The following is a 57,671-nucleotide window of genomic DNA, read 5'->3' as shown; positions in this document are numbered from 1 at the left end:
TCCACTGCTTTAAATGTGGCTCTTGACATCCTATTCGTTGCCAAGTTTAATATGGGTGTTCCTGGGGTTGCTCTTGCTACCGTTTTAGCACAAGCAATATCAGCAATACTTTGTATGTTGAAGCTTCTAAAGATGAAGGAGAATTTCGACTTAAACTTAAAAATGTTAAAACTTGATAAAGATTATACTTATAGATTGATAAAACTGGGATTACCATCTGGAATAACTCAAGGAATATTCTCTGTTGCTATGATCATAGTACAATCTTTGACCAATAGCTTTGGTGAATTGGTTATAGCCAGTAATGTAATAATCATGCGTGTTGACGGTTTTGCCATGATGCCAAATTTCTCCTTTGGAAGTGCAATGACAACATATGCTGGCCAGAATATAGGTGCTAGAAAAATGGATCGAGTTGAAAAAGGAACTAAACAAGGTACCATGATTGCTGTTGGAATTTCAACTGTAATAACCATACTGATTTTAATTTTTGGTAAATATTTAGTCAGCATTTTTACTGATACTAAGGAATTAATCGATTTTAGCACTCGTATGATGAGAATCCTTGCAGTAGGCTATGTGGCAATGGCAGTAACCCAAAGTCTATCTGGAGTCATGCGCGGTGCAGGGGATACCATAACACCCATGTGGATATCGCTTATTACTACAGTCTTTCTTCGCGTACCAATAGCTTATGGTATTGCATATTTTACAAGATGCAAAGCCTATCCCACTGGAAGGCCTGAATCAGTTTTTATCTCCCTACTTGTAGCCTGGACTATGGGGGCTATAATAACTACTTTATTCTTTAGAAAAGGTAAATGGCGTGAAAAAGCATTAATTAAAGATTAAAGATATCTTTCCCATCTTAAGCCTTATTTAAAGATGGGAAAGTTTTTTATTGATATAAAAAACTTTTATTTATAGATTACTATTTTCTATATGATGGCTTATGATCCTATTATACTTATATATCATAGTTATAACGGCTCTTGATAAATCGTAGGCTTTTACCGTAGACTCTTCACCTCTTAGCCCCACATTGGACTTCTTCAAATATACCTTCAATCCATGTATATTCAACTCCTCTTCTAACTACTTTTTTGCTACTATCTCCTGCTTCATCATAATCCTATTTTCAGCGCCAGATAGCTTATAATAGGTAAACCTATTATGTATGATGTACTTTTAAGCCACTGAACATTGTTCCTGCTATTAACTCTACCTATTAAGATAAGGGTAATAATCCCGAAAAGGGCATAGAAAATTACAATAGTTGTATCTGTTATAAATATGATATTAATAGGAGTAAACAAATGATTAGCATGTCCATAAACAACCTTAACTTATCTAAACCCCTATACCTTCTTATATAAAGCCCCCTCTAGCCCCGCCTCTGGATAAGCAATTATTAAACTATCAATATCATCTCCTATAATAAGGACATTCATCTTTAAGACATTCTCTATTTCTCAATCTGAAACTGCAAATAGGACTTAGGGCTCTATAATCATAGAGTTTTACATTTAAAAATTCATCCGTAAATTTTGTTGCTTCTTCGATAGCAATAAATGAATTCCTTTTACAGCACCTAGGGCCACCTATTTTGGCCATTGTTATTAAAGCAGTACCTGTCATTAGATTGGCTAGTCCCCAGCTATCCTTAGTTAATGGACTTGCCCCAGAAATAATACTTATATACATACCAGCACCTACTGCTGCCCCACAATTACCATAAAAGCCACAAAAACCACCTTTAATATCCTTAGCCCTATTCTTTGCTACTGCAAGTTTTTTTGTTTTAACATCTTTTTTATCTAATATGTTATAATAGGACGCTATAAGAACAGCAGGTACTAGAAAATGGTGTTCCGGTCCATGCATATTAATCGATGGGCTTTTCATTAATTCAATTGCTATCTCCAAGGGATTAGTTTTATCAGTCCCTCTACAATAACTTTCTATCAATTCAACTCCATCCATAGAATGACATGTATCACAAACATAATGACCATCTAAACAGTTTACATTGGACTTAAATTTCTTATGGCAATATATACATTCTGCTTCCCTATAATCTTCAAAATAAATCAACTCTTTACCACATATCATACAGTCTCTAGTATGCTTTGTCTTGGGACTTTTTTCCATCACAGTCTCCTTTCCGTAGTCGATATCTTTGGTATATTTATAAATACCAACATCTTCATTTAATATTTTACAAAGGGAATCCGTTTTTACCAATACTTAATTTATTAAAATACTTTAATATACCCTTTTAATATTTGTTCTTAATAAATCTCCTTTTCACAAAAATTGTTCCTAATACTATAGAAATTATTATAAAAATAATAACTACAATCTTTGTATAAAAATCCATATAATCAACTATATTATGCCATGCTTTTCCTGTTACTCTTCCCAGATATATGAGCACTGCATTCCATATAAAGGAGCCAATTGCCGTCAAAGAAACAAAAAGACCCATTTTCATTTTTGAAATTCCTGCTGGTATGGATATCAAACTGCGTACAATTGGCACAAATCTACATATAAATACTGCCTTATTTTCATACTCATTAAACCATTTGCCTGCTTTGCCAACGTCCTCTTTTTTTAAATGGAGCCTTTTTCCAATATTGCTATCAATAAGGTTATATATGCGTTCAATGGTTAACAGTCTACCAATACTATACAATATAATTGCTCCTAATACCGATCCCAATGTTGCAGATATTGCAACCTCCCAAAAGCCCATTTGGCTAAATGTGGTTAAGAAGCCTCCAAAGGTTAAAATCACTTCGGATGGTATTGGTGGGAACAAATTCTCAATGGTTATTAGTAGAAAGATGCCAATATATCCATAGTCGTTTATAATATCTAACATTAAATCTTCCATTAAGTGTAACACCTCATTATTTCAACTTAAAATACTAAGCCACACTGGATTTTTCAGTAGACTGCCTTTCAGTTTATTATATTATCTATTTAAAACTAATTCAACTTAAACTAGTGAATAATTATATATTTATGAGTTGACAATTTTTTTAATCCTTCTGGCCTTCATTCCACATAGTGGGTCGTTCCTTTTTAATCTATTCATAATAATTTTCTTTGATATGATAACTTTATTGTTGTTATTCTTTTCCCCTTAATTTACAATAGAATTTATATAATAGTTCTTTAAAAAGGATATAAATATACAATAAAAGGGGAACATAATGTTAAGAAAAAGTAGATCAAAAAAATTTTATTGCTTTTAACTCTTACCATAACTATTATATCCACTCCAGTTCCAAGTTTTGCCATTGGTGACCCAAAGCTTGATAAACTGGTTGGAACCTTTAGGGGTTCTTATTATGCTAATCAAGGGCATACAGGTCTTACTTTAAAGGTTGAAAAGACAGATGATGGAGAGTACATAGCTGAATTCTTCTTTTACTCAGTGCCTGATAATCCATCAGTGCCATCTGGAAGATATAAATGTGAAGTAACATATTCACCTGACACTGGGAATTATTATGTCCGTGGTGTAGAGTGGATTGAAAGACCATCTGGATATGTATTTGTAGATTTAGAAGGCCCCTTAAAAGAAGGGATATTTGAAGGAATAGTAGACAGTCATCTTGGCAGCAAGTATACCTTTCATCTTGTAAAACAGGAAGGAGAAAATGCGCCTTCCAATTGGGCTGAAGTAACAGTAGATGATGCTGTATTAGAAGGATATGTCCCATTAGAATTGCAGAATAATTATAAAAAGAGCATAACTAGGGCTGAATTTGCTAGACTTGTAGTTGCAGCAATTTCATTGAAGACCGATCAAAATATAGAAGAAGTAATAGAGAGCAAAGGATACAGCTACGAAGAAAACCCCTTTGATGACACTAGTGATAGATATGTCTTAGCAGCAAGTACCCTAAACATAGTTAAGGGATATGGCAATAGAAAATTTGGACCAGATGATTTGATAACTCGTGAGCAATCTGCTGTTATGCTAACTAGGCTAGCAGAGGTATTTAATGTAGACACATCTGAAAATCGTTCTATACAATTTAAAGATAGGAGTTCATTTTCAGATTGGGCTGTTTCTTCTATAGATTTTGTCACTCACAGGACAGATAAGAAGACCAATACGCCAGTAATGATGGGATCAGACAATCTATTTAACCCTAAGGGGAATTACACTAAGGAACAGGCAATTTTAACTATCTATAGGCTTATGAACTCTTTAGATTAAAATGATAAGGTTCTGAACAACTCAGAACCTTAGTACTTTTTTAATGGTATTAAACTTTACGACACAATATTCTAATAACAGCACATAGAAGGAGGAGTCGGCTAGTAATTGTTCTATTGGAAAATTGGTAATTTATGCGGTTCACAACTTAAATTTTATTTCAACTTCATTTAATAGTGTAAAGCCTAAAATCATCATCCCACCTATTAACTGCACAAAACTTATTGGTTCATTTAAAACAGCTACAGAAATAACTATTGCAACAAGAGGGTCGATATAGCTTAATATTGATACTTGCTGACCTTTTAAATCCTTAATAGATGAAAAATATAAACAATAGCATATCCCTGTATGAACAATGCCAAGGATTAAAATGTTAGTAATTCCAATAATACCTAAATTCTCTATATTTACACCTGTAGTTATAAGTACATAGGGTATTAGGACTATTATGGCTGCGAATAACTGGATTAGCGTTTTATCTACTCCGGAAACCTTGGTAACAAACTTATTAAGAAGGATTACAATCGCATAAAAAACTGCTGCCCCAAGTCCAAAACCTATTCCCACTATATTAGCGGAGGACTTGTCCGTCCCACTGATTCCAATTACCATCACTAACCCTATAGTTGACATAATAAAACATATTATTTGCTTAATTGTCATCTTTTCTTTAAACAAAGCTGGGCTTAATACCGTTACAATAACAGGAGAAAAATAATAGCTCAATGTAGCTATTGAAACTGATGTATATTTATAAGCTTCGAAAAGCAAAATCCAATTAAAACCCATTACTGCACCTGATATAAAAAGCAAAGGAAGGTCCTTTTTTATATCCAATAGGGAAAACCTACTTCCTATTAAGCCCTTATATATTAAAATCACTATTGCAGCAATAACTGCTCTAAAAAAAGCAATTTCCCCTGATGAAAGAGAAATACTCCTAACAAAAATGCTTATAGTTCCAAAGGCAACCATGGAAATAATAATCTTAAGTTTTGCATTCATTCTTCCAACTCCTATTATTTAGTTCATTTATTAATAAAACTCGCCATTTCTAAATAATCTTTTCAAAAGCCAATCTTTTACTATTATCTCTTAAATGAATAATCCCACAGTATTTAAAACCATTTTTCTGAATAAGTCTTTGCATAGATTCATTGTCCTCATGGGTGTCTATTCTAATACTCTTAATATTTTCCCTTAGACACATCTTCTCTATATTTTTGACAATTATTGAAGCCAAACCCTGTCCTTTATAATTGCTGTCAATGGCTAACCTATGAATAACTGCATAATCGAAATTGCTAATCCATTGACCATCATAAATTTTTTCATAAGTCTTTTCCCCATCGAAAGAAACTGCTACAGTACCAACAATTTCACCTTTTTTCAATAAGACATATCCATAGCCTCTATCAATATCCTCCCTAACAACTTCAGGATTAGGATAATTATTCTGCCACTGGTCAATCCCTTGCTCTTTGAAATAGTCCTGTGCTTGCTTAATAATATTCATTATATTGTCTATATCCGATTCTATTGCTTTTCTAAACTCCATTCTATCTCCTCACTTCACTACTTTAATCTATCTCATTGCAAAAATATTTAATCAATATATTATCATGAAAACTTTAATAATCAAGTGTTATTTTTACAATAAAATTATTGTAAAATATGAAATATAACAAAAAAAGAGTAAAGATAACACTTTACTCTAACTAGCTTAGCTCATTTTTTCACTTAATCCTTTCAATAACCGCTCCAGTTAAATCCAGCTTCAACTCTTTAATGTCCCAATCCAAACCAATGGAATTAAAATAATCTTTTATCCCCATTGTATAGTTACTATTATCATTATCTATGATTCCAACTATTGTAGGCCCTGCACCACTTAAATAGGTACCATAAGCACCTAATCTTTTACTCACATGAATTATATCTTTGAAATATGGGATTAATTTCCCTCTATAAGATTGGTGAAGCCTATCCTCGACAGCATATTCTAATAAATCAAACCTACCATTAGATAATGCAGATATTAAAATGGATACCCGACCAACATTGTAAACTGCATCATCATAGGGTACTGCAGTTGGCAATACATTTCTGGCCTTTTTAGTAGAAATGGAAAAATCCGGTACTAACGCTACAAATTTTATTCCTTTAGCAACATTTACTTTATCAAAATAAACCTTGCCCATTTCCATTACAGATACAACCATGCCACCATATAATGCAGGAGCAATATTATCTGGATGCCCTTCCATTTCCGTGGCTATATTCAATATTTCATCTTTAGAAAGGGGATTACCTGCTAATCCATTGGCTCCCATAACCCCACCTAATATACAGGCAGCGCTACTACCTAAACCTCTAGAAACAGGTATATTGGTATCCATGGTTATCTTAATTCCTTTAACCTTATATCCTATTTTATCGAGGGTTTTTAACATAGAGATATAGACCAAATTATTCTTATTTTTATATCTATCATCACATCCAATAATCTCTAGTCCCTCAGGGATTTCTTCAAAACTAAAGGAATTATGTAGATTTAAGGCAATACCTAATGCGTCAAATCCAGGTCCTATATTGGCACTCGTAGCAGGTACCTTTACCCTAATCATAGATCTCACCAACTTTTAAAAACTTTTTAAGCATTGACTTCATCTCTTTTTTACTGCAATAATTGTTATGTTTTATTGCTTTGTCTTTTAAAGAAGATATTCCTTCTGGTATTTTAATTTCAGTTTTATCTCCCAGTTTTCTTAGTATTTGAAACTCATCTTTTCCAAGGGTATTTAATCCAATTGAATCTGCTATTTTCTTTCCAAATTTAAAAGGGCTGGCAGTAGAGGCTATTATAGTCTTCGTATTATCTTTGGTCTTTAATTTGTATTTATCATATACATTGTAGGCTACTGCTGTATGGGGATCCATTAGATAATTGTAATGAACAAAAACATCCTTTATGGTCTTAGTTACTTCATCTTCCGTTGAATAATCTCCATAAAAATCCTCTATATTTATATTTTTAATCTTGTAAAAACCATTTTTATTTAGCCTTTCCATTTTATCTTTAACAGCTATATCATCTTCATTTAATATATAAAACAACAATCTTTCTAAATTACTGGATATTAGAATATCCATAGAAGGAGATGAGGTTAATTTCAATTCCCTTCTACGATCATATACTCCTGTATTTATGAAGTCAGTCAAAACGTTATTTTCATTTGATGCGCATATTAGTTTGTTCACAGGTAGGCCCATCTTTTTTCCATAATAAGCTGCCAATATATTGCCGAAATTCCCAGTAGGTACAACTATATTTATTTTTTCTCCATCTTCTAATTCTCCTTGTTTCAAAAGATCTAGATATCCATAAAAATAATATACTATTTGAGGAACCAATCTTCCAATATTTATTGAATTGGCAGAAGATAATATATAGCCATACTTATCCAATACCTCTTTAAATTCTCTATCATTAAATATTCTTTTTACCCCATTTTGTGCCTCATCAAAGTTACCATCAATGCCAACTACAAATGTATTTTCACCTTCTTGGGTTATCATCTGAAGTTTTTGGATCTGGCTTACTCCCTTTTCAGGGAAGAATACAACTATTTTAATCCCTTCTACATTGGCAAATCCTTCTAGGGCAGCTTTTCCCGTATCCCCTGACGTGGCAGTCAATATTACTATTTCCTTGTCTATATCATTGATCTTCAGTGCAATCCTTAATAGACGTGGAAGTATGGATAAAGCCATATCTTTAAAAGCATAGGTTGGACCATGGAATAATTCTAATAAATATCTATCTTGGACCTTTTCAATGGATACTATATCTTTAAGGCTAAATTTTTGTCCATATGCATCTTTTATCGCTTCCTTTAACAAAGTTGGTTCAAAATCTGTAAAAAATTTTGACATTATAAAATACGCTAATTTCCGATAATCCATTTTAGTCAATTCCATTAGATTATCTATTTTAGGAATAGTTTCTGGAACAAACAAACCTCCATCTTTAGAAATACCTTGAATAATGGCTTCGCTTGATGAAATTGAAATTGTTTTATCTCTCGTACTAAAATATCTCATTTTACTCCCCTCTAATTTATTTCTTTCAATTCATGTTGTCCAATACTGCTCCAATTGCAAAATCTAGGCTTAATCCCAGTGCTAATTTTTATATATCTCATATTGATTTCCTCTAAAATTTAATTGTTCTTACTTTGCATAAATCCATTTATAAGCATTATATCACCAGGTTCCAACTTATGGAATTCGCTAAATATTAATAAATAAACTGCTCCTACTAACTTAGTTCGTTGAAACGGAGCAGTTCTTTGCATCAATAATTTATTCTCTATTCGCTATAATAAAAAACCTGTGGCATGTAAAGTCAATATATCCTTGTTTCTGAATTAAATTATCAATTTCTTCTAGCCTTTCAAAATATTTTTCTATTGTAAAATCTGGTACTTGCCATGGTATTGCTTTTAAATAAAATACTATAGCTCCAATATCATAAAATCTTGTTTTTACTAAATCCTCCTTTTGCTCAACAATCTTTAAGCCCACTTGATTTAACTCACTCACTGCTTTTCCTAGATTCCAGTTATAATACCGACTTTGAGGGGCAGCTAAAAGTTCATTCATTTCCTTATCATTTAAACCTCCAACCTGCTGAGTTATGAAGGTTCCTTGTCTTTTAAGAATCCTTTTAACTTCCATAGGAGAATAGGATTCATGCCTATTAATTATTAGATCGAAACTTTCATCGTTAAACGGCAAGGAGTTATCATCATCTACCCTATATACTTTTACTCCCAAGGGCTCTAACCTTTCCCTTGCAATGTTTATGTTAGGCTCATACCCTTCTGTAGCAAAAGTATATTTAGGCAATGGGCTCAATGAAGATAAGAACTCTCCACCACCCGTTCCCATATCCAATAATGAAACTATCCCGGACATTCTCTCCTTAACTTTGCTCCTATAATTCCAACTTAGTGGAAACTCTTGCATTCTTCCAGTTGATTCTAAATATGAAAAGTCCCAGCCTTCAAAGTTTTCATTAGCTTCTTTAATCAAATAATCAAATAATTCGTTACTTCCTTTAACTTCCTTCATCTCTATGTCCCCCTTATATTCTTAGTTTAAATAGTTTAAAAACACCCTAATAGGAGGACCTCTTATAAATTGTTACAATCCATACAAGATAAAATAAATATACATAAATTTGTCACCATTCTTATAAATCTATATCTAAAAATTAAACTATTTGCTCCTGTTTTTATGTATTATAATGGCTCAAACTATACTAGCTAGGGGCTGATTGATTTACTTGGCAATTTTATTTATAAAATCAACTTTATATAATCGTTCACCGTATTTTTCTTCGTTATCAGTAATCGTTCCTTCTGTAAGAGTGATACGCAGAACAATTGAATCTAGACTTTCTTCGTTGCCATGATCATCAAACCATTCAAAGCACTTTTTCATCTTGGTCCTAATTTCAGCATTCCTCTCGTCTTTAACCCAACCTAAATTCTCGGCAACTCCATTGGCGGTAAATAAATCCAATCCGCATATGGAAACCTCATTGTTCTCCCCAATCTCTAGGGTCTTATTTTTCCACGAAGCGGTAGAAATATAAAAGGCCCCGTCTTCGTAATATGCATTAACCATACGAACAGCAGGACGAGGCTTGCCTGTAGCGTTTGGCTTTAAGGATATTGTCGCAAGGGCCACAAGGTTGTCTTTACCGTTCCCGCAGAACTCCTCCATAAGTTTCATCGCTTTTTCGTATTTACTCATTTTTAATTTCCCCCAATCAAAATATTTTTATATTACACTTTTCTATTAACATGCAGAAAATACCGCTTCCTGTTACCCTTTTTATCGCAAAATCTTATCCATAGGCTTTCCTTTTGCTAACTCATCGATTAGCTTGTCTAAATAGCGAATTTCCCGCATAGTTGATTCTTCTATATCTTCAACCAGTATACCACAGACCACACCTTCGATTAAAGACCGCGAAGAATTCAGTTGGGGAGCTTCTGCAAGGAAGGTTTCAAAATCTATCTCTTTTTCCAGTTGTGCTTCTAGCTCTTCTTGACTATATCCAGTCAACCAGCGAATTATTTCATCAACTTCTGCTTTCATACGTCCTTTTTTCTCCGCCTTCGCAACGTAATGAGGATAGACTTTGGCGAAAGGCATTGTATAAATACGATGTTTAGTCATCATTCAACTCCTCTTATACGATTTTCTTCATTATATCACGGAAAATAGTAGAGCTCAAACAAAAATTCCCATCATTTATGATAGGGTTCACCGCATCGACTCTACCCGCAAAACTTATTTACCGATAGATATATCTCTTTAAATTAAGGTAAAATAAAAAGCTTGGTGTCTTCATATTATGCCAAGCTTTTTATTAACTGTGGTCAATTATCCAATTTAATAAATCTTTATAACTTACTGAACCATCTGCTACCCCTAATCCAAGCTCAACCAATTCTTCATCTGTACATATAATCTCAATACCATTTATTTCAAGGAAAACCAGCATCACTAAAATCCCTATTCTCTTATTCCCATCAACAAAGGGATGATTATTAATAAGTGAAAAACCTAGCCTTGCTGCTTTAGCTTGAATAGTCTTATAAATATCTTCTCCATCGAAACTTTGAAATGGTAAATTCAAAGCAGAATCTAATAATCCTTCATCTCTAATCCCACCACTTCCACCTGTTTCTTGAATAAGAAGGCTATGCATTTTTAATATTTGAGTTTTAGTTAATCTTTTCATTTGGCTAATTCCTCAAATGCCTTCATATGTTTAGATAATACTCTTTTAGCTACTTCTTCTACTTCTTCATCGCCTATTGTTTCTTCATTCTCTAATTGGCTATATTCTATTAATACATAACGAGGTACATTGTTTTTCAAAATTACTACAGCTCCATTTTCATCTACTAATCTAGCTACTTTAGAAAAATTTTGATTAGCTTCTGAAATAGATACTAAATTATTTATATTAATTTTCATAAAATCTTCACCTTCCTTTTACTTATATTATATTCTTTTTTAGGATATATTCAACCTAAGTTAATTGTAAATAGATAAGAACCTTTTATATTATGGTATTCCAAAACATAAATAAAATTAAGAAAAAATAACAGGAGAATCTCCTGTTATTTTATTAGTTCATTAATTTTATTCTTTACCCCATTCATAATATCATCATTAACTTCGCCAAATTTCTTAATAACAATATTTTGGGCTAAAGTATAAATTTTATCTACTCTTATACATGAATCCACTTTTAAATTCCCTTTCAGCAAATCACTACTAGTAATAAATATGCTATAGTCCTTTGATGTAAGATTTGAAGTAATAGCAGCCACTATTATATCATCTGTTTTAGAATTATAATCATCATTTGATAGTACAAGAACAGGTCTCTTTTTACTGGATGTCAAATCTGTAAATGGTATTGGAATTAGTAATATATCTCCTTGCTTATACATTATTCCATACCTCGTCATCTATGTCATTATCCCAAAAGTCCATACTACTTTTACTCGCCTCTTCTAACTCTTTAAACATATCTCTCTCATTTTTTATTTTTAAATATCCTATAAAATCTATTATTTCATGTATTTGATTTTCTGGAATTTCGTCTATAAGTTTTAATAAAATTTGTTTAGCAGTGTCCATTTTATCACTACCTTTCAAATAATATAATATATATTTATTATATCATATTATCTATTAAATATAATATTTATCATCTCTTCCCATTTCAATGGATTTGTTTCTATGTAATTCCATATTTCTTGGTATTCTTGTTCATTTCTGATTATATGGTCATAGAATGATTTTTGCCATAATGAAAAGCCAATCTATTTAGAAATAGAACCTTTAAATTGCTGGATAATACGAGATATTGTAGGGACGGTCTTTGACCGTCCGTTTCCATTATATAATATAATAATCATATGTATATGATTAGGCATAATAACATATTTGTTGATTTCAACATTTTCATAAATAGAATTAATTTTATTTATTTCTAAATCAATAATTTCTCCTATATTTGATAATGGTGGTCTTTCAAACTGGCGACCACAGGTCGCCCCTACTTCCCAAAATAGACTTTTCTTATCCTTGCTACATATAGTTATAAAATAATATCCTGCTTGTGAATAATCATAATTTTTTAATCTAATATTCTTTCTTCGTGGTAATTCATCCATATAACCACCATCCATCTTAATATTATCCCTATGTCACACTTAATACTACCTATATACATTATATCATTTAATAACAATTTATTATAGTCATACACAGGAGACCAAAGGTCTCCCCTACAACCCATAGCTTGTCCTACTTATGATACGGTTCACCGTATCGGTTCAACTAGCAAAACCTATTTGGTAGTAGATATACAAAACAAAATCAACCTTAATTAAATTTAATCATAATATTTTAATTCTTTCACCACAACGTCTACAATGATGTACATGATTCTTAGCATATATCAACCTATCAAGATTTTCATATGCTCCACAATTTGGGCATCTTAACCTTTTTCTATCTAATACAATATAGGAAAATAGAAAAACACCAGCAAATATAAATAAAGGCCATTTTATAAAACCACCAACTATTGATATAGAAAATAAAATAACAAAAATCAGACCGAGATTAATATCTTTTCTTGATATATGATTCAATGCTACGCCTCCTCGTATAATCATTTGCTTTCTTCTATACTTATTCTTAATAAATCTAATAACTATTTTTAGTCATGTACTTATATACTAATGTATATTAACTATCGAATTTTATATAGTAAAATCTTTTTTCATCTAAGTCTAGCAATCCTATACTATAATTATTAGTATATCTATCTATTTCTTCTCCCTTTAAATACTCTCTTTTATTTCCAAACCTATCTATATATATCCAATATCCATTTTCTATATTCTTCATTGCTAATCTTATAGCTAAATCAGAGTGATAACTTTCGCATCCATATAACATAGTATTTAATTCCTTTGGTATAGGTGTTTTAGTCCAATGGCCTTCTGGGTCTTTTAAAAGTTTATCTATATCTTTATCTTTTAATTCTGCCCTTCCTAACGCTACACCATCTCCTAAAAATCCGCCATGACTATCTGTATAATAGAAATACAAAGTATATGGTATTTTTATTTCTAGGTCTTTAGCAATCTTTCTATTAACTTTTGTATTTTTAAGAAAGAATGCACTAAATATTATTAATAAAATTAGGCCAAAAATAATTTGTTTTTTATACTTCATATTTTCATACCCCCTTAGTTTAATTTTGTGGAAAATCAAAGTTCCCCCTACCACTGATTACATATTATGCAGAACGTGCCTTAGCTATATAATAAATCTGATATTAATGTTTGTTTTTAATATCTCTTATTCTTAATGTACAAATTAGTTGAATAATAAATAAAATAAAACTAGCTATGCACAAAACAAACATTTTATTACCCCAAATCTTGAAATATTTAGATGAAATGTCAGATAGTACTCCCTGAAAAAGCATTCCATACCCTAGCCCTATACCTGCCAATATGCTTATAAGTAAGTCCATATTACCTGAGTTAATATTTGATACCTTTCCTTTTTTAACAGAAGTAAAATTTACTATTACCTTAATACAGTTTACAAATACTATCAAAAGTAGAAAATAGTATACATAAAAATTTAAATGATAATAATGCATTAATTCCTCAAATGCACTATATTTACCATCCATACCTAAATACATAATATCCCCCCTAAAGTGTACATATTTAAACTTATACATATTATATTGTTTAATTTCAGCTTATGATAACCCCCTGAACATTATCCTATAACCCATAGCTTGTCCTACTTATGATACGGTTCACCGCATCATCTTGACTCGCAAAATAAATAGAATGTATCTAGTGATAGATGTATAAAACCTATTATAAACAAATAAGGTATTTAACATAATCTATGTCAAACACCTTATTAACTATCTTCTAATGATTTCATTTTTATAATTCACCAAAGTTTTTATTTGAGATATTTTTACATATTTCTTCTATATCATTTATAAATACCATATTCTTATTAAATTGCTCCTAGGCTACCATTTCATTATAATTAATGATAAGAATTTCTGCTTTATTTTTTCTTAACTCTTCTACAATGTTTTCTAGTTTTATGGCTATTTCAGTGTCTACATAATATTCTCCACATTGATTACAAGTATTGGCAGGAACATTTTTTATAATAATTATGCCATCTCCTAAATCTATAATATGATTTACTATTCCTTTTTTTAATTTTCCTTTACATAAAGCACAATTCATATTACTACCTCCTTCTGGTCTTAAAATCTTCTAACCATTCATTAGTATTTGGATAATATGCAGTTATCATCCACACATTTCCCTCTCCCAATGAACATACTACATGAAGAACTTTATCACTATCACATCTTCCAGCTATAAGACAACTTGGAAATGGATAATCTGAAGAATAGTATTCTATAATTTCTCCACTCAAGACACATTTTATAATATCTCTTACTTTAATTTCCCTTTGCTGCATTCTAGTTAGAACATGGCCACTCCACTGTATATTATCTTCTTGTAATGCCCTTCTTATATCATCTATATCAAATAACATATTCCACTCCTAAAACAGATATCCTTTTGAAAAATTCCATCATTCATTCCCTTTGAAATAATATAATATATATTTATTATACCTTATTGATAAAAGTTTGCTCCATGTTATACATAATATAAACAATGTTCATCTAATTGCATTATCTTTTATTTGTATGTTGAAGATTTCAATCCGTTTCAATTTTTACTTCAACCACAATATTGTTATCAAACGTTATGACAAGCCATTCACTATCTATGCTAATAAACCCACGTTCATCGCCTAAGTAGTATACAACATTATTATCTTCTTTAAAATAATCTGTATTAGTTGCATCTCCTAATAATTTCACTATATCTTTTTTTGTCTGTCCCACTAATTTATGTTTCTGTAACATGTCATCAACCATCTTCACACGCTCACGAGGATATTTTATCCACCTATTAGTTGAAAAGGTATGCTGATATTTATACTTGGCACCAAAAAATATTATAATTACTAAAAATATACTCATAACTATTTTCATTCGGCTAATTTTAATTTTTAACATTCATGTGTACCCCCTAATGAACTTTTTACTACTTATACGTATTATACCACTTAACTCCAGTTTATGACAACCCGTTAAACATATCCTATAACCCAAGAGCTTGTCCTACTTATGATACGGTTCACCTCTCATAATTCTAAATCCCCTGTATATTTGTTCCAATAATATAATCCTCATCAACTGATGAGGAAATGTCATTTTAGAAAAGGATAATTTAAAATCGCTTTGGTTAATTACTTCTTCTGATAAACCTAACGACCCACCTATTACATAGGTTATGTCGTTTATTCCATCTACCATCAACTTTTGTACCTTTTCCGAAAATTCTTCTGAAGAAAGATTCTTCCCTTCTATTACCAAGGATATAATATATGAATTAGGTTGAATCTTTGACTTTATCCTTTCTGCTTCTTTTGCTTTAATTAATTCTTCTTCCTTTATAGATAAATTCTCTGGCGCTTTTTCGTCTTCTACTTCTATTATCTCCAAATTACAATACCTTGACAGTCGCTTTGAATATTCCTTAATGGCTTCTTGCAAATACTTTTCTTTTATTTTCCCTACAGCTATTATTCTTATATTCATTATTTCCTCCTCTTTTATCTCTTGTACACTTATTTTGCTATAACCAACTTCTTACTTTGTCGATTAAATTGAAGTTGGTTAGGTCGTAATGGAGAGGAGTAATAGTAACATATCCTTGGGAAAGATAATATCTGTCTGTATCTTCTTCAAATTCCACATCCTGTCTTCCGTGCAGTTTTAAAACCTTTTCTCCATTTTCTCCATTGCTTTCTACGATGTAGTAATCGTATATTATATCTCCAATTTTACACACCTTAATTCCCTTTACCTGATCATTTTCAAGATAGGGAATATTTATACTCAGCACTATATTATTCTTTATAAAATTATCCCTTGCCTTTTCTAGTATATACCTCCCATACTTTGCTGCTAAATGGTAGTCTATTTTCCCATCTAACCACTCTGCTGATATGGCCATAGAAGGCAATTTGTAGATATTAGCTTCTATAGCGGCTGACACAGTTCCAGAATAAAGCACATCCATACCAGCATTTAAACCCGTATTTATGCCTGAAATCACAAAATCTACTGGTTTCTCAATTAATTTATCTAAAGCTACTCTAACACAATCTGCTGGGGTACCAGAAACACTATAAGCCTTTGATTTAAGTCCATCTAATTCTATTTCTTTAACGATTAAAGATTTAGATATGGTTATAGCCTGACTCTGTGCACTTTTTTGTTCTTCAGGTGCTACAACAATAACTTCATAATCCTTTTCCAGCTCTTTAGCTAGTATGCGGATCCCTTCTGAATGTATTCCATCATCATTTACCAATAATACTCTCATTTTTTACCTCCCATTATCCATGGTTATAAATAGTATTATACCAAAATACAAAAAAAATAGCATATAAAACATAAGTTCGCTTGTTATTTTATATGCTGTAAAAATCTTTCATTATCCTTTTACTACACCTAAAGGTTCCAGTTTAATCAGTGGCTTTATTAAATCCTTTTGGTTTTCAATGACCTCTTCTATATCCTTATAAGCCATAGGCGCTTCGGATAGATCTTCTCTCCAACCCTTATATACAATTCCCTCCATTGCTTTATCAGCCATCTCTTTAGTTATCATTTTATTGGCCATTTTTCTAGACATTACTCTGCCTGCACCATGGGAGCAACTTTTAAAGCTTTCTTCATTTCCTAAACCCTCCACGATATAAGAAGGTGTCCCCATTGATCCTGGTATTATTCCTAACTCACCTAATTGGGCCCTAATAGCGCCTTTTCTGTGAACAATTATCTTTTCTCCAAAATGGGTTTCAATAGCTGCATAATTATGATGGATAATTATTTTTTCTAATATCTGCTTAGAATTAGTTTCTTCCTTAAAAATACTGTAAAACTGTTCTAACAACTGGTCTCTATTTTCTCTGGCAAATTCAAGGGCATAATTCATCGCAGTAAAATATTCCTGTCCCTCTTCTGAATCCAAATAAAGACCTGCTAAACCCTGTTTTGGTGGAGATAATTTAGTTGTCTCATTAATTTTATTAGCTACCTTATTGTAATAATGGGCTATTTTATATCCAAAATTTCTACTGCCTGAGTGAACCATTAACCAGATATGGCCATCGCTGCCTCGCTCTATACTCATAAAATGATTACCTCCACCTAAGGTACCAATTTGATATCTGGCTGAATCCAGCTCTTCAAAGATTACCTTTATATTTGGTGGATCGTTAAAGCCCTCCCAATCTCTTGGCTTTTTATGATGATCATAACCTAAAGGTATTGTTCTATGAGCCTTGTCCACTATGTTTTCTAGCTGTTCAGTGCTTATATCTAAAATATCTGTTTTCGCTGCAATAATGCCACAGCCTATATCAACCCCTACAGCATTGGGTATAATTACGCCTTTTGAAGCTAGTACACCACCTATTGGCATTCCAAAGCCTACGTGAACATCAGCCATCAATGCAATATGGGAATGAGCAAAGGGTAAATTGGAGAGGTTAATGGCCTGTTGAAGAGCTTCTTCTTCTACCTCATTAGCCCATGATTTTATAGGGATTCTCCCCAGACTAAAGATTTTCATTTAAAAACCTCCTTATACATCAAACAACCAGATACTTAGGTAAATTACCACAATAATTACAATTACGAGGACTAGCCCAATCGGTAAAGGTTACCTTTTCCAGCTCATATATATCGGGAGGCTGTTCATAAATTTCTATAAAATCATCTATCGCATTTTCTAAATGTTCATTACAGACTACATACATAAAATCACTCCAACTTCATTAAGAGTATAGCTTATTTGTAGTATGTGCAATATTTAGAATTTATAAAACCTGAATGCTTACCTTTAAATTATCTTACTTCTGAAAAAGTAATGTTTATAGTCATTTGCTTTCCATTACGAACTACCATTAAGCTAGCTTTATCTCCTTTTTTATACTTGTATAGAATTTTTTTTAGCTGATTCATACTTTGAAGTTCCTGATTATCTATGTGGGTAATTATATCTCCTGGCCTTAATCCTGCCTTATCTGCAGGGGTATTGGGTGATATTTCAATTATAATAATTCCCTTATCTATACTTAAATCTACTCCCCACTCACGTTCATATCTTTCAACTTCAGTTGCAGCAATACCTAAATATACAGCTTTAAAGTCTCCCTTTTCAACAACTTCCTTGATAATAGGTTTTGCAACGTTTATGGGAATTGCAAATCCTAGCCCTTCTCCTACTTGTGTCCCGATCTTCACAGTATTAATTCCTATTACTTCTCCTTTACTATTTAGTAATGGACCACCGCTATTTCCCCTGTTAATAGAAGCATCCGTTTGAATTAATCCTTCTAAAACACTATATTGACTTGTTCTTATGGTTCTGTCCAATCCAGATATGACTCCAGCAGTAACAGTCCTTTGAAAATCTAGACCAAGAGGATTTCCAATTGCTACAGCTAATTGCCCCACTTCTAAAGAATCTGAATTACCTAAATCGGCTGTAGGTAGTCCCATAGCTTCAACTTTAACGATTGCCAAATCTAAAGCAGCATCGTTCCATAATACTTGACCTGGAAGAGTATCTCCATTTTCGAATAATACGTTTATCTGTTTTACATCCCCATCAGCTACCACATGGGAATTTGTGAGAATATATCCATTTGGATCTACAATTACACCTGAACCTACACCTGATACTTCTCTTGCCCAGAAAAATTCTCTTTGAACCTGAACAGTTGTAATCCCTACCACAAAACTCATAGCCTTTTTAGCAACAGCTTCAACTGTTGTTATATCGTCAATAGGAGTAATGTTAATTTGCTGTCCTTGGTTTATAGGTACTTCTCTATTTTGATAAATTTCTGGCATAGGAATTATTTTACCATATAAGTAGTTAGGTGCAATATAAACGCTAATCACCCCTCCAATAATCGCTCCAATTAAAGCTACTATAAAGTATGAAAAAACTCCTCTTCTTCTAGGTGGCCTTTCAAAATACATACCCATTCCTCCACTTCTACCCTAAAGTAAATATTTTGGTAGGTCTACCCCTATGAGCCAGATTTAAATCTAGGTCCCTATTCACCTTTATACCGTGTTCTTCTATGCTTTCCTTTACCGTTTCATAAGCTATAGAAGGCTTATTATTTTCTTCACTTAGATGTGCTAATATGACTATCTCGCCATCTCCCGTTAATACTTCAGATAATACTCTGCCAGAGTCTATATTAGATAAATGCCCTCTGGTACTTAAGATCCTCTTTTTTAAATGCCAAGGATATCTTCCTTCCTTGAGCATTTTTACGTCATGGTTAGCTTCAATAAAATAAAGGGAAGACCCTTTAATAATTTCCTTCATATTATCATTTACCCAGCCAGTATCGGTTGTAATACTAGTTTTTATTTTCTTATAGTTGATACAAAAGCCTAAAGGATCGGCTGCATCATGAAATGTACTAAAGGGTAGTATATCTATATCTCCCAATTGAAAATATTTATTCGTTTCTATTAACTTTATATTTTTTTCCTTTATTTCACCTATTATATTTTTCATACTTATCCATGTTTTCTCATTAGCATATATGGGAATATCATGCTTTCTTGAAAGTACTCCTACCCCTCTAACATGATCTATATGCTCATGGGTTACTAAAATGCTATTTATACTAGTAGGACAAATTCCTATATGAGATAATAGCTTTTCTATCCTTTTCCCACTTAAACCACCATCTATAAGTATTCTCATCCTATCCGTTTCTATGTACAAGCAATTTCCATTACTACCACTGGATAGGGAGCAAAATTTTAATCCCATCTTATTCACTCCAATATATTATAGTCATATATATATTATTATATATAAACAAAAAAGAAGAACCAACAGATTCTTCATTTTAGTACTCATCTATAAAAATCTTATATCCATCATCAAATTGGATTCTCCATGCAGGAACAGCTTTTCCCTGTTTTGCCTCAGTAGGCTTTTCTAAATAATCGTGTTTTTCTGGTTCAAAATAATAGCATAGGGAAATATCTGTAATGGTCTTACCATATACCTGCTGCATTCCAAGTAGAGCTAATATGGATTTAGGAGCAGTGCTAATGTATATCTCAACATCTGCTAAATCTTTTTCTTTTAGCCAGGATCTTTCAAATCTCTTTACTCCCCTTTTATCTATTTGAAAATTTGTAAAAGCCTTTTCAACATAAACATCCTCATATATTTTAGAATATTCTATATAGAATGTTCCTTTATCTTCTTTAATGAAGGAAAGCTTCATGTCATCAGTATTGAACTTACCCTTTTTAATAAATTCCTCTGCTAATTCAATAGCTTTATCTTCATCTAGATCCGAATATATTTTATCATCAATACTATTTTCATAGATAATAGACCTATTATTTATTAGCAAAAAAGATTCCCCGCCTCTTACAACTTTGCTAAGACCTTCAGAACTTTGTTCTATAATCCCTTTATTATTAAAGTAGTTTAGATTTAATCGTTGAATATTTACATTTTCATACTCTACTATCATGGAATTTAACCTTGGTATTTCCATTGGCATTTCAGTTGCAACCCCTATGTCTTTCTCCTTTAATAACTCTATTACTTCATTAATAAATTCTTTTTTAAGTGTAGGTTCATCAATATGATATTCTCCTATTAGCACATAGACTAATAACAAATTTGTAATAATAAAAGCTACTATTAATATGGTCTTAGCTTTTGACCAATCCATTATTTTCACCATCCAAGACTAACTATTAATTTCGCTAAACAAAAGCTCACCATCGTAAGCATCAAAAGCATAAGTTCTATTTCCTACCTTTAATAGCCATACTCCTATTAATCTTTCATTTTGCTTATTATTGCAAGGGTCTAAATATGTTAAGGAAATATCTTTTATAGACGAAAGCACCTCTTCCTTTAAAGCTTCTTCATCTATTGCTTCTAAGGATAGTTTATTATCCTCCAAGTACCCTTTTTCTAATAACTGATAATTGTTGTTGATGATGTAATAGGTAGATAACATCTGTTTAGATTCTTCAGCTTCATTAATATTGATATTCATATCTCTTCTGATAAATCTTTTATAATTCCTAATATAGCTATTAAAAACGTCAATTTGAATAAAATCTTCTGCTATGTCCTTAGACAGTATTACAGGGATTCCCCTAATCCTATATTTGAAAGTCAATCTATATCCTAGATTTCCTTCTGATTCAATCTCCTCTATTTTAGATAAGTACAGGTCCTTTGGAACTCCTAAGTGGTTTGACAAAAATTCCGAAGTCGTATTCAAGCTAATATAGAGATTTCTTTCCTTTACAGGCTCCTCTAATGGGCTGAAATATTCTAATAATCCATTTTGATTGATTTTTAAAACCTTTTGGTTATATAAGTACAATATAGAACCGTTGTTTTCTATAATTTCCCTTATATAATCGATATCCTTTTTAAAAAATATCTCGGCAATACCTCTCATTTCCTCTATGTCATCAGTTTTTAATTCATTTTCTACATAGACTATAGGTAAATTTTTAGACATCCTATATGGAATGTAAATATCATTGTTTACATTTAAAGTCTCTCTAATGGGATAATAATAGGTATAATCAGCATTTTCAATGGCCTTAAGCCTATTTTTAATACTGTCCAAATTTAAATTGGAACTATATACTTTTAAATTCTCTTTCCCATTGCTGAAAATGATATAGGGTTCTCCTGCACCTAAATAAAAATAAATCCTATTTATATCAGCAATATTTTCCACTATGTCACCAGGTTTCTGTACCCCTAAAGAACGAGCTAAAATATAGGTGTTGAAATTTTCTGGAAAATAAAAAACTATGGACCTACTATTATGCAAGTTCAATAATTCTTTAGCAGATATGTTTTCCATAATGACGCTATTAGAGGAAAAAATATCTGCTAAAAAAACCCGAGAACTTGTCCATAGATTGTTATCATCATCACTGTAAAAAAAAGTATGATTTTTTTCGTTAAAATTCAATTGATATTTATCTGGTTTAATCATATCGGTAAACAAAAAATTTGCAGATATGGCTTCCCTTCTTTCAAATAAGGAAAAAATATCATAAGGCATTTGCATCCACAGTTGTTTCGTCAAAAAAATACTTATAAATACGAGAAACAGGAGCAGGAAAGTTTTTATCCTTTCTTTATACACTACAAATCATCTCCTTAATCGATACCATGCTCTTTGCTATCAGGAGTTATCAGTGTATTTTTTAAACTAATTTCCACTTGCTCCTTTTCAAAATAATACAATATTTTTTCTACAATAGGTACACCCTCTACGTTAAATTTAATGATTACTTTATTAATCCCCAATATCAATTCTATTTCTTCACCAAAACCCAGTTTGCCAGCTTCTATGGTTTTACTAGATACTAAAATATAGTCATCATCTTCAGGTAATTTAATTAGGGAATAATTATTCCCCGTTAAATCTATGGCTCCATATACCTCAATAGTTATACTAGTTCCTTCAGGGGCCTTACCAGATATTAAAACTACCTTATTTTGAGTAGCAATAGAATCTTCTTCCGGCAAAATTACTTGGTACTTAGTTATATCAACTTTAGAATTTTCCATATTTTGTTGACTTCCAGTTTGCGCAAAGCCTGCTGTAGAAAAAGATAATACCATTATAACTAGCAATAGGCTAGCCATTGACTTTTTCAACGTCTTTCAACCTCCTTTATCCCATACTGAGGCACATTAACATTATACACCAATTATATTACAATTATATTACAAGCCAATTAAGAATGAATTACAGCAGTCTTTATAGGAAGAATAATGTCTACTTCTGTACCCACATTATATTCTGACCTTAATATTATATCTCCATCGTGCGCTTCTACTATTTGCTTAGCAATGGATAGTCCTAGGCCAGTTCCTCCTAATTCCCTACTTCTACCCTTATCAACCCTATAAAATCTTTCAAAAATCCTACCAATATCTTCCTCAGGTATCCCAATTCCATTATCTTTTACTGTAATTACAACATTGTCATTAACCTGTTTTGCTAATATGGTTATTTCTCCATTATCAGGAGTATATTTTATGGCATTGGACATTATATTTAGTATAACCTGTTCCATGCCATCCTTATCTATTACAATATCTGGAATATCCTCTTCAATATCCAAGCATAAGCTTTGGTTCTTTTCCTTCAGTGAAAAATCTAGTTTTAAACAGGCTTCTTTGAGTAATTTCTCTACCGAATAATTTACTTTTTTCCATTTAGTTTTATTATAATCTAAATTGGAAAGTTGAAGCAGATCCCTTACTATACGAGCCATTCTATCACATTCATTATTGATTACCGATAAGAATTTTTCATAAAGGGCTTTGTCAATATCCCCAGAATCCATCAATGTTTCAGTATAAGACTTTATAGTGGTTATTGGTGTCTTCAATTCATGGGATACATTAGCAACAAATTCCTTCCTCATATTATCTAGTTTATGTTGCTCCGTTATATCTTGAAACACAATTATTATTCCGCCAATATCGTTCCTTTCATCCCTAAAAGGAGCATATTTAATGCGATATACCGTGTCTTTGATTTTTACCGTTTTTTCTCCTTCAAGAGTAGTTGAATCCTCATAGTCTATATCCTTTAAATCTATCCTTTCCATGAAAAAAATTTTATCATTGCTAAACTCAGTATTTAAGGTTTCCTCTAAATCTAATATATCTATTGCAATAGGGTTAGCATGGATTATATGCCCATTAACATCCACTGCTATAACTCCATCGGCCATATAATTGAATATAGTATCCAATTTGCTTTTTTCCAAATCCATCTCCTGAATGGTGTCCTTTAATTTTAGGGTAAGATAGTTAAACATACTAGCTAACTGGCCAATTTCATCATCGGATTTAACTTCAACAAATTGGTCAAAATCTCCCTTTGCCATCTTCTCCGCCTTTTCTGTCACATCTCTAATGGGCTCTGTTACACTGCTTGCAATTAAAAAACCCAATATTACCGTTATTAATAGGGCCAATAAGGTAGCACTAGTAAGTATCCTTTTTGTTGCATCTATTGTATTGTATACATCCTGTAAATCTCCAATCATATATAGTATGCCCTTTACTTGTCCAATTTCATTAAGTACTGGATAAGCTAAATGTTGGTAAAGAAAATTTTCATTCAAGTCTTTTTTAATACCTGAACTCTTTTCACCATTATTAGCTGCTAGGATTAAGGTAGGATCTAAGTCCCTATATGTTAAGGCATTTTGCCCTATAATTTGATGATAACTTTTATGTGATGAAGCAATGATCCTCGAAATGTCGTCATTATAAATCACATATAGAGTTTCCGAACCTGAAAAGGTCCACTCATTTAATGTCTTTTGGATCCCTTCGATATATTCACCCCAATCTTCCTCTGATAAATCACTGGAAGTGCTAATAATAGTCTCTACCTGTTTTATCATGGTATTCAATCTATTGTTTAACTGTTGGGTTTCAAACCGCCTTATTATAAATACTCCTACAATGACCATAGCCATAAACACGAGTAAAAAATAGACTATGATAAATTTCCATCTAATACTTGAAAACATGGGCTAGCCCCTCCTGAAATAATATCCTACTCCTCTTTTAGTCATAATGTATTTATAATCTCCATCTTTATCCTCTATCTTTTCTCTAAGCCTTCTAATAGTAACGTCAACTGTTCTAATATCTCCATAATATTCATAGCCCCAAACTTCTTCTAATAACTGTTCTCTTGTAAATACTTGCTCTGTGCTAGAAGCAAGGAATTTTAATAATTCAAATTCTCTATGGGTTAAATCTACAACTTGTCCTCTTTTTCGCACCTCATACTTATTTAAATCTATAACCAAATCGCCAAATTCCAATACATTGTCGCTATTTAAATTGGAGTTTGAAAACTCCACCCTCCTTAAATTAGCTTTCACTCTAGCTATTAATTCCCTCATGCTAAAGGGTTTCGTTATATAGTCATCTGCACCTAACTCTAGTCCTAATACCTTGTCCACTTCTTCTTCTTTAGCAGTAAGCATTAAAATGGGAATTTTGTAATCCTTTCTTATTTCTTTTAAAACTTGAAATCCATCTTTTTTAGGAAGCATAATATCTAAAAGGATTAGTTCCGGTAAAAGGCTATGTACTTTTTCAATAGCTTCTTCTCCATCAAAAGCCAAATCAACAGAAAAGCCTTCCTTTTCTAAATTAAACTTTACTATTTCAGCAATAGCTTTTTCATCTTCCACCAATAATATCTTTTTACTCATAAAAATCACTCCATCTATAATATAAAGTGAAATAAATTTCTTAAGAAAATACCAATCTACCTTTATGGTTAAATTATCTTATAATAAGCTAAACTTGTCAAACGGCTATTTAATTTTTCAATTTATGAATATTTTTATATTGAATCTTTGAATTAAATATTGTATAATTGATATCAACAAAGGGGAGTAGCTTAAAATAGTTGGTCGTCAGTACGGATCAGTCCCGGCTAACTAGCCCTATTAACTGGGTAGCAAGACCTTTGTTTAGCAAATCATGCTAAACAAAGGTCTTTTTTATTTAACATATTATATTTTAACAACCTTTGCTCTAGGATTCAACATTTACCACAAACTAACAAATATACCTTTTAATTTTCAACATTAGAGGTATAATAATAAAAAAGAAAGGAAGGGTTTTGCATGGAGTTTCACAAAAAAGATGTAGAATATCTGTTAACCAACTTAAACACCGATGATAAAGTTGGCCTATCCAGTGAAGAAGCAGAAAAGCGATTAGAAAAATATGGATTTAACGAACTAAAGGAGGAATCCAAAAAAAGTTTTTTTTCTAAGGTATTAGCCCAATTTAATGATTTTCTTATTATCATATTAATTGCAGCTAGTATCATTTCATATATTGTTGGAGAAAAAACGGACTCTGTTGTTATATTATCCATCGTTATAATAAATGCTCTATTAGGATTGTACCAAGAAGGGAAGGCAGAAAAAGCCTTAGAAGCTCTGAAAAAAATGGCTGCTCCCAATGCTAAAGTAATAAGAGATGGAGCTACTACCATCGTTCCAGCTAATGCTTTAGTCCCTGGGGATATTGTACTGTTAGAATCTGGAGATATTATACCAGCAGATTTGAGATTAATTGAAAGCTCGAACTTAAAAATAGAAGAAGCATCTCTTACTGGAGAATCGGTACCAGTTGAAAAGAATGCTCAAGAAGTTTTTAACAGCGAAGTATCTCTAGGAGATAGGAAGAATATGGCTTACATGAGCACCATCGTTTCCTATGGTAGAGGTAAAGGAGTAGTAGTAGGAACTGGTCATGATACCGAAATAGGAAAAATTGCAACTATGATTCAAACCTATGAAGAGGAAGCTACTCCCTTACAAAATAGATTGAATCAATTGGGAAAGTACTTAGGAATTGCCTGTATAACTGTATGTGTATTGGTATTTGGAATTGGTCTATTACAAGGAAGAGACCTTTTGGAAATGTTTATGATTGCAATTAGTTTAGCTGTAGCTGCCATTCCTGAAGGATTGCCAGCAATAGTAACTATAGTTTTAGCATTAGGTATGAACCGAATGGTAAAACGAAATGCTATAGTAAAAAAATTATTAGCTGTGGAAACTTTAGGATGTACTACTGTAATCTGCTCTGATAAAACTGGAACCCTTACACAAAATGAAATGACCGTAGTAAAAGTTTTTACCGACAACAAAATTGTTGATGTTTCCGGAATTGGATATGAACCAATAGGTGAATTTAAAATAGGAGATTCAATTCTTTCCTTAGAGGAGTCGGAAAACCTTAATACACTATTAACTATAGGCTTACTTTGTAATGATGCAGTATTAGATAAGACAGATGAAGGATATAGGATTTTAGGAGATCCTACAGAAGGAGCTTTAGTCACATTAGCTGGTAAAGGAAATATGACCAAGGAGGAATTAAACAAAAAATATCCTAGAGTAGATGAAATACCCTTCGATTCTGCACGAAAGATGATGACTACTATCCATGAGAACTTCTTCCCAAGTAAGCTAGTTTCCTTCACCAAAGGAGCTCCTGATATAGTTATAAATAGAAGCAATAGCATCTATATTAATGGCAAAATCGTTCCTCTTACTGAAGAGTTGAAGGAAGATATATTAAATATTAATACTAAATTTTCTAGGGATGCATTAAGAGTTTTGGCTTTAGCCTTTAAAGTTTTTGATAAACTACCAGAAAAAGTTACATCTGAAAATGTTGAAAACCAAATGGTTTTTGTAGGATTGGTCGGAATGATAGACCCACCTAGAAAGGAAGCTAAGGAAGCTATACAAAAATGCGAAGAAGCTGGAATTAAAACCGTCATGATTACTGGCGATTATAAGGACACAGCTTTTGCCATTGCTAAGGAATTAGGCATGGCTAGCCATGAGGATGAAGCCATAATGGGTAGCGATTTGGACAAAGTCTCAGATAATGAGTTTAGAGAATTGGTTAAGAAAAAAAGGGTTTATGCAAGAGTATCCCCTGAACATAAAGTAAGAATAATCGATGCACTAAAGGCAAACGGAGAAATTGCTGCTATGACTGGAGATGGAGTTAATGACGCTTTAGCATTAAAAAAAGCAGATATTGGTGTCTCCATGGGGATTACGGGAACTGATGTAGCTAAAAATACAGCAGAAGTAATTTTAACTGATGACAATTTTGCTAGCATTGTAGCTGCTGTTGAGGAAGGTAGAATAATTTATAGTAATATTAAGAAATTCGTATTCTTCCTCTTATCCTGTAATATAGGAGAAATATTGATCGTTTTCTTAAGTATCCTTTTAGGTTTAGAAGTACCCCTTATTCCTATTCAATTATTATGGTTAAACCTAGTTACCGATAGTTTTCCTGCTTTAGCCTTAGGTATGGAAAAGGGAGAGCCTGAAATAATGAAAATTCCTCCCCGTAATGTAGATGAGCCTATTTTGGATAAAGGAATGATAAGAGGAATAATAGTTCAAAGTATTGCCATTGCTTTAGGAGCTTTATTTGCTTACAGATGGGGTTTAATAACCTACGGTGCTGAAAGCTTAATAGAAGCAAGAACTATTACCTTTGCTACTTTAATTACTGCAGAACTGCTAAGAGCATATTCTGCTAGAAGTGAAAAGCATACTGTATTTGAAATTGGAATGTTTTCTAATAAAACCATGACTTGCGCTACTTTGATTTCTTTTGTTCTGTTGTTAGTAGTAATATATTTGCCATTTTTACAACCTATATTTGACACTTATGCATTAAGCTTTAAAGATTGGCTGATAGTTATATCTTTCTCAATATTCCCCTTCATCGTAGGGGAATTATACAAGATCATCTTGAAAAAAAAGGCCTAATAAAAGGCCTTTTTTTTACACATTTTTGTATTTGGCCGCATAAAATAGAACAAGAAAGGTGGTCTTATATATGAGAGGGATGGTCAGTTCAAAAATATGCCCTATTTTAAATGCTAAAATTATGTCTCAATCGAATGAAGAGCTGCCTGTAATAGTACAATTAAGGGAAAGAGATGAAAGATTGGAAAATGGAATTATGAATATATCTACAAAAGTAAAAAATTCACTGCCTATAATAAATGGAGTTGCTTGTTATCTCAGTACCGATGCAATTTATAGATTAGCCGATAATCCTGATATTGAATATATTAGTTTCGATTCCCAAGTATTTACCCAATTGGACATTGCTGTACCTACCGTAGATGGTTATTTGCCCCATGAAAATCAGTATAAAGGTAAAGGTATAACTGTTGCAGTAATAGATACTGGAGTTGCTCCACATGAAGATTTAATAAAACCCTATAGTAGAATCATAGGATTTAAAGATTTCATTAATAATAAAGACAAACCCTATGATGATAATGGACATGGAACTCATGTTGCTGGAATCATTGCTGGAAATGGTTATTCTTCTAAAGGCAAATATAGGGGAATTGCTCCCGAATCAAATATTTTGGCAATTAAAGCTTTAGATAAACAGGGTGGCGGAAGTACTTCCACCGTCATTGCTGCTATATCATATGTAATTGAAACCAAGGAAAAATATAAAACTAAAATTTTAAACCTTTCTTTTGGCAGCCCTGCAAATAATGATTATAATAAAGACCCACTATGCAAGGCATGTAGAGAAGCTGAAAAGGCGGGAATAATTGTAGTTGCTGCAGCTGGAAATAGCGGACCAGGTGAAAGAACTATATTATCCCCTGGAGTTAGCCCCAATGTAATTACAGTAGGAGCTGCAGACGATAAAAGAACTATAGACCCATTTGATGATGAAGTAGCCTCTTTCTCCAGTAGAGGCCCTACAAAGGAAGGAGTAGAAAAACCCGACATAGTTGCACCTGGAGTGAATATCAATTCCTTATCCAATGACACATTAAATGGATATAAAGTTTTAAGCGGTACTTCTATGGCTACTCCATTAGTTTCCGGTGCTGTTGCTTTGCTATTGGAAAAACATAAAGATTTAAAATCTACCGATATAAAAGAAAGGCTATTAAAATCCTGTATTGACCTTAAAGATAGTAGGGAAAAGCAAGGGGCTGGCCTCCTAAACCTGAGATTGCTTTTTGATGAAGATGAAAAAAAGCCTTCTAATAGTAGCCACGAAAGCTTTAAATATTTTCAAGAAGAGTTATTGGAAAGCATATTCATAATTTTAATCATATTGTTTTTACTTGATTCAAAATTATAAGGGCGATTAATCGCCCTTTAATTTACATATAAAAATTTTTATTTAACATAACTAGATGGATTTTGGTACTTACCATTTTTAATTATTTCAAAATGTAAATGTGCCCCAGTGGACCTTCCCGTATTTCCTACCGTTGCTATTACTTGACCTTTATATACCCTATCGCCCTTCTTCACTTTAATAGTATTACAGTGGGCATACCTTGTAACATAACCATTTTCATGATCTATTTCAACTAAATTTCCGTAAGCTCCTTTTCTACCTACAAAAGTTACCTTTCCTCCATCCGCTGCTTTAATTGGGGTACCTATTTTTGCAGCAATATCCAATCCCCTATGCATTCTTCCACTTCTCATACCATATCTGGAAGATATGTACCCTCTAGTAGGCATCAAAAATACCCCTGTAGCTGCGGTTTTAGGTAATTCCTTGGTCCCTTGTACTACCAGCTCATTTTTTGGTTCCTTAATAACTTTTTCTTCCAATATTTCCTTTTCAACTATTGCTCCATTATGCTTTATAATTTTAGCAATATATTCACTTTCTCCTTCTTCTCCCTTAACCTTTACTTTCTTTTCAGTTTTATACATCTTATCATCATATTCGACCATTACTTCATAATCTGTATATTCCTTATATTGAATTCGTTCAACGGTTTTTACAGTAAGCAAAGATTTAGGTCTAAATAGTTTAATTTCATCTCCTATCTGAAGCCTTTCCGGATCCTTATCAGAATTTGCTTCTATTAAATCGTCCACATTCACATCATAAATCTTAGCTATAGTCCAAAGGCTTTCTCCTACCTCTACTATATGGGTTTTTATTTCCTCCCCACCATTTTTAATATGATCTAACAACTCTTCTTTATCGCTTAATTTATTTAATGGTATATCTCTTTTCTCAATCCTTACGTTTTCAACAAAGCTTACTTCTTCTAAACTGCTATTTTCGTCTATTCCTTCTAGATACTGGTTTTTAATAGTCTCTATCACGTATTCCAAATCCTCTTTCTTTTTGGTATAAGCAAGTTCTTCACCATCAACTATTAGAGCATAACCGCTTACCAAGAAACTAATCTTTGACCTTATATTATTTTTTATTTCTGATGGCGATGATAATAGTTCATCCTTTGCATGGGTATCCTCAAAGTTTATATCCTTGTTTAAAACGATATCTATGTTATATTTACTGGATAACTCTCTTTTTATATCTGATAGTATATTTAATGCTTCCTCTTGCTCTCTAACAATTCCTATTTGGTCTTCCCCAAAGTAGACCACGTAAGCTCTTGTTCTTATTTCATTAATTTTATATGTAGTTAACAATAAACTCGTTATTACAAATAACATTGTCAATGTTATCGCTTTCCTAAACTTAGGTTCTTCTTTAAATCTATTCTTTAGCTTATTAGTCTTATCAATGACCTTATTCCTTATAAGGGTCAGAACCTGATTTTCTAAACCCTTATGTTCTGGTTTATCCATGATTAAAGTACCTCCTGTTATAAATTGGATTGAAAGAGGATAACCAATAAGGTTTGTAACTATTCTGTAAACTTTTCATGAGCTCATTATAACACAATGATATTTTTTTTCAACCTAATTAGCCTGTCTAATAATATTCTATTCATTATTCCGATTTAATATACCTTACCCTTTTATCCACTGATTTTAGCCATTTTTTTCAGTCATAAAGATGCTTATAAAATTATTGGGTTATGTGAATTATTAAATTTTCTTAACATTTTTCGTCTTTTTGTATATTTGTACAGGTATTTATATTTTCCTTAATGGATATACTTCTAATAAGGTTCCTTTATCATAAAATTATAATAAAGCTTAGTATTCAGGAGGTCAATATGCTAAATTATAGTAATAACTACATAGATTCCAGATCCTCTTTTGCAGTATTTGAAATATCCAATTTAATTTCCAGATATATAGCTATAAACATGGATAATAAACAAGATCTAATCATTCTGTGTATTGGAACAGATAGATCTACAGGAGATTCCCTAGGCCCTTTAGTTGGATATAAGTTGGCTCCTCACATTCAGCCTTTTGAACAAGTCTATCTATTTGGAACTTTGGAAGAACCAGTACATGCCAAAAATCTAGAAGATATTACCCATTATATTAATAGTCAACATCCTAACCCCTTTATATTAGCAATTGATGCTTCTTTAGGAAATATGGACAAGATAGGATATATTAATATAAAAAAGGGCCCTTTAAAGCCCGGATTAGGAGTAAATAAAAATCTTCCCCCTGTTGGAGATATAAGTATTACAGGAGTAGTTAATGTAGGGGGAATGATGGAATATATTGTATTACAAAATACTAGACTGAGCTTAGTTATGAACATGGCCAACATTATTTATAAGGGCATTTACAAATCTCTTCTTTCCCTATACAATCAAAAATACCAACGTATATTTTAAATTTCCTTTTTAGATTCTAAAGCTTTATTGCGCACCTCTTTATTCTTCATATTCAAATCCTTTGTATCCTCATACATGTATATTAGATTATTTAAGCTGATTCCCATTTCCATATCGATACTAATAACCTTCTTATCTTTTTTTTTCATAAAAATCCCTCCCAGTACTTGATATTTTCTTTCCAAGGGAGGTTTTTATGCCTGTTAAATTTTATTAATTACTAATAATAACTGGCAATTTTTCTTTTTTAATTGTAAATAGGATTTCATTATCAATATCCTTAACTTCACCATCTATATTTAAATAGGTTTTTGATTTGGTTATAACTTTCACACTTTTAGCTTTAAATATTTCCACATATTTTTTTTGTTTAATATGGCTTCCATTTATAATGGTTGGCAGTAAAAATAACAACTTTAATTTAGATATTTTATTTACTAAGCATACGTGAAAAAATCCATCTTCTATAACTGCCATGGGGAGTATTTGTACTCCACCTCCATAGTATTTGCCATTGCCAACAGCTATTAAAAATATATCCTTATCGTAGGAAATATTATCTATTTCCAATCTCATTTTAATATCCTTAAAATTAATTAATGTTAAAAATATGCTCAATACATAAGCAAATCTGGACTTCAGCCTTTTTTTAATCTTTTCAGTAGTTACAACCACTTCTGAGTCAAAACCAATACTTGCAATATTTAAGAAAACATTATCATTTACAATTCCAACATCGATTTTTTTATTGCTTCCTTTAATAATCACTTCAATAGCTTCTCCCAAATTTGAAGGTATGTTTAAGGTTCTGGCTAAATCATTGCCTGTCCCACTGGGAATTATCCCTAGAACACCTTGTCCATATTCCAATATTCCTAAAGCCACCTCATTTACCGTCCCATCTCCACCTACAGCAACTATTTTATTATAGCCTCTTTTTAAACTTTCTTTAGAAATATGAACTGCATCTCCAGGTTTATTTGTCAAAACTATGTCATAGTCAATTTCTCTTCCCTTCATATGTCCATCTATAATTGGAATAAGCTTCTTTGTCCTTCCTCCACCAGCAACTGGGTTTACAATATAAAGTATTCTATCCATAAATCCTCCTAAGTATTTAGTAATTAATATTTTCTCCTTTTATTGCCCTATCTATGGCTTGCATCTCTTCTACCGATAAAGGATATGGTGATTTCCCATCTTTTATTGGCTTTGCATAGCAAGTAGAATGTTCGCGTCCATAAATGCTAGTTAAAACAAATCCATTCAAAAACTCGTCTAAGAGTGCAATTGAAAAGCTTAACTCTGAACCCATATCTCCAAAGGCATCGTATCTTATATATCCTATTTTTTGAATGGAAAAGGCAAATTTCCCATCTAAACTGTTTACTTTGCTGAATAGTTGAGAAAAATCCTCTTCCAATTTTACCATCTTATTCCCATTCTCAATTAGTAATTCCTCAATACTTACGCCATCCATCCCACGCACTAATTGATTATATCTATTTTTAATTTTAGATATCCTTATTTCGGCTATCAAATACAAAGCTAATAAGATGAAAAAAGCAACCAAAGTGCCAATAGTAATTTCAGCATAGTATAACTCTATAATCTGCCTAACTTGTTCCATATAATTGCCCCTTTCTTACAATTGATTTGATATTTCCCTAATAGCTTTTATTCCTAGCTCTATCTCTTCATGGGTGTTAAAAGGACCAAAACTAAATCTAACGGTACCTTGTTCTAGGGTCCCCATAGTTTCATGGGCAATAGGTGCACAATGGATTCCTGGTCTAACTTCAATATTGTAGCTCTGATCTAATATATAGCTAATTTCAGAAGAATCTTGATTTCCTATATTAATCGATACTACTGCTCCTTGTTCTTCAACGTTTAAAGGACCATATACTTTAACGTTATTAATCTTTGTGATCTCTTCAATAAAGTGCATGGTCAATTCTTCTTCATGTTTTCTTATACTATCCATTCCTTTTTCCATGATATATTTTACTCCTGCACCTAAACCAATAATACCTGGACCATTTAAAGTACCGCTTTCATATCTATCGGGCAATATATTTGGTTGTTCTAACTCATATGAAACACTGCCTGTCCCACCTTGACTTAATTCCCTTACATCCAGACCTTCTCTTATATATAATCCGCCAGTACCCTGAGGCCCCAATAATCCTTTATGACCGGGGAATGCTAACATATCTATATTCATCTTTTCTACATCAATAGGGTATACTCCTGCTGATTGAGCAGCATCAACAAGAAAGTAAATACCTTTTTTCTTAGTTATCTTCCCAATTTCTTCAATAGGCATAATAGTTCCTGTAAGGTTTGAAATATGGGTGGTAATAATCAATTTTGTATTCTTCTTTATGCTTTTTTCAATATCCTTTGGGTTTATTCTTCCCGCTGAATCTCCCTTTACAATGGTAATTTCCACGCCTTGCCTTTCCATAGCCTTAATAGGCCTTAATACGGAATTATGTTCCATAGAAGTGGTTATTACGTGGTCTCCTTTTTCTAATATACCTTTTATTGCAATATTTAAGCTTTCGGTACAATTAAAAGTAAAAATTAAATTCATAGGATTTTTTATATTAAATAGATTTGCTAATAATTCCCTTGTTTCAAATATTTCTCTTCCAAGCCTTAATGCTAGTTTATGGCCTGACCTTCCAGGATTGGCTCCATATTCCTTCATAGCTTTCATCACTGATTCATATACTACATCTGGTTTTGGAAAAGAAGTTGCTGCATTGTCGAAATATACCAAAGGCTACACCTCCATATTTTCCTAGCAAATGGGAAAATCTACTTTGTAATATATTAATAAAGCTCACTCAATTTTTTGATATTTCACTTGAAATTTTCTTTCCCTAATTATATCATATTTCCCCCTAATAATAGTACATGAAATCAAAAAAAAAGAAGCTCTTTTACAAGCTTCCCTTAACCTAGTCTTTCATATACTACTTTTAATAATTCTTCTTTTATTTCTGTTCCTTCTTTTAATAATTTATTTATTTTTTCTTCCATTTCAGCTCTATATTGCTCATCTTTAATGCTGAGTAAATTGATTTTTACATTTAGTAAAGCACCTTCAAGGCCTGTAGCTGCCAATAAAGCTCCTACTCCTACATCTGTGATAGCATTTACATTCCCATAGTTTGCAAATACTCTTTGAAGCTTTAATACTTTAAAACATTCTTCAGCACATCTTAATGGTACTTCTAAGGCTATCTTATAGCCTTTTTGAATTGCTTCAGTTCTTGCCTTCTTCTCTTCTTCAGTTTCCTTTGGCATTTTGAAGGCTTCCATTACCTTATCAAAGGCTTTTGTATCTTCATCAACAATCCTACTAAGTTCTTCTATACTCTTCTTTAATACTTCAAAATTTTGTTCCATCTCATTCTTTATTTCTTCATCCAGCTCTTCATACATCTTTCTTCCAATAGTTAAATTGCCAACCATTGTAGTTAGAGCTGATCCTAAGCTACCAGCTAAAGCAGCTACGCTTCCTCCTCCTGGAGTTGGCTCTTTGGATGCAACTTGTTCGATATACTCTTTAACGCTGCTTTCAATTAACATCATATCACCGCCTATTATGTATTGTATTTATTCACTTAATGCCAATTATATTATATTTTTGAATTTTATTCAAGTTATAAATACATCTTACCTTCCAATACAATTCTTGCTTTTCCACCAACCTTAACCCTATAATCGCTTCCTACTTCCTCAATACTACAATAAATTTGACTTGGTCTTTTTAAGGCCTCACCTTGAATAGCCAATATTTCTTGTCCTTTAATAAGCCCTTCCTTTTTTAATAGATATATTAATCCACCATTTGAAGTTCCAGTTGCTGCTTCCTCGTTTATTCCTACAAGGGGAGCAAAATTTCTTACAAACACCCTATCTGAATTTATTTCCGGTAGGTAAAAAGCATGAACCCCTGTTGTATCGGTTTTTTTTGATAAGTTCTTCAACCTTTTGAAATCTACATCTAAATTATTTAATATATTTTTATCCTTTAAAGGCAATTGTATATCTGGAAGGCCTGTAGAAATTATTCTAGGTCTTACAGATTTGCCTGCTATTCCAATATCCTTATACTTTATATTAAAAGCTTCCAACAATAAGTCTATTTCCTCTAAGGAACCTAAATCCTCAGGTTTTGATTGTTCCATTATTACCTTTTGAATTTTCCCATTATCATAATGAATTTCGACCCCCAGTTTGCCTGCTTTCGTCTGCTGAAAAACTCTTTTAATTCCCCTATATATTGGTTTTATTATGCCCTTTAATGCCAAAGTATAAAAAGAAGCGATGGTTGCATGACCACAAAGGTCTACTTCGTGGGTAGGTGTAAAAAATCTAACCTTGTAATTGTTTTCATCTATAGGAATTATAAAGGCAGTTTCAGAAATGTTCATTTCTTTAGCAATGTTTTGCATCTGATTATCTGATAAGCCTTTTGCATTTATTACTACTCCTGCTGGATTGCCACAAAAAAGATTGGAAGTAAAAGCATCCACCTGAAATATTTTGACTTCCATTTTATACTCCCTTCCATATGTTTCACGTGAAACATATGCTATTTATCCTATAATCAATTCTAATATTCTCTCCAAATCCTCATCACCATAAAATTCAATTTGAATAGTCCCTTTATCTTTCTTTAAATCTAAAGTAACTTTGGTACCCAGTCGATTCATAAGTTTTTCTTCAACTTCTTTGACAAATAAATCTTCTTCTTTCTTTTTTATAGATTTTTTCTTTCTTTTTCCCTTAACAATCTTCTCAGTATCCCTGACATTTAACTTATCTTCTAATATTTGCTTAGCAATTTTTTTCCGTTCTTTACTATCCTTTATAGATAATAAAGCTCTTCCATGACCACTGGTTATTTGCCCATCTTCTAGTAGCTCTATTATCTCCTTATCTAAATTAAGTAATCTAATGCTATTGGTTATATAAGACCTACTTTTTCCTAAAGACTTAGCCACTTCTTCATGGGTTAAGTTATAGTCTTCTATTAACTTCTTAAATGCATTGGCTTCTTCCACAGGATTTAAATCATCCCTTTGTAAATTTTCAATTAAAGCTAACTTAACAGCTTCCTCATCGTCTATTTCCATGACTACACAAGGAATTTCCTTTAAACCAGCCGTCTTTGCAGCCCTCCATCTCCTTTCACCAGCAACAATTTCATATCCCGTTTCACGTTCCCTAACTATAATTGGCTGAAGAACTCCATGCTGTTTTATAGATTCTTTTAATTCTTCTAGTAGACTATCATCAAATTCCTTTCTAGGCTGTTCCTTATTCGGGAAGATAGACGATATATCAATATTTTTAACTAAGTTCGCTTCCTTATCTTCCTCTATTAAGTCAATAATCGGTTCATTAGGAATTAATGCAGCAAGACCTTTTCCTAATCCTCTTTTTTTTGTCATTTTAATAATTTTATTGAACCTTCAAATAGAATAGGTTCAATAAAAGTTCACACCCCCTTCTAATTTTACTATTCAGATAAGTATAAAAATTCCTCAGCTAACTCAACATAGGCTTCAGCACCTTTTGACTTGGGATCGTAATCTAATACAGAAAGGCCATAGCTTGGAGCTTCTGCTAGTCTCACATTTCTTGGTATAATTGACGTATAAACCTTTCCTTTAAAATACTTCTTTACCTCCTCTACCACTTGTATTGATAGATTAGTCCGTCCATCAAACATACTAAGTATTACTCCTTCTATTTCAAGATCTGGATTTAAACTCCTTTTAACTAGCATAATGGTGTCCACCAATTGACTTACCCCTTCAAGGGCATAATATTCACATTGAATTGGTACTATTACGCTATTAGAAGCCGATAAACCATTAATGCTAAGTAAGCCTAATGAAGGTGGACAATCTACGAGAATTAGATCATAATATTCCTGAATGCCAGATAAAGCATTCTTTAGTGCTAACTCCCTATCTTCCATAGAAATTAGCTCTATTTCTGCACCAGCTAGTTCTACATTGGAAGGGATTATATCCACATTTTCAGCAGAGGTATTTTGAACTATTCCCTTTAATTGTACTTTGTTTATCAATCCATCATATAAAGAAAGTTCTAAGTTGTTCTTATCTATGCCTAAACCACTAGTAGCATTACCTTGAGGGTCTATATCCACGATTAAAACTTTTTTATCCAGTTTTCCTAGTGCAGCAGCTAAATTTATGACTGTTGTAGTTTTCCCAACTCCACCTTTTTGATTAAATATGGATATTATTTTACCCATATTTACCACCTCCGCCTCTTTATATAAAAGCAGTTTTACCTTCTATTATATAATATCAGATAAAAAAGAAAAAAGAAATTTATTTAATAATAAAAGCCAAAATGTTTCACGTGAAACATTTTGGCTTTTATTATCTTTTAGGAATCTGTATATAAACCTCTAAAAATTCTCCCTTATCCTTTTCAATATACTTAGCATCAACTCCACTATCTTTAATAGCCTTATAAGCTTTTTTTATGGTATTTATATAAATACGAGTATTTATTAAACCAATAATATTTTTTCTTTTATCCTCTTTTTTATCTTTCGTTAAGTCATCCAATATATCCTTTACTAGCCCCTCAGTTTTACTTACATTTAAATCGTTTTTTATAATCTTATCTAAAACCTTTCTTTGCAGTTCATAGTCTGGTAATTTCAATAAGGCCCGTCCATGTCGTTCAGTTAAATTATACTCTATTAAATCTCGTTTAATATCATCAGGCAGTTTTAATATTCGAAGCTTATTAGCAATAGTAGACTGGCTTTTACCAATTTTTTCAGCTAATTCTTGTTGAGTAAATCCATGATCTTTTATCAAATTATTATATCCTTCTGCTTCTTCTATAAAATTTAAATCCTCTCTCTGTAAATTTTCTATTAATGCCATCATGGCGGATTCCCTATCTCTGTACTCTAAAACTATAGCAGGTATTTTTTCTAGTTCAGCTAATTCAGAGGCTCTAAGTCTTCTCTCGCCAGCAATTAATTCGTATTTTTCATCTTGGAGTTTCCGTACGCTAATTGGTTGTATTAATCCAAAGGCTTTTATAGACTGACTTAGTTCTTCCAAAGCTTTTTTATTAAAATCTTTTCTAGGTTGATATGGATTAGGCTTAATGGAGTCAATTGGAATGTATTTGATTTCTGGTTCCATGCTTTTCATAAAACTCCCCACTCCCTAACTATTTTTTACCCTTTCCTTTATATATTCTATATACTAAAATTATTTCCTTCAAATTTCCCAAAGTTTCTTTCGCCATTTTCTCCCTAATTACAAGGGTTTTTTCTTAGGTTTATTACCGCTTCTTGGATATTTCGTCGATGTTTTTGATATTTTTTCGAAGATTAGCAGGCTATGGGTGATATCACTTAAAGGTAACTTAATGTAATGTTTTTCTTTAAGCTTTGCACCTAAAATACGAATAGCATTTTCAGATGACAATAACTCATCTTCCACATCACTGCCTTTCATTGCAATAAAATAGCCTCCTACTTTTACAAAGGGTAAACAATATTCTGCTAGGGTATTTAGGGAAGCTACAGCTCTTGAAATAGCAATATCATATTTTTCTCTATGTTTAATATCTTGACCTAAATCCTCTGCTCTTCCATGAATAGCCATAATTCCACTTAAATTTAACTTTTCAATCACTTCATTTAAAAAATTTATCCTCTTATTTAAACTGTCAAGTAATACTATATTTATGCCCTTTTTAGCTATTTTCATTGGTATACCAGGAAATCCACCACCAGTACCAATATCAATAATTTTAGCCTCATTTCCAATTAAGCCAAAATTTAAAGGGGTTAAACTGTCCAAAAAATGCTTTATATCTATTTCTTCATCATCAGTTATAGAAGTTATATTGATCTTTTTATTCCACTCTTTTAGCAAATCCTTATAAATTATAAACCTATTTATTTCCTCTTTCCCAAGTTCAATGCCAATAGAATTTGCTCCTTTAATTAAAGTATTCACATTAGTCATCTTTCTCCACCTTTTTATCTCTACGTTTTTGTTCTAAATATATTAAGAGTACATTAATATCTGCTGGAGAAACTCCAGAAATCCTCGAAGCTTGACCTACAGAATCGGGCTTTATTTGGTTTAACTTCTGTTTAGCCTCATTGCTTAAACCCTTAATGGCGCTATAATCTAGGTCTTCAGGAAGTTTCTTATTCTCCAGTTTTTTAAACTGTTCAATTTGCGACATTTGCTTTCTAATGTATCCTTCATACTTAATATGGGTTTCCACCTGCAATCTTATTTCCCTAGGCAGTTCTTCCCTACTATTATCAATTTCTGCTAATGACTCATAACTTATTTCAGGCCTTTTTATTAAATCATATAGACTGATACCAGTTTTAAGAGGAACACTCCCAATCTTAATCAAAAATTCATTAATACTATCTCTAGGAGTTACTATAGTTTCTTTTAATCTATTTAGTTCTCTTTCAATTAACTCTCTTTTCCTTAACATTTTCCTATATCTTTCTTCTGTCGCTAATCCAATCTTATATCCTTTTTCCGTTAATCTTAAATCAGCATTATCCTGTCTTAGAGTCAATCTATATTCAGCTCTTGATGTCATCATCCTATAAGGTTCATTAGTTCCCTTAGTAACCAGATCGTCTATCAATACTCCAATATAGGCCTCAGATCTATCTAGTATAAAAGGCTCTTCTCCTCTAATATTTAAAACAGCATTGATTCCAGCAATTAACCCTTGTGCAGCAGCTTCCTCATAGCCTGATGAACCATTAATCTGACCTGCAAAAAACAAATTTCTTATCTCCTTATGTTCTAAGGTTCTCTTTAATATAGTAGGATCAATACAATCATATTCTATACCATAGGCTGATCTCATAAATTGAACATTTTCAAGCCCTATTATGGTTCTATACATTTCTAATTGAACTTCCTCAGGTAAAGTTGAGCTAACTCCCTGAACATACATTTCTTTAGTATCTAATCCTTCTGGTTCAATAAAGACTTGATGCTTTTCCTTATCGCTAAACCTAACCACCTTATCTTCTATAGAAGGACAATACCTAGGCCCAACGCCTTCAATTTCTCCTGAATACATAGGAGAACGATGAAGATTATTTCTTATAATCTCATGAGTTAATGGTGTTGTGTAGGTTAGGTAGCAAGGAACTTGTTTAAAATCAAACTTATTATCCATATTTAAAAAAGAAAAAGGTATTATCTCTTCATCGCCAGGTTGAATTTCCATCTTAGAATAATCTATAGAATCTCCATGAACCCTTGCAGGAGTACCAGTCTTGAATCGCCTTAATTTAATATTGAGCCTTTCAAGTGCATCTGACAATAGATTAGATGGAGAAAATCCCCCAGGACCACTTGAATAGTTGACTTCTCCAATGAATATCCTCCCCTTTAAATAGGTACCTGTTGCCAATATTACAGCTTTACCATTATATACAGCGCCAGTTCTTGTTATAACACCTTTAGTTATATTATCTTCTACTATTATATCTACTACCTCTCCTTCCCTTAAAACAAGGTTAGGTTCACTTTCTAAAACTTTTTTCATCTCTATATGATATTTTCGCTTATCTGCCTGCACTCTTAAAGAATGGACTGCTGGCCCTTTTGACCTGTTAAGCATTCTACTTTGTATAAAGGATTTATCAATATTAATAGCCATTTCTCCACCTAGAGCATCTATCTCCCTAACTAAATGTCCCTTCCCAGTTCCACCTATATTAGGATTGCAAGGCATATCAGCAATGGAATTAAGGCTCATGGTAAGCATTAAAGTTCTCATACCCATTCTGCTGCTTGCCAAAGCTGCTTCACAACCTGCATGGCCTGCTCCTACTACTACAATATCAAAGTCTCCTGCATTAAATCGTTTTACTTCTCTCATCCTTTGCACCTCGCTAAAAACTATTTACCTATACAAAATTCAGAAAATATTTTATCCAATATATCCTCACCAACGGTATCACCAGAAATTTCACCTAAATTCTTCCAACAATTCTTTATATCTACTTCTATACAATCTAAAGGCATATTTGATGTAATACCATTTATTCCTTCTTCTATATTCTTTTTAGCCTTTATGAGCTGATTTTTATGCCTCAAATTGGTAATTAAAATATCGCTTTCTACCAGCAAATTCCCACTATAAAACATTTTTTTTATAGCGTTTTCCAGTCTATCTATTCCTATTCCAGATATTATAGAAGTTACTATAATCTCCTTATCAGGGATTAGTTCCTTAAGGAGATTTTCATCATATTTGTTTGGCAAATCCGTTTTATTTAGCAATACTATAGACTTTCTATTTTTTACAATATCAATAATCTGATAGTCTTCTTCCGTCAATTCATTTGATGCATCAAAGACAGCTATGATTAAATCAGCCTTATCTACCATTTCCTTTGCCCTATCTACTCCTATTTTCTCCACTATATCATCAGTAGTGCGGATTCCAGCAGTATCTATAACCTTTAATGGAATGCCATCTATATTTACATATTCTTCTATTATATCCCTAGTAGTACCGGGAATATTAGTCACAATCGCCCTATTCTCTCTTAATATGGCATTTAATAACGAGGATTTCCCCACATTTGGCTTTCCAAGTATTACTGCATTCAAACCATCTCGAAGAATCTTACCTCTATCTGCTGTTTGAAGAAGTTTGCCTATTTTCTCATAAACTATTCTCCCTTTTTCCTCTAATTCTTCATAGGTAATCTCTTCTATATCTTCCTCTGGAAAATCTATGGAGGCCTCTATATGAGCTATCATTTCCAATAGTATATTTCTTATTTCCTCAATTTTTTTTGATAAATTCCCTTCCAATTGATCTAATGACACTTTATATGACTTATCTGTTTTAGCTCTAATTAGATCAATAACCGCTTCTGACTGGGCCAAATCCAATCTACCATTTAAGAATGCCCTTTTTGTAAATTCTCCAGGCTCTGCTAGCCTAGAACCATATTCTAAAACTAAATCTAAAATTCTCCTAACTGGAATAATACCACCATGACAATATATTTCTACCATATTTTCTCTAGTATAAGTATATGGCTCTTTCATGAAGGCAATCAAAACTTCATCTATAATCTCACTATTTTTAGGGTCTATAATATGACCATAAACTAATCGCCTATTATAGCTTTCAGTTAATTTTTCAATCTTTTTCCCTTTAAATAGCTTATTTGCTATATCTAAAGACTCTTTTCCACTCATCCTCACTATTCCAATTCCAGCTTCACCAATAGCAGTTGAAATAGCTGCAATGGTATCAGACATTATTCTCACCAAACCTTTCATAAAACTGAATATTATAACAGAAACCCAGTTTTTCACTGGGTTTCTAAAACTGCTATTTTGCTTGAATTATTACTCTCCTATAAGGTTCTTCTCCTTCGCTATAAGTAGATACTCCACTAACATTTTGTAAAGCAGAATGTATAATTCTCCTTTCATAGGGATTCATAGGTTCTAACTTAATAGGTTTTTTACTAAGCTTAGATTTTTCAGCCATCCTATTAGCTAATTTAATCAATGTTTCTTCTCTTTTCTTTCTATATCCTTTAACATCCAATATCACTTTAATATAATCTTCCCTATTTCTATTAATTGATAAACTCAATAAATACTGTATTGCATCTAAAGTATTTCCTCTTTTACCTATTATGATGCCCATATCAGATGAATTAATATTCATAATTTCTACATTTATAATGTTGTTCTCCCTTTTAGCCATTACCGTTCCTTTAATCCGCATAGATAGTAAAATTTTACTTAAAAAATTCTCAACAATCTCTATTGGGTCATTAACCACCGTTACACGTACTACTGCATCCTTCGCTCCCAACAATCCAAATAAGCCCTTACTTGGTTCTTCCAACACCTCAATCTTCACATCAGACTCACTAAGGTTTAACTCATCCAATGCATTATCAATAGCTTCACGGACAGTTTTTGCTACCTTAACAACGGACCTCATACTATCTTGTCTCCTCCTTAATTTTACCCAAAGACCTATTAATCACCAACTGTTGAACTATCTGAAATAAGTTTCCTACAACCCAATACAAACTAATACCCGATGGGAAGGATCTAGCAGCCCAAAAAATCATTATAGGTAAAAAAATATTCATCATCCTTTGAGTAGATTCAGTTTGAGGATTAGATTCAATATTGGTGGACATAAGTTTACTTTGCAAAAAGGTAGTTAATGCAGCAAAAAGTGGCAATCCCCAAATATAAGGATCTGGCTGTTCTAAATTTGGAATCCATAAAAAACCCTTATTAATGGCATTATAAACATTTATATCCTTAAAAACAAATCTAACTGGATCTCGTAAAACGTTAAAGAAGGCCAAAATAATAGGAAATTGAATTAATAATATTAAACAACCAGAAGCTGGATTGTAATTGTTTTCCTTATATAGTTGCATCAACTTTGCTTGTTGGGTCTGTGGGTCATTTTTATATTTTCTTTGTATTTCCTGAATCTTTGGTTGTAATTCATTCATTATTTTCGTAGATCTGCTTTGCTGTAAACTTATAGGTAAAAGCAATAATCTAAATAAAATAGTAGTCAATATAATCGATATACCATAATATGAAAAAAAATCAGATTCAGTACCTATACTAGAAACAAAATCGAAAACAAACTTCAATAAACCTCCTAATATATTTCCAAAAAAAGACGTCATCTATTAACCCCCATTCATTTCAGCGGATCATATCCTCCCTTATTAAATGGATTACATCTTAAAATTCTCATTATACTTAAATAAGTCCCCTTAATAAAACCATATTTCTTATAAGCCATAAGGGAATACTCAGAGCAAGTTGGATAAAATCTGCAATGCCTTCCTACCAAGATGTATCTTGAAATAAATCTTTGATAAAACTTTATTAATAAAATAGCCATTTTAGCCATCATTTGTCACCAAATTCTTTGAAGAGACCCGATACCTTTAATATATGATAAACTGACTCTTCTAAAATATTAAACTCTAAGTCTATTACACTCTTCTTAGGTATTAATATTATATCATATCCATTTTCGATATTATAGAGACTCTTCCTAACTATTTCCTTCAATCTCCTTTTAACCTTATTACGAACGACACTATTACCTATCTTTTTAGAAACGGAAAAACCAAACCTAGAATAATCTAACCCATTCTTTAAAACATACAAAACTAAATTCCGATTCCCATAACTTTTCCCATTCTTATAAACTCTTAGAAAATCTACATTTTTTCTCAACTTATTCTTCTTATCCATTAAAATACTCCTTGTAGAAAAAGGCCACTATTCCTGCGGCCTTAAGCTGTCAATCTTACTCTGCCCTTCCTTCTCCTATTTCGAATTACATTTCGTCCGGACTTGGTTTTCATTCTTTTCCTAAAACCATGTTCCTTACTTCTTTGTCTTCTCTTCGGTTGATAAGTTCTTTTCATCTATTACACCCCCTCTACTGAAATCCAAAGAAATGGTCAACATTGTATATAAAACATAAATACTAATATTGATTATATTTATATAGATGCTTTATGTCAAGAAATTTAAGCTATTCATATCCACAACTAATAATGGATATAACCTCTTATAATTGTGGATAATTTTGTTGATATATTGCATTATTTTTGATATTATTTATTTAGGTGTGGATAAGTTTTTTATTTATTCACATAGTTAAGTTATGCACAAGTTGTGGATAAAATTGTGCATAAGTTTTTATTTTTTATAAAATATTTGTTATAAATATCCCTATTTTACTCTATTTTTATCCACATATCTATTATAATTAAATTTGTGGATAGATAATTTTCTTATTCCTTCAACATATTAATCACACTATATTAATAGCTTATCCACAATTATTATACCAATTTTTTTATAATTTTATTTATTATTATTTTAGATTTTTTTGTGGATAAATATGTTGATATTTATTATAATAATTTTTCTATAGAATGTTATAAAAAGGCCAATGATGGTTATAATTTAGATTTAAATAGGAGGAATCTTAAATGGTTTTAAATTTAGAGAATATCTGGAATGAAGTCCTCGACTTGATAAAAGTAGAACTTACAGAAGTAAGCTTCAATACTTGGCTTAAAACTATAAAACCTATTACTATTACAGACGATAGAGTTATTCTTGCCGCTCCAAATGAATTTACAAAAGGCATCTTAGAATCCAGATACATTAATCTAATTAAAAATGCAATTATCCAAATAACTGATAAGGAATATATAATTCAGTTTATAATTCCAGGGGAAGAATTAAATATAAATGTTGGACAATCTGTTAATGATAACGCCAGTGAACTAAATCAAAGATCCCAATTAAACCCAAAATATACATTTGATACATTCGTTATAGGAAATAGTAATAGATTCGCTCATGCAGCATCTTTAGCGGTAGCAGAAGCACCAGCTCAGGCCTATAACCCTTTATTTATTTACGGAGGAGTAGGTTTAGGAAAAACACATTTGATGCATGCTATAGGCCATTTCATATTAAATCAAAACCCTGATGCCAAAGTTGTATATGTTTCTAGCGAAAAGTTTACGAATGAATTAATTAATTCGATCAGAGACGATAGGAATAACGAATTTAGAAATAAATATAGGAATGTAGATGTATTGTTAATAGACGATATACAATTTATTGCTGGGAAAGAAAGTACCCAAGAAGAGTTTTTCCACACATTTAATGCACTACATGAAGCCAATAAACAGATTATTATATCCAGTGATAGACCTCCTAAGGAAATACCCACTCTTGAGGATAGGTTAAGGTCTAGATTTGAATGGGGCCTAATTTCCGATATTCAACCCCCTGATTTAGAAACTAGAATCGCCATATTAAGGAAAAAAGCCAAAATGGAAAATATAAATATTCCCGATGATGTAATGTTATATATTGCATCTAAGATCCAATCTAATATTAGAGAGTTAGAAGGAGCCTTGATAAGAATAGTAGCTTACTCTTCCTTAACTAATAAGGAGATTACAGTAGAATTGGCTGAAGAAGCACTAAAAGATATTATATCTAATAATAAACCAAGAAAAATTACAGTGGAATTGATCAAAAACATAGTAGCAAAGGAATTTGATATAAAGGTAGAAGATTTTGATTCAAAAAAGAGGACAAAAGCTATAGCTTATCCACGGCAAATAGCCATGTATTTAACGAGAGAATTAACAGACCTATCACTACCTAAAATAGGAGATGAGTTTGGAGGTAGGGATCATACTACCGTCATACATGCTTACGACAAAATTTCATCAGACCTGGAAAATAATGATGAGCTTAAGAATAGAATAGATAGGTTAATTCAAAATATTAAAGGAGAATAATCAACAGAATTATAAATAAACTTGTTGAACAATTGTTGATAATATATAATTTTTTATAAATCTATTCAGATGTGGATAAATCTTAAACTTATAGTAAATTTATCAACATGTTATTAAATGCTTAAACCTTTTAATATGATATTCTAGATGGAGTTATACACAAATTAACAGGCCCTACTACTATTACTAATATTATATATCCATCTATTTCTATAGCTAAAGGAGGATTATCAATTGAGAATACAAGTTAATCAAAATACATTAGCAAATCATATTAACATAGTTCAAAAAGGAATTTCGAGCAGGACTACCATGCAAATATTAGATGGAATTTTATTAAATACCATCAATGGAAAATTGAAATTAACTGCTACTGACTTAGAAATAAGAATAGAGAGCAATATTGAATGTAATATAATGGAAGAAGGAGCGATTGTTGTTAATTCAAGGATTTTTGGTGATATAATTAAAAAGCTGCCTAATTCAACTATCAACATTACAGTAAAAGATAACAACATTAACATAGTTTGCGAAAACTCAGAATTCAATATTCTAGGCAGTCCGGCTTATGAATATCCAGAACTACCTGCTATAATCAATCAAAGTTCATTTAATATACCCAAAGACTTATTAAAATCTGCAATAAAGCAAACAGTCTTTGCAACAACTCAAGATGAAACTAGACCGATTCTGACTGGAGTGTTATTAGAAATTTCTGAAGGTATAGCTTCATTTGTGGCATTGGATGGCTATAGATTAGCTTTAAGGAGCATACCTATAAATGATAATATTAATACTAAGATTGTAATACCTGGAAGAGTTTTAAATGAATTAAACAAAATACTTGATGATGAAGATGAATTAACCATAACTACTGCGCCAGGTCATATAATATTCAATATGGGAGATACAATAGTTTCATCCAGGTTATTAGAAGGCCAGTTCTTAAATTATAGGGATATTATCAGAAAGGATCATAAAACAAGTATAGTAGTAAATAGGAAGGAGCTTCAAGATAGCCTTGAAAGAGCCTCATTATTGGCCAAAGAAGAGAAAGCCAATTTAGTTAAATTAAATATAGTAGATAATAAAGTTATAATAAAATCTAACTCAGAGATAGGAAATGTTCATGAAGAAATAAATTCTGTACAAAATGGAGATAATATCAATATTGCTTTTAACTCTAAATACATAATCGATGGTATAAAGGCAATAGATTCTGAAGAAATAGAGCTTCATTTTGTGGATAGATTAAATCCATGTATAATGAATCCTGTTGGAGATGAAAACTATATCTATTTAGTATTGCCTGTAAGATTGGCACAAGATGATTATTAATTCAACTGTTTAAATCCATAAAAGGTGGTAAATATGAGAAAAATTGAGATTAATACGGAATTCATAAAATTAGATCAATTGATTAAATTTGCTGGTATTACTCAAACAGGTGGAGAAAGTAAAAACATAATAAAAGATGGAAGGGTATTTGTTAACGGTGAAATTGTGAAGGAAAGAGGGAAAAAAATTAAGAAAGGGGATATTGTAGAAATAGACGGCATAGAAAAGTTAATTGTGGTATAATTATATTTGGTATTAGATAAAGCCTCAACCTGTATGGTTGAGGATTTATCACTTATAAAAGTATTTTAAGGGGTGCTATTTTTGAATATAGACAGCATTCGTCTAATAAATTTTAGGAATTATTACGATATAAATTTGGAATTAAATAAAAACATAAATATATTTGTAGGTAAAAATGCCCAGGGAAAAACGAATTTGCTAGAAGCCATCTATTTATGTGGCCAAGGTAAATCTTTTAGAACCAATAGGGATAGGGATTTGATTAACATCAATAAAAATGAAGCCTATATAGGTGCTAAAATAAAACTAGATGGTATAGAGAGATTAGTAGAGATTAAGCTAGAAAAAGACAGGCCTAAAAGGATTAAGATAAATAAGATTGAACTAAAAAATATTAAGGAATTGCATAGTGGTTTGAATGTGGTGGTTTTTTCTCCAGATGATTTAAAGCTAGTTAAGGAAGGTCCAGCAGAGCGGAGAAATTTTTTGGACAACATCCTTTCCCAAATAAAACCCGTTTATAAGTATAATATAAGCAAGTATTATAAGATATTGTTTCAAAGGAATAATTTGCTTAAGACCAATAAATATAAACCTAATTATAAAAATTTACTAGAGATTTTTGATGTCCAATTAATTAAAATTGGTAAAGAAATAATCCTTTCTAGAGCTGAATTTATTGAAAAATTTACACCAATTGTAGAGAATTATCATAGGAAATTGACTACTGGGAAAGAAGAACTTAGATTACAATATGTTTCCAATGTTAATTTTCCTGATAAAGATACAATTGAAAAATACTTTTTAGAACAGTTAAATGAAAATTTAGAAAGGGATTTTATTACTGGAAATACTTCAGTAGGCCCTCATAGAGATGATATTCAGCTTCAAATAGACGGTTTAAATGCTAGAACTTTTGCTTCGCAAGGTCAACAAAGGACTATTGTTTTGTCAATAAAACTATCGGAAGTGGAAATGATAAAAAGGGAGAAAGGTCTTTACCCTATTTTATTGCTAGATGATGTATTTTCAGAATTAGATGAGGATAGAAGAAAGTATTTAACCCATTCTTTTAAGGAAATGCAAACTATAATAACTACTACTCATATATCGGATATGGATAAGATTGGAGAAACCGAAAAATCCCTGTTCTATATAGAGAAGGGGAATATAACAAAGGTAAAGGAGTAGATTTCATGTTTTTACACATTGGCAATAATATAAATGTACCCATTAAAAATATAGTTGCAATATTAAACGAGGATGCACTGGATATATTGAAAGTAAATAGTAAAAGGATATATATGGAGAATGTGAAGAATGAAGGTTCTGTAAAAAACGATAATGTAAAGAATAAAAGGTCTTATATTATCGTATGCCCTAATGATTACAATAGGGGTAAAAAAGATGATAAAGAATGTATTATCTATCTATCTAATATATCGTCTACTACTCTATTGAAAAGATGTGAAGAAAAAACGGATTGGAGGTAAAACTAATGGTCAACGAAAATAATGGAAGAATATATACGGCTGAGGAAATTCAAGTGTTAACGGGATTAGAGCCAGTGAGAAAAAGGCCTGGAATGTATATAGGAAGTACGGGGGAGAGAGGATTACACCAGTTAGTATATGAGGTTGTAGACAACAGTGTTGATGAAGCATTAGCTGGAGTTTGTGATACCATCAAGGTATGGATAGATAAGGATAATTCCATAACAGTTGAGGATAATGGTTCAGGGATTCCTGTAGAAATTCATCCTCAAACTGGGAAGTCAACAGTTGAAACGGTTCTTACCATACTTCATGCTGGTGGTAAGTTCAATAACTCTGCATATAAAGTATCTGGAGGCTTGCATGGGGTAGGAGTTTCGGTAGTAAATGCCTTATCTGAGTGGTTAATAGTAAAGGTAAAAAGAAATGGAAAAGAATATATGCAGAAATTTAAAAGGGGTGTACCTGTAACTGAATTAGAAATAATAGGAGAAGCTGATAGTACAGGAACCACCATTAGCTTTAAACCCGATAAGGAAATATTTGATGTTGTAGAATTTGATTATAAAACTTTAGAATTTAGGTTCAGAGAAATGGCCTTTTTGAATAAAGGCATATTAATCATATTAGAAGATAGAAGAACTAACACCAAGAATAAATTCCACTATGAGGGTGGTATTAAATCCTTTGTTGAATACATGAATAAAAACAAAAATCCAATTCATAAAGATATAATCTATTTTGAGGGTGAGAAGGATAATACGGTGGTAGAATTATCCATGCAGTACACTGATTCTTATTCAGAAAATATATATACATTTGCTAATAATATAAATACCCAAGAAGGTGGAACTCATTTAAGCGGTTTTAGAACTGCTTTAACAAGGGCTATAAATGATTATGGTAGAAAGTATAATTATTTGAAAGAAAAGGATGAAAACCTGCAAGGTGAAGATGTAAGGGAAGGATTAACGGCAATACTGTCTGTTAAATTGTTTGAACCTCAATTTGAAGGACAAACTAAAACAAAGTTAGGAAATAATGAAGTTAGGGGAATTGTTGAATCATTAGTCTACGATTACCTTACAACGTATCTTGAAGAAAATCCTAAATCTGGTAAAGTCATATTAGAAAAGGCCATAAATGCTGCTAGAGCAAGGGAAGCTGCTAGGAAAGCTAGGGAAATTTCAAGGAAAAGGAGTATATTGGATAGCATTACTTTGCCAGGGAAATTAGCCGATTGCCAAGAAGATAATGTAGAATTAACAGAGGTTTTCATAGTGGAAGGGGATTCAGCTGGAGGAAGTGCTAAACAAGGAAGGGATAGAAAATATCAAGCAGTTCTTCCATTAAGAGGAAAGATTATGAATGTGGAAAAAGCAAGGATAGATAAAATGTTGGAATCAGAAGAAATCAAGGCAATGATTGCAGCTTTTGGAACTGGCATTGGTAATGAGTTTGATGTTGAAAAGTTGAGATATGGAAAGATCATAATCATGACGGACGCAGATGTGGATGGTTCTCATATTAGGACTTTGTTGCTGACATTCTTCTACAGGTATATGAGAAAGCTTTTAGAAAATGGCAACATCTATATTGCTCAACCGCCTTTGTATAAGGTTACAAAGGGAAAAACAGAACATTATGTTTATAGTGATAAAGAGTTAGATGAATTGCTTGAAAAAATAGGAAGAAGCAATTATACAATACAGAGGTATAAAGGTCTTGGAGAAATGAACCCAGAACAACTATGGGAAACTACAATGGACCCAGAAAAAAGGATATTATTAAAAGTTTCCATTGAGGATGCTATGGCTGCAGATGAAATATTTACAACTTTAATGGGAGATAGGGTAAGGCCCAGAAGGGAATTTATAAGAAAGAATGCAAAAATGGTTAAGAATTTGGATATATAGAGGAGGTATATGATGGACAGAGATAAGGAAAATATTATAGAAATAAATATAGAAGATGAAATGAGAAGCTCCTACCTAGATTATGCTATGTCCGTAATAGTCAGTAGAGCTCTTCCAGATGTTAGAGATGGTTTAAAGCCAGTCCATAGAAGGATACTCTATGCAATGAATGAACTGGGCATGACTCCAGATAAACCCTATAGAAAGTCAGCAAGAATAGTAGGGGATGTACTAGGTAAATACCATCCTCATGGAGATTCATCGGTATATTTTGCAATGGTAAGGCTTGCACAGGATTTTAATACTAGATATCCATTGGTAGATGGGCATGGAAACTTTGGATCTATAGATGGAGATAGTCCCGCAGCTATGCGTTATACAGAGGCTAGAATGACTAAGCTGGCCCTAGAGATGCTGAGGGATATTAATAAAGATACCATCGATTATAGACCAAATTTTGATGAAACTTTAAAGGAACCTACTGTACTACCTAGTAGATTTCCTAACCTGTTAGTAAATGGTTCGTCTGGAATAGCGGTAGGGATGGCAACTAATATTCCTCCTCACAATTTAAGCGAAATTATAGATGGAATTGTTATGCTAATAGATAACCCAGAAGCTGATGTTGAAGATTTAATGAAAGTAATTAAAGGGCCAGATTTCCCTACTGGAGCTGTAATAATGGGAAAAGATGGCATAAAAAATGCTTATAAGATGGGAAGAGGTAAGATTACCATAAGGGCTGTTGCAGAAATAGAGGAAGGCAATAGAGGAAGAGATAGGATAGTGGTAACTGAAATTCCATATCAGGTAAATAAAGCTAAACTAATAGAGAAGATAGCAGAACTGGTAAGGGATAAAAAAATTGAAGGAATTTCAGATTTAAGAGATGAATCGGATAGGGAAGGAATGCGAATAGTAATAGAATTAAAAAGGGATGCAAATCCCAATGTAGTCTTGAACAACCTATACAAGCAAACCCAGCTACAGACTACATTTGGTATAATTATGCTGGCCCTAGTGGATAATGAGCCTAAAATATTAAATTTAAAACAAGCCTTAAACTATTATTTAGACTACCAAAAAGAAATTATAATCAGAAGGACCAAATTTGATTTAAATAAGGCTGAGGAAAGGGCTCATATATTAGAAGGCTTGAAAATAGCATTAGACAATATAGATGAAATTATAGACATCATTAGAAGTTCAAAAGAAGATTCCACTGCTAAGGAAAGACTTATGCAGGCCTTTAGCTTATCTGAAAAACAAGCTCAGGCTATATTGGATATGAGGCTTAGAAGATTAACTGGATTAGAACGTGAAAAACTAGAGGAAGAATATGAATCTTTAATCAAGGAAATTAATAGGCTTAAAGAAATACTAGCAAATGAAAGGTTAATTTACGAGATTATAAAGGAAGAACTATTAAATATAAAGGATAATTATGGTGATGAAAGAAGGACTAGGATTGTACCTAAAGTAGATGAAATAGATATAGAGGATATGATTGAGGAGGAAGATGTAATAATTACATTAACACACCAAGGCTATATAAAAAGGATGCCAGAAGCTACTTATAAAATACAAAGACGAGGCGGAAAGGGTATAACTGGTATAACTACTAAAAATGAGGATTTTGTTGAAAATCTATTCATTACTTCAACCCATGATTCCATTTTATTCTTTACGAACAAGGGTAAGGTCTACTTATTGAAGGCCTATGAAATTCCTGAGGGTAAACGACAGGCTAGGGGTACAGCCATAGTAAACTTACTTAATATGGCTAAAAGTGAAACAATTTCAGCTGTTATACCCATAGAAAAATATAATCCAAATATAAATCTAGTCTTTGTAACTAAGAACGGATACATTAAGAAAACTAAGCTGTCCAATTATAAAAATATAAGAAGAAATGGAATTATTGCAATAAACCTAAGGGAAGACGATGAACTTATTGCAGTTAGGGCAACAGGCGGAAATGACGAGCTTATAGTAGTAACTTCTTTGGGAATGGCTATTAGATTTAATGAAAGTGATGTAAGAGAGATGGGAAGAAATGCTACTGGAGTAATTGCTGTTAAATTAAAGGAAGATGATAAAGTGGTAGCAATGGATATAGTAGAAGAAGGAAAAGATCTATTAGTAGTTAGTGAGTTTGGATTCGGAAAGAGAACTTCCCTAGAAGAATATAGATTGCAAAATAGAGGCGGAACTGGTATAAAAACTTATAATGTTAAAGAAAAAACTGGAAAGTTAGTATCTGCTAAGGTAATAGATTCAAAAGATGAAATAATTATGATTTCCATGTCTGGAATAATAATTAGGTTGATTTCTGAAGATATTTCAAAAATGGGCAGAAATACCCAAGGTGTTACTTTGATGAAAATAGATAGCCAAAAGGATAGAATTGTGGCAGTAGCCAAATATGTTGAAGAAGATTAAAAAAGCACCCTATAATAGGGTACTTTTTTAATCTTCTATTGATTTTTTGAAAAGTTTAAATCCTAGTAATTTACTTTACATTAAACTCTTTTTATTATAAAATGAAATAAATACAAGGTAGATATAGGGGGGTTGAGTATGTCTTTAGATGTAAACATTGGTTTTAATGAAGAAAGAGATATATGGGTGGTTTTGCCGGAAGGGGAAATTGATATATATACATCTCCAAAGTTTAAAAGCAAATTAATGGAGGCTTTAGATGATAGGAAATCGGATATATTGATAGATGGTAAAAAATTAGATTATCTAGACAGTACTGGCTTAGGTACATTGATAAGTATATTGAAAAAAGCAAAGGAAAGCGATAATAAAGTATATTTGAAAAATATAAAGCCTAATATTAGAAAACTATTCGACATAACGGAATTGGATAAGATATTTGAGTTTGAGGAGTGATACTATGAAAAACGATATCTTTAAACTTACCATTCCAAGTAAACCAGATTATATATCTGTTGCCAGATTAACTTCTTCAGCAATTGCAAATAAAATTGGATTTAATATAGATGATATTGAAGATATAAAAGTGTCCATAGCAGAAGCGTGTATTAACTCCTTAAGTAGAAGTGAATGTATAAATATTGAATTTGAAATAAGAGATGACAAATTCATAATGAGAGTGGAAAATGTATCTGCTGATTATCAAGAAGAGGACATAAATAAGGAGATGGAACTTGGAATTTTAATAATTAAATCTTTAATGGATGAAGTTAATTTTTCTGAAAAAGGGGTTGAAATGATAAAATTTATAGAGGATGGTAGTATATGATAATAGATAAAAACATTGAAAGTTGGAATCCAAAAGAAATAAAGAAAATGGATACCAAGACTCTATTTAAAAGATTTAAAGAAACAAAAAATTCAAAGATAAGAGAAGAACTTATAGAAAGACATCTTTATATAGCAGAAATATTATCAAAAAAATATACGAATAGAGGCATAGATTATGATGACATATACCAAGTTGCATCCATTGGCCTTATTTATGCTATAGATAGATATGATGTAGATAAGGGTTTTGAATTTTCTAGCTTTGCAACCCCTACTATTATAGGTGAGATTAAGAAATATTTTAGGGATAAGGGCTGGACTATTAGAGTACCAAGAAGAATACAGGAATTGTCAAAGAAAATTAATAATGCTAAGATGGTTTTGAGTCAGGAATTACAAAGGACTCCAACAGTGGAGGATATAGCAGAATATTTGAATTCCACAGAAGAAGAAATACTAGAAGCTATGGAAGGAAGTAAAGTATATACCCCTCAATCTTTAGATGTTGCTTATGATTCAAACGGAGACGATAAAGATGTTAATTTAGCTGATATCATTGGAGAAGAAGATACTTACTTTAATAGAATAGAGAATAACGATTTCTTAAAAAGAAGTATGGAAAAGCTTAATGAGATGGAGAAGAAAATACTTATAGAAAGATATTTCAATAATAAAACACAGGTGTCCATTGCAAATGAGTTAAACATTTCTCAAATGACTGTATCCAGAGTGGAAAAGAAGATTATAGAAAAGTTTAGAAAGGAAATGAAAAAAACTTTAGGGTGAAAGCAAATATTATGTTGACATAGATCTAATAATGCTGTAAAATTAAATTCCTAAAATAAGTTTAAAAAACTTTTAAAAACTTATTGACAAGAAATAAAAAATTTGTTATAGTATAAAAGTCGGTGTCAAAAACCGACAATGAACCTAGACAACTAAACAGTGTGAAGTACTTTGAGTAAAAGAGAGTCAAGGAAACTTTTCAAATGAGAGTTTGATCCTGGCTCAGGACGAACGCTGGCGGCGTGCCTAACACATGCAAGTCGAGCGAGGGATTTATGACGGATTCCTTCGGGATGAAGACATAAATCACCTAGCGGCGGACGGGTGAGTAACGCGTGAGGAACCTACCTCCTACAAGGGGATAGCCTCGGGAAACTGGGATTAATACCCTATGACACTTAAGGATCGCATGATCTTTAGGTTAAAGCGATATAGCG

Annotated in this window: 65 protein-coding genes and 1 rRNA gene (1 of these 66 running past the window's edge); 16 read left to right on the top strand and 50 right to left on the bottom strand. The window is 32.0% G+C overall.

Translation table 11 applies throughout. The features are described from left to right. On the top strand, nt 1-852 hold the 3' portion of the coding sequence (locus BLV68_RS10160) for an MATE family efflux transporter (protein WP_093753461.1). The gene continues 534 nt to the left of window position 1, outside the view; the window shows 852 of its 1,386 coding nt (coding positions 535-1,386); its start codon lies off the left edge, out of view; its stop codon occupies nt 850-852. A 69-nt stretch (nt 853-921) separates the two neighbouring features. On the opposite strand, the gene BLV68_RS15485 is transcribed toward BLV68_RS10160, so the two are convergent. The 3 genes from BLV68_RS15485 to BLV68_RS10150 form a co-directional block, all read right to left on the bottom strand. Next, a complete protein-coding gene (locus BLV68_RS15485; protein WP_159428676.1) occupies nt 922-1,068 on the bottom strand; it encodes a hypothetical protein in 147 nt (48 codons plus the stop codon). Between the two features lie 357 nt (nt 1,069-1,425). Further along, complete coding sequence (locus BLV68_RS10155) at nt 1,426-2,151, bottom strand: DUF5714 domain-containing protein (RefSeq protein ID WP_093753459.1); 726 nt, start codon at nt 2,149-2,151, stop codon at nt 1,426-1,428. Nucleotides 2,152-2,278: 127 nt separating this feature from the next. Then, the gene (locus tag BLV68_RS10150; protein ID WP_093753457.1) at nt 2,279-2,899 is read right to left on the bottom strand and encodes a DedA family protein; all 621 of its coding nucleotides are present in this window, start codon (nt 2,897-2,899) and stop codon (nt 2,279-2,281) included. A gap of 354 nt (nt 2,900-3,253) precedes the next feature. Between BLV68_RS10150 and BLV68_RS10145 the strand changes: the two genes are divergently transcribed. Next, a complete protein-coding gene (locus BLV68_RS10145; RefSeq protein WP_159428675.1) occupies nt 3,254-4,237 on the top strand; it encodes an S-layer homology domain-containing protein in 984 nt (327 codons plus the stop codon). Between the two features lie 141 nt (nt 4,238-4,378). Here the strand turns inward: BLV68_RS10145 and BLV68_RS10140 are convergent, their stop codons facing one another. The 29 genes from BLV68_RS10140 to yycF all read right to left on the bottom strand — a co-directional run bounded on the left by BLV68_RS10140 (nt 4,379) and on the right by yycF (nt 25,838). Next, on the bottom strand, nt 4,379-5,245 hold the full coding sequence (locus tag BLV68_RS10140) for a DMT family transporter (RefSeq protein ID WP_093753453.1): 867 nt from the start codon (nt 5,243-5,245) through the stop codon (nt 4,379-4,381). Between the two features lie 49 nt (nt 5,246-5,294). After that, nucleotides 5,295-5,798 (bottom strand): GNAT family N-acetyltransferase, encoded by a 504-nt coding sequence (locus BLV68_RS10135; RefSeq protein WP_093753451.1) that lies wholly within the window; start codon nt 5,796-5,798, stop codon nt 5,295-5,297. A 178-nt stretch (nt 5,799-5,976) separates the two neighbouring features. Next, nucleotides 5,977-6,867, bottom strand: coding sequence for a homoserine kinase (thrB, locus tag BLV68_RS10130; protein ID WP_093753449.1), 891 nt, complete (start codon nt 6,865-6,867; stop codon nt 5,977-5,979). Further along, nucleotides 6,860-8,344 carry a threonine synthase gene (thrC, locus tag BLV68_RS10125; protein ID WP_093753447.1) on the bottom strand — a complete coding sequence of 495 codons (1,485 nt, stop codon included), beginning with the start codon at nt 8,342-8,344 and terminating at the stop codon, nt 6,860-6,862. The genes thrB and thrC overlap by 8 nt, the downstream gene beginning before the upstream one ends. A 261-nt stretch (nt 8,345-8,605) precedes the next feature. Next, a complete protein-coding gene (locus tag BLV68_RS10120; protein ID WP_093753445.1) occupies nt 8,606-9,376 on the bottom strand; it encodes a class I SAM-dependent methyltransferase in 771 nt (256 codons plus the stop codon). Between the two features lie 210 nt (nt 9,377-9,586). Then, nucleotides 9,587-10,063, bottom strand: a complete 477-nt coding sequence (locus BLV68_RS10115; RefSeq protein ID WP_093753443.1) for a pyridoxamine 5'-phosphate oxidase family protein — start codon at nt 10,061-10,063, stop codon at nt 9,587-9,589. A gap of 81 nt (nt 10,064-10,144) precedes the next feature. After that, complete coding sequence (locus BLV68_RS10110) at nt 10,145-10,492, bottom strand: DUF2200 domain-containing protein (protein ID WP_093753569.1); 348 nt, start codon at nt 10,490-10,492, stop codon at nt 10,145-10,147. 193 nt (nt 10,493-10,685) lie between these two features. Further along, nucleotides 10,686-11,060, bottom strand: a complete 375-nt coding sequence (locus BLV68_RS10105; RefSeq protein ID WP_093753441.1) for a type II toxin-antitoxin system death-on-curing family toxin — start codon at nt 11,058-11,060, stop codon at nt 10,686-10,688. Next, nucleotides 11,057-11,299: a type II toxin-antitoxin system Phd/YefM family antitoxin gene (locus BLV68_RS10100; RefSeq protein WP_093753439.1), complete on the bottom strand. Its 243-nt coding sequence runs from the start codon at nt 11,297-11,299 to the stop codon at nt 11,057-11,059. Before BLV68_RS10100 ends, BLV68_RS10105 begins: the two co-directional genes overlap by 4 nt. Nucleotides 11,300-11,445: 146 nt before the next feature. Further along, on the bottom strand, nt 11,446-11,781 hold the full coding sequence (locus tag BLV68_RS10095) for a type II toxin-antitoxin system PemK/MazF family toxin (protein WP_093753437.1): 336 nt from the start codon (nt 11,779-11,781) through the stop codon (nt 11,446-11,448). Then, nucleotides 11,774-11,971: a DUF2281 domain-containing protein gene (locus tag BLV68_RS10090; RefSeq protein WP_093753435.1), complete on the bottom strand. Its 198-nt coding sequence runs from the start codon at nt 11,969-11,971 to the stop codon at nt 11,774-11,776. Before BLV68_RS10090 ends, BLV68_RS10095 begins: the two co-directional genes overlap by 8 nt. A gap of 185 nt (nt 11,972-12,156) precedes the next feature. After that, a complete protein-coding gene (locus BLV68_RS10085; RefSeq protein ID WP_200773748.1) occupies nt 12,157-12,510 on the bottom strand; it encodes a transposase in 354 nt (117 codons plus the stop codon). Between the two features lie 225 nt (nt 12,511-12,735). Beyond that, the gene (locus BLV68_RS10080) at nt 12,736-12,993 is read right to left on the bottom strand and encodes a hypothetical protein (protein ID WP_072745130.1); all 258 of its coding nucleotides are present in this window, start codon (nt 12,991-12,993) and stop codon (nt 12,736-12,738) included. 97 nt (nt 12,994-13,090) lie between these two features. After that, nucleotides 13,091-13,582, bottom strand: a complete 492-nt coding sequence (locus tag BLV68_RS10075; protein ID WP_093753433.1) for a hypothetical protein — start codon at nt 13,580-13,582, stop codon at nt 13,091-13,093. Between the two features lie 103 nt (nt 13,583-13,685). After that, on the bottom strand, nt 13,686-14,063 hold the full coding sequence (locus tag BLV68_RS10070; protein WP_093753431.1) for a hypothetical protein: 378 nt from the start codon (nt 14,061-14,063) through the stop codon (nt 13,686-13,688). Nucleotides 14,064-14,406: 343 nt separating this feature from the next. Beyond that, nucleotides 14,407-14,637: a type II toxin-antitoxin system MqsA family antitoxin gene (locus BLV68_RS10065; RefSeq protein WP_093753429.1), complete on the bottom strand. Its 231-nt coding sequence runs from the start codon at nt 14,635-14,637 to the stop codon at nt 14,407-14,409. Nucleotides 14,638-14,641: 4 nt separating this feature from the next. Further along, complete coding sequence (locus tag BLV68_RS10060; protein ID WP_093753427.1) at nt 14,642-14,956, bottom strand: DUF4258 domain-containing protein; 315 nt, start codon at nt 14,954-14,956, stop codon at nt 14,642-14,644. A gap of 169 nt (nt 14,957-15,125) precedes the next feature. Further along, the gene (locus tag BLV68_RS10055) at nt 15,126-15,488 is read right to left on the bottom strand and encodes a hypothetical protein (protein WP_093753425.1); all 363 of its coding nucleotides are present in this window, start codon (nt 15,486-15,488) and stop codon (nt 15,126-15,128) included. 105 nt (nt 15,489-15,593) lie between these two features. Continuing rightward, a complete protein-coding gene (rlmH, locus tag BLV68_RS10050; RefSeq protein ID WP_093753423.1) occupies nt 15,594-16,073 on the bottom strand; it encodes a 23S rRNA (pseudouridine(1915)-N(3))-methyltransferase RlmH in 480 nt (159 codons plus the stop codon). Between the two features lie 37 nt (nt 16,074-16,110). Continuing rightward, on the bottom strand, nt 16,111-16,863 hold the full coding sequence (gene surE / locus BLV68_RS10045; RefSeq protein ID WP_093753421.1) for a 5'/3'-nucleotidase SurE: 753 nt from the start codon (nt 16,861-16,863) through the stop codon (nt 16,111-16,113). Between the two features lie 111 nt (nt 16,864-16,974). Beyond that, on the bottom strand, nt 16,975-18,117 hold the full coding sequence (locus tag BLV68_RS10040) for an RtcB family protein (protein ID WP_093753419.1): 1,143 nt from the start codon (nt 18,115-18,117) through the stop codon (nt 16,975-16,977). Nucleotides 18,118-18,136: 19 nt separating this feature from the next. Beyond that, on the bottom strand, nt 18,137-18,304 hold the full coding sequence (locus tag BLV68_RS10035; RefSeq protein WP_093753417.1) for a CxxH/CxxC protein: 168 nt from the start codon (nt 18,302-18,304) through the stop codon (nt 18,137-18,139). Nucleotides 18,305-18,392: 88 nt separating this feature from the next. Next, the gene (htrA, locus tag BLV68_RS10030) at nt 18,393-19,535 is read right to left on the bottom strand and encodes a serine protease HtrA (RefSeq protein WP_093753415.1); all 1,143 of its coding nucleotides are present in this window, start codon (nt 19,533-19,535) and stop codon (nt 18,393-18,395) included. A 16-nt stretch (nt 19,536-19,551) separates the two neighbouring features. Continuing rightward, complete coding sequence (locus BLV68_RS10025) at nt 19,552-20,349, bottom strand: MBL fold metallo-hydrolase (RefSeq protein ID WP_093753413.1); 798 nt, start codon at nt 20,347-20,349, stop codon at nt 19,552-19,554. Nucleotides 20,350-20,428: 79 nt separating this feature from the next. Continuing rightward, entirely contained in the window at nt 20,429-21,274 is an 846-nt protein-coding gene (locus BLV68_RS10020) for a hypothetical protein (protein WP_093753410.1), read from the bottom strand. Nucleotides 21,275-21,292: 18 nt separating this feature from the next. Next, complete coding sequence (yycH, locus tag BLV68_RS10015) at nt 21,293-22,726, bottom strand: two-component system activity regulator YycH (protein WP_093753408.1); 1,434 nt, start codon at nt 22,724-22,726, stop codon at nt 21,293-21,295. A gap of 14 nt (nt 22,727-22,740) precedes the next feature. Next, nucleotides 22,741-23,244: a hypothetical protein gene (locus tag BLV68_RS10010; RefSeq protein ID WP_093753407.1), complete on the bottom strand. Its 504-nt coding sequence runs from the start codon at nt 23,242-23,244 to the stop codon at nt 22,741-22,743. Nucleotides 23,245-23,324: 80 nt separating this feature from the next. Continuing rightward, the gene (locus tag BLV68_RS10005) at nt 23,325-25,142 is read right to left on the bottom strand and encodes a sensor histidine kinase (RefSeq protein ID WP_093753405.1); all 1,818 of its coding nucleotides are present in this window, start codon (nt 25,140-25,142) and stop codon (nt 23,325-23,327) included. A gap of 3 nt (nt 25,143-25,145) precedes the next feature. Continuing rightward, nucleotides 25,146-25,838 carry a response regulator YycF gene (yycF, locus tag BLV68_RS10000; protein WP_093753403.1) on the bottom strand — a complete coding sequence of 231 codons (693 nt, stop codon included), beginning with the start codon at nt 25,836-25,838 and terminating at the stop codon, nt 25,146-25,148. Between the two features lie 420 nt (nt 25,839-26,258). Here yycF and BLV68_RS09995 point away from each other — a divergent pair, with 420 nt between their 5' ends. Further along, nucleotides 26,259-28,949 carry a calcium-transporting P-type ATPase, PMR1-type gene (locus tag BLV68_RS09995; protein ID WP_093753401.1) on the top strand — a complete coding sequence of 897 codons (2,691 nt, stop codon included), beginning with the start codon at nt 26,259-26,261 and terminating at the stop codon, nt 28,947-28,949. Between the two features lie 70 nt (nt 28,950-29,019). After that, nucleotides 29,020-30,303 carry a S8 family peptidase gene (locus BLV68_RS09990; RefSeq protein WP_093753399.1) on the top strand — a complete coding sequence of 428 codons (1,284 nt, stop codon included), beginning with the start codon at nt 29,020-29,022 and terminating at the stop codon, nt 30,301-30,303. Nucleotides 30,304-30,341: 38 nt separating this feature from the next. Here the strand turns inward: BLV68_RS09990 and BLV68_RS09985 are convergent, their stop codons facing one another. After that, the gene (locus BLV68_RS09985; RefSeq protein ID WP_093753397.1) at nt 30,342-31,787 is read right to left on the bottom strand and encodes a peptidoglycan DD-metalloendopeptidase family protein; all 1,446 of its coding nucleotides are present in this window, start codon (nt 31,785-31,787) and stop codon (nt 30,342-30,344) included. Nucleotides 31,788-32,161: 374 nt separating this feature from the next. Between BLV68_RS09985 and yyaC the strand changes: the two genes are divergently transcribed. After that, nucleotides 32,162-32,743 (top strand): spore protease YyaC, encoded by a 582-nt coding sequence (gene yyaC, locus BLV68_RS09980; RefSeq protein ID WP_093753395.1) that lies wholly within the window; start codon nt 32,162-32,164, stop codon nt 32,741-32,743. Here yyaC and BLV68_RS15480 read toward each other — a convergent pair. From BLV68_RS15480 to rpmH, 17 genes are all read right to left on the bottom strand, one after another. After that, nucleotides 32,740-32,892: a hypothetical protein gene (locus BLV68_RS15480; RefSeq protein WP_159428674.1), complete on the bottom strand. Its 153-nt coding sequence runs from the start codon at nt 32,890-32,892 to the stop codon at nt 32,740-32,742. The genes yyaC and BLV68_RS15480 overlap by 4 nt on opposite strands. A gap of 64 nt (nt 32,893-32,956) precedes the next feature. Beyond that, the gene (locus BLV68_RS09975) at nt 32,957-33,844 is read right to left on the bottom strand and encodes a diacylglycerol/lipid kinase family protein (protein WP_093753393.1); all 888 of its coding nucleotides are present in this window, start codon (nt 33,842-33,844) and stop codon (nt 32,957-32,959) included. 16 nt (nt 33,845-33,860) lie between these two features. After that, on the bottom strand, nt 33,861-34,373 hold the full coding sequence (locus tag BLV68_RS09970; RefSeq protein ID WP_093753391.1) for a DUF4446 family protein: 513 nt from the start codon (nt 34,371-34,373) through the stop codon (nt 33,861-33,863). A gap of 15 nt (nt 34,374-34,388) precedes the next feature. After that, entirely contained in the window at nt 34,389-35,531 is a 1,143-nt protein-coding gene (locus BLV68_RS09965; protein ID WP_093753389.1) for an aminotransferase class V-fold PLP-dependent enzyme, read from the bottom strand. A 176-nt stretch (nt 35,532-35,707) separates the two neighbouring features. Continuing rightward, a complete protein-coding gene (locus tag BLV68_RS09960; RefSeq protein WP_093753387.1) occupies nt 35,708-36,346 on the bottom strand; it encodes a cyclodeaminase/cyclohydrolase family protein in 639 nt (212 codons plus the stop codon). A gap of 74 nt (nt 36,347-36,420) precedes the next feature. Then, the gene (locus BLV68_RS09955; RefSeq protein WP_093753385.1) at nt 36,421-37,317 is read right to left on the bottom strand and encodes a PhzF family phenazine biosynthesis protein; all 897 of its coding nucleotides are present in this window, start codon (nt 37,315-37,317) and stop codon (nt 36,421-36,423) included. Nucleotides 37,318-37,359: 42 nt separating this feature from the next. Then, entirely contained in the window at nt 37,360-38,217 is an 858-nt protein-coding gene (locus tag BLV68_RS09950; protein WP_093753383.1) for a ParB/RepB/Spo0J family partition protein, read from the bottom strand. Nucleotides 38,218-38,285: 68 nt separating this feature from the next. After that, nucleotides 38,286-39,050, bottom strand: coding sequence for a ParA family protein (locus BLV68_RS09945; protein WP_093753381.1), 765 nt, complete (start codon nt 39,048-39,050; stop codon nt 38,286-38,288). A 130-nt stretch (nt 39,051-39,180) separates the two neighbouring features. Beyond that, complete coding sequence (noc, locus tag BLV68_RS09940) at nt 39,181-39,975, bottom strand: nucleoid occlusion protein (RefSeq protein WP_093753379.1); 795 nt, start codon at nt 39,973-39,975, stop codon at nt 39,181-39,183. Nucleotides 39,976-40,083: 108 nt separating this feature from the next. Beyond that, complete coding sequence (rsmG, locus tag BLV68_RS09935; RefSeq protein ID WP_093753377.1) at nt 40,084-40,800, bottom strand: 16S rRNA (guanine(527)-N(7))-methyltransferase RsmG; 717 nt, start codon at nt 40,798-40,800, stop codon at nt 40,084-40,086. After that, nucleotides 40,793-42,706: a tRNA uridine-5-carboxymethylaminomethyl(34) synthesis enzyme MnmG gene (gene mnmG / locus BLV68_RS09930; protein WP_093753375.1), complete on the bottom strand. Its 1,914-nt coding sequence runs from the start codon at nt 42,704-42,706 to the stop codon at nt 40,793-40,795. The genes rsmG and mnmG overlap by 8 nt, the downstream gene beginning before the upstream one ends. Nucleotides 42,707-42,726: 20 nt before the next feature. Further along, nucleotides 42,727-44,106: a tRNA uridine-5-carboxymethylaminomethyl(34) synthesis GTPase MnmE gene (gene mnmE / locus BLV68_RS09925; protein WP_200773747.1), complete on the bottom strand. Its 1,380-nt coding sequence runs from the start codon at nt 44,104-44,106 to the stop codon at nt 42,727-42,729. A gap of 73 nt (nt 44,107-44,179) precedes the next feature. Then, complete coding sequence (jag, locus tag BLV68_RS09920) at nt 44,180-44,806, bottom strand: RNA-binding cell elongation regulator Jag/EloR (protein WP_093753373.1); 627 nt, start codon at nt 44,804-44,806, stop codon at nt 44,180-44,182. A gap of 1 nt (nt 44,807) precedes the next feature. Further along, nucleotides 44,808-45,521 (bottom strand): YidC/Oxa1 family membrane protein insertase, encoded by a 714-nt coding sequence (locus tag BLV68_RS09915; protein ID WP_093753371.1) that lies wholly within the window; start codon nt 45,519-45,521, stop codon nt 44,808-44,810. Nucleotides 45,522-45,535: 14 nt separating this feature from the next. Further along, entirely contained in the window at nt 45,536-45,751 is a 216-nt protein-coding gene (yidD, locus tag BLV68_RS09910) for a membrane protein insertion efficiency factor YidD (protein ID WP_093753369.1), read from the bottom strand. Beyond that, on the bottom strand, nt 45,751-46,101 hold the full coding sequence (gene rnpA / locus BLV68_RS09905; RefSeq protein WP_093753367.1) for a ribonuclease P protein component: 351 nt from the start codon (nt 46,099-46,101) through the stop codon (nt 45,751-45,753). Before rnpA ends, yidD begins: the two co-directional genes overlap by 1 nt. A 41-nt stretch (nt 46,102-46,142) precedes the next feature. After that, nucleotides 46,143-46,277, bottom strand: a complete 135-nt coding sequence (rpmH, locus tag BLV68_RS09900) for a 50S ribosomal protein L34 (RefSeq protein WP_093753365.1) — start codon at nt 46,275-46,277, stop codon at nt 46,143-46,145. Nucleotides 46,278-46,850: 573 nt separating this feature from the next. On the opposite strand from rpmH, the gene dnaA reads away from it, so the two are divergent. The 11 genes from dnaA to BLV68_RS09845 all read left to right on the top strand — a co-directional run. Continuing rightward, nucleotides 46,851-48,185, top strand: coding sequence for a chromosomal replication initiator protein DnaA (gene dnaA / locus BLV68_RS09895; protein WP_093753363.1), 1,335 nt, complete (start codon nt 46,851-46,853; stop codon nt 48,183-48,185). 234 nt (nt 48,186-48,419) lie between these two features. Continuing rightward, nucleotides 48,420-49,523: a DNA polymerase III subunit beta gene (gene dnaN, locus BLV68_RS09890; RefSeq protein WP_093753361.1), complete on the top strand. Its 1,104-nt coding sequence runs from the start codon at nt 48,420-48,422 to the stop codon at nt 49,521-49,523. Nucleotides 49,524-49,556: 33 nt separating this feature from the next. Then, nucleotides 49,557-49,766: an RNA-binding S4 domain-containing protein gene (locus BLV68_RS09885; protein WP_093753359.1), complete on the top strand. Its 210-nt coding sequence runs from the start codon at nt 49,557-49,559 to the stop codon at nt 49,764-49,766. A gap of 81 nt (nt 49,767-49,847) precedes the next feature. Further along, a complete protein-coding gene (gene recF, locus BLV68_RS09880) occupies nt 49,848-50,957 on the top strand; it encodes a DNA replication/repair protein RecF (RefSeq protein ID WP_093753357.1) in 1,110 nt (369 codons plus the stop codon). A 5-nt stretch (nt 50,958-50,962) separates the two neighbouring features. Beyond that, nucleotides 50,963-51,259 carry a hypothetical protein gene (locus tag BLV68_RS09875; protein ID WP_093753355.1) on the top strand — a complete coding sequence of 99 codons (297 nt, stop codon included), beginning with the start codon at nt 50,963-50,965 and terminating at the stop codon, nt 51,257-51,259. 5 nt (nt 51,260-51,264) lie between these two features. Then, nucleotides 51,265-53,175 (top strand): DNA topoisomerase (ATP-hydrolyzing) subunit B, encoded by a 1,911-nt coding sequence (gene gyrB, locus BLV68_RS09870; RefSeq protein ID WP_093753353.1) that lies wholly within the window; start codon nt 51,265-51,267, stop codon nt 53,173-53,175. Nucleotides 53,176-53,187: 12 nt separating this feature from the next. Continuing rightward, nucleotides 53,188-55,617, top strand: coding sequence for a DNA gyrase subunit A (gene gyrA / locus BLV68_RS09865; protein WP_093753351.1), 2,430 nt, complete (start codon nt 53,188-53,190; stop codon nt 55,615-55,617). Nucleotides 55,618-55,755: 138 nt separating this feature from the next. Next, the gene (locus tag BLV68_RS09860) at nt 55,756-56,073 is read left to right on the top strand and encodes an STAS domain-containing protein (protein WP_093753349.1); all 318 of its coding nucleotides are present in this window, start codon (nt 55,756-55,758) and stop codon (nt 56,071-56,073) included. A gap of 4 nt (nt 56,074-56,077) precedes the next feature. Then, nucleotides 56,078-56,446 (top strand): ATP-binding protein, encoded by a 369-nt coding sequence (locus BLV68_RS09855; RefSeq protein ID WP_093753347.1) that lies wholly within the window; start codon nt 56,078-56,080, stop codon nt 56,444-56,446. Then, entirely contained in the window at nt 56,443-57,234 is a 792-nt protein-coding gene (locus tag BLV68_RS09850; RefSeq protein ID WP_093753345.1) for a SigB/SigF/SigG family RNA polymerase sigma factor, read from the top strand. The genes BLV68_RS09855 and BLV68_RS09850 overlap by 4 nt, the downstream gene beginning before the upstream one ends. A gap of 199 nt (nt 57,235-57,433) precedes the next feature. Further along, nucleotides 57,434-57,671: ribosomal RNA gene (locus BLV68_RS09845) — 16S ribosomal RNA — on the top strand; the annotation flags it as partial.

It is taken from the genome of Tepidimicrobium xylanilyticum (assembly GCF_900106765.1).
Classification (GTDB): domain Bacteria; phylum Bacillota; class Clostridia; order Tissierellales; family Tepidimicrobiaceae; genus Tepidimicrobium; species Tepidimicrobium xylanilyticum.
This window is presented reverse-complemented; position numbering and strand designations above follow the sequence as displayed.

Coding starts and splice junctions, on each gene's coding strand:
- BLV68_RS10120 (WP_093753445.1), bottom strand. CDS start 9,376: ATGAAGGAAGTTAAAGGAAGTAACGAATTATTTGATTATTTGATTAAA.
- htrA (WP_093753415.1), bottom strand. CDS start 19,535: ATGTATTTTGAAAGGCCACCTAGAAGAAGAGGAGTTTTTTCATACTTT.
- yidD (WP_093753369.1), bottom strand. CDS start 45,751: ATGGCTAAAATGGCTATTTTATTAATAAAGTTTTATCAAAGATTTATT.
- rlmH (WP_093753423.1), bottom strand. CDS start 16,073: ATGAATATAAGAATAATAGCTGTAGGGAAAATAAAAGAAAAGTATTTG.
- BLV68_RS10115 (WP_093753443.1), bottom strand. CDS start 10,063: ATGAGTAAATACGAAAAAGCGATGAAACTTATGGAGGAGTTCTGCGGG.
- BLV68_RS09850 (WP_093753345.1), top strand. CDS start 56,443: ATGATAATAGATAAAAACATTGAAAGTTGGAATCCAAAAGAAATAAAG.
- BLV68_RS10020 (WP_093753410.1), bottom strand. CDS start 21,274: ATGGATTGGTCAAAAGCTAAGACCATATTAATAGTAGCTTTTATTATT.
- mnmG (WP_093753375.1), bottom strand. CDS start 42,706: ATGAGAGAAGTAAAACGATTTAATGCAGGAGACTTTGATATTGTAGTA.
- BLV68_RS10040 (WP_093753419.1), bottom strand. CDS start 18,117: ATGAAAATCTTTAGTCTGGGGAGAATCCCTATAAAATCATGGGCTAAT.
- BLV68_RS09995 (WP_093753401.1), top strand. CDS start 26,259: ATGGAGTTTCACAAAAAAGATGTAGAATATCTGTTAACCAACTTAAAC.
- BLV68_RS10150 (WP_093753457.1), bottom strand. CDS start 2,899: ATGGAAGATTTAATGTTAGATATTATAAACGACTATGGATATATTGGC.
- gyrA (WP_093753351.1), top strand. CDS start 53,188: ATGGACAGAGATAAGGAAAATATTATAGAAATAAATATAGAAGATGAA.
- jag (WP_093753373.1), bottom strand. CDS start 44,806: ATGAGGTCCGTTGTTAAGGTAGCAAAAACTGTCCGTGAAGCTATTGAT.
- rnpA (WP_093753367.1), bottom strand. CDS start 46,101: ATGGATAAGAAGAATAAGTTGAGAAAAAATGTAGATTTTCTAAGAGTT.
- BLV68_RS10140 (WP_093753453.1), bottom strand. CDS start 5,245: ATGAATGCAAAACTTAAGATTATTATTTCCATGGTTGCCTTTGGAACT.
- BLV68_RS10035 (WP_093753417.1), bottom strand. CDS start 18,304: ATGTATGTAGTCTGTAATGAACATTTAGAAAATGCGATAGATGATTTT.
- BLV68_RS10070 (WP_093753431.1), bottom strand. CDS start 14,063: ATGTATTTAGGTATGGATGGTAAATATAGTGCATTTGAGGAATTAATG.
- mnmE (WP_200773747.1), bottom strand. CDS start 44,106: ATGTCTGATACCATTGCAGCTATTTCAACTGCTATTGGTGAAGCTGGA.
- BLV68_RS09945 (WP_093753381.1), bottom strand. CDS start 39,050: ATGGGTAAAATAATATCCATATTTAATCAAAAAGGTGGAGTTGGGAAA.
- rsmG (WP_093753377.1), bottom strand. CDS start 40,800: ATGACTAATGTGAATACTTTAATTAAAGGAGCAAATTCTATTGGCATT.
- BLV68_RS10005 (WP_093753405.1), bottom strand. CDS start 25,142: ATGTTTTCAAGTATTAGATGGAAATTTATCATAGTCTATTTTTTACTC.
- BLV68_RS09950 (WP_093753383.1), bottom strand. CDS start 38,217: ATGACAAAAAAAAGAGGATTAGGAAAAGGTCTTGCTGCATTAATTCCT.
- BLV68_RS15480 (WP_159428674.1), bottom strand. CDS start 32,892: ATGAAAAAAAAAGATAAGAAGGTTATTAGTATCGATATGGAAATGGGA.
- BLV68_RS09885 (WP_093753359.1), top strand. CDS start 49,557: ATGAGAAAAATTGAGATTAATACGGAATTCATAAAATTAGATCAATTG.
- gyrB (WP_093753353.1), top strand. CDS start 51,265: ATGGTCAACGAAAATAATGGAAGAATATATACGGCTGAGGAAATTCAA.
- BLV68_RS09915 (WP_093753371.1), bottom strand. CDS start 45,521: ATGACGTCTTTTTTTGGAAATATATTAGGAGGTTTATTGAAGTTTGTT.
- BLV68_RS09955 (WP_093753385.1), bottom strand. CDS start 37,317: ATGGAAGTCAAAATATTTCAGGTGGATGCTTTTACTTCCAATCTTTTT.
- BLV68_RS09860 (WP_093753349.1), top strand. CDS start 55,756: ATGTCTTTAGATGTAAACATTGGTTTTAATGAAGAAAGAGATATATGG.
- BLV68_RS10075 (WP_093753433.1), bottom strand. CDS start 13,582: ATGAAGTATAAAAAACAAATTATTTTTGGCCTAATTTTATTAATAATA.
- BLV68_RS09855 (WP_093753347.1), top strand. CDS start 56,078: ATGAAAAACGATATCTTTAAACTTACCATTCCAAGTAAACCAGATTAT.
- BLV68_RS10055 (WP_093753425.1), bottom strand. CDS start 15,488: ATGTTAAAAATTAAAATTAGCCGAATGAAAATAGTTATGAGTATATTT.
- BLV68_RS09960 (WP_093753387.1), bottom strand. CDS start 36,346: ATGTTAATTGAAAGCAGCGTTAAAGAGTATATCGAACAAGTTGCATCC.
- BLV68_RS09875 (WP_093753355.1), top strand. CDS start 50,963: ATGTTTTTACACATTGGCAATAATATAAATGTACCCATTAAAAATATA.
- BLV68_RS09990 (WP_093753399.1), top strand. CDS start 29,020: ATGAGAGGGATGGTCAGTTCAAAAATATGCCCTATTTTAAATGCTAAA.
- dnaA (WP_093753363.1), top strand. CDS start 46,851: ATGGTTTTAAATTTAGAGAATATCTGGAATGAAGTCCTCGACTTGATA.
- BLV68_RS09970 (WP_093753391.1), bottom strand. CDS start 34,373: ATGGAACAAGTTAGGCAGATTATAGAGTTATACTATGCTGAAATTACT.
- noc (WP_093753379.1), bottom strand. CDS start 39,975: ATGAAAAGCATGGAACCAGAAATCAAATACATTCCAATTGACTCCATT.
- BLV68_RS10090 (WP_093753435.1), bottom strand. CDS start 11,971: ATGGACACTGCTAAACAAATTTTATTAAAACTTATAGACGAAATTCCA.
- thrC (WP_093753447.1), bottom strand. CDS start 8,344: ATGAGATATTTTAGTACGAGAGATAAAACAATTTCAATTTCATCAAGC.
- BLV68_RS10060 (WP_093753427.1), bottom strand. CDS start 14,956: ATGTTATTTGATATAGATGATATAAGAAGGGCATTACAAGAAGATAAT.
- BLV68_RS10110 (WP_093753569.1), bottom strand. CDS start 10,492: ATGACTAAACATCGTATTTATACAATGCCTTTCGCCAAAGTCTATCCT.
- BLV68_RS10100 (WP_093753439.1), bottom strand. CDS start 11,299: ATGAAAATTAATATAAATAATTTAGTATCTATTTCAGAAGCTAATCAA.
- BLV68_RS09985 (WP_093753397.1), bottom strand. CDS start 31,787: ATGGATAAACCAGAACATAAGGGTTTAGAAAATCAGGTTCTGACCCTT.
- thrB (WP_093753449.1), bottom strand. CDS start 6,867: ATGATTAGGGTAAAGGTACCTGCTACGAGTGCCAATATAGGACCTGGA.
- BLV68_RS10105 (WP_093753441.1), bottom strand. CDS start 11,060: ATGAAAAGATTAACTAAAACTCAAATATTAAAAATGCATAGCCTTCTT.
- surE (WP_093753421.1), bottom strand. CDS start 16,863: ATGAGAGTATTATTGGTAAATGATGATGGAATACATTCAGAAGGGATC.
- BLV68_RS10065 (WP_093753429.1), bottom strand. CDS start 14,637: ATGAATTGTGCTTTATGTAAAGGAAAATTAAAAAAAGGAATAGTAAAT.
- BLV68_RS10135 (WP_093753451.1), bottom strand. CDS start 5,798: ATGGAGTTTAGAAAAGCAATAGAATCGGATATAGACAATATAATGAAT.
- yyaC (WP_093753395.1), top strand. CDS start 32,162: ATGCTAAATTATAGTAATAACTACATAGATTCCAGATCCTCTTTTGCA.
- BLV68_RS10025 (WP_093753413.1), bottom strand. CDS start 20,349: ATGGGATTAAAATTTTGCTCCCTATCCAGTGGTAGTAATGGAAATTGC.
- yycF (WP_093753403.1), bottom strand. CDS start 25,838: ATGAGTAAAAAGATATTATTGGTGGAAGATGAAAAAGCTATTGCTGAA.
- BLV68_RS10085 (WP_200773748.1), bottom strand. CDS start 12,510: ATGGATGAATTACCACGAAGAAAGAATATTAGATTAAAAAATTATGAT.
- BLV68_RS10095 (WP_093753437.1), bottom strand. CDS start 11,781: ATGTATAAGCAAGGAGATATATTACTAATTCCAATACCATTTACAGAT.
- rpmH (WP_093753365.1), bottom strand. CDS start 46,277: ATGAAAAGAACTTATCAACCGAAGAGAAGACAAAGAAGTAAGGAACAT.
- BLV68_RS09975 (WP_093753393.1), bottom strand. CDS start 33,844: ATGGATAGAATACTTTATATTGTAAACCCAGTTGCTGGTGGAGGAAGG.
- BLV68_RS10155 (WP_093753459.1), bottom strand. CDS start 2,151: ATGGAAAAAAGTCCCAAGACAAAGCATACTAGAGACTGTATGATATGT.